Annotated in this window: 44 protein-coding genes and 1 tRNA gene (1 of these 45 running past the window's edge); 30 read left to right on the top strand and 15 right to left on the bottom strand. The window is 46.3% G+C overall.

All coding sequences use genetic code 11. The features are described 5' to 3' along the window. The 3 genes from DW947_RS14615 to DW947_RS14605 form a co-directional block, all read left to right on the top strand. Positions 1-43: the 3' end of a RagB/SusD family nutrient uptake outer membrane protein gene (locus DW947_RS14615; RefSeq protein WP_005825008.1), read on the top strand. The gene continues 1,727 nt to the left of window position 1, outside the view; 43 of the gene's 1,770 nt are visible here — the last part of the coding sequence; the start codon falls outside the window, past its left edge; its stop codon occupies positions 41-43. A gap of 26 nt (positions 44-69) precedes the next feature. After that, positions 70-927 carry a hypothetical protein gene (locus DW947_RS14610; protein ID WP_005834823.1) on the top strand — a complete coding sequence of 286 codons (858 nt, stop codon included), beginning with the start codon at positions 70-72 and terminating at the stop codon, positions 925-927. Between the two features lie 70 nt (positions 928-997). Beyond that, positions 998-1,720, top strand: coding sequence for a hypothetical protein (locus tag DW947_RS14605; protein WP_005825006.1), 723 nt, complete (start codon positions 998-1,000; stop codon positions 1,718-1,720). Between the two features lie 321 nt (positions 1,721-2,041). Here the strand turns inward: DW947_RS14605 and DW947_RS14600 are convergent, their stop codons facing one another. After that, positions 2,042-2,683 carry an HU family DNA-binding protein gene (locus DW947_RS14600; RefSeq protein WP_005834825.1) on the bottom strand — a complete coding sequence of 214 codons (642 nt, stop codon included), beginning with the start codon at positions 2,681-2,683 and terminating at the stop codon, positions 2,042-2,044. Positions 2,684-3,042: 359 nt separating this feature from the next. On the opposite strand from DW947_RS14600, the gene DW947_RS14595 reads away from it, so the two are divergent. From DW947_RS14595 to DW947_RS14540, 12 genes are all read left to right on the top strand, one after another. Continuing rightward, positions 3,043-4,371: a VapE domain-containing protein gene (locus DW947_RS14595; RefSeq protein WP_117963089.1), complete on the top strand. Its 1,329-nt coding sequence runs from the start codon at positions 3,043-3,045 to the stop codon at positions 4,369-4,371. A 260-nt stretch (positions 4,372-4,631) separates the two neighbouring features. After that, on the top strand, positions 4,632-5,759 hold the full coding sequence (locus DW947_RS14590; RefSeq protein WP_057281329.1) for a Rid family hydrolase: 1,128 nt from the start codon (positions 4,632-4,634) through the stop codon (positions 5,757-5,759). Positions 5,760-5,838: 79 nt separating this feature from the next. Continuing rightward, positions 5,839-6,453: a DUF4369 domain-containing protein gene (locus DW947_RS14585; RefSeq protein WP_117963091.1), complete on the top strand. Its 615-nt coding sequence runs from the start codon at positions 5,839-5,841 to the stop codon at positions 6,451-6,453. Beyond that, complete coding sequence (locus tag DW947_RS14580) at positions 6,425-7,876, top strand: DUF6057 family protein (protein ID WP_117963093.1); 1,452 nt, start codon at positions 6,425-6,427, stop codon at positions 7,874-7,876. Before DW947_RS14585 ends, DW947_RS14580 begins: the two co-directional genes overlap by 29 nt. A 3-nt stretch (positions 7,877-7,879) precedes the next feature. Then, entirely contained in the window at positions 7,880-9,355 is a 1,476-nt protein-coding gene (locus DW947_RS14575; RefSeq protein WP_057254008.1) for a TolB family protein, read from the top strand. Between the two features lie 50 nt (positions 9,356-9,405). Further along, positions 9,406-11,172, top strand: coding sequence for a DUF6057 family protein (locus tag DW947_RS14570; protein ID WP_005824995.1), 1,767 nt, complete (start codon positions 9,406-9,408; stop codon positions 11,170-11,172). A 10-nt stretch (positions 11,173-11,182) separates the two neighbouring features. Further along, positions 11,183-12,643: a TolB family protein gene (locus DW947_RS14565; RefSeq protein WP_005834841.1), complete on the top strand. Its 1,461-nt coding sequence runs from the start codon at positions 11,183-11,185 to the stop codon at positions 12,641-12,643. Positions 12,644-12,774: 131 nt separating this feature from the next. After that, complete coding sequence (locus DW947_RS14560; RefSeq protein WP_005834842.1) at positions 12,775-13,890, top strand: glycoside hydrolase family 26 protein; 1,116 nt, start codon at positions 12,775-12,777, stop codon at positions 13,888-13,890. Between the two features lie 22 nt (positions 13,891-13,912). Beyond that, positions 13,913-15,085: a glycosidase gene (locus DW947_RS14555; RefSeq protein WP_005824991.1), complete on the top strand. Its 1,173-nt coding sequence runs from the start codon at positions 13,913-13,915 to the stop codon at positions 15,083-15,085. Between the two features lie 17 nt (positions 15,086-15,102). Continuing rightward, entirely contained in the window at positions 15,103-16,482 is a 1,380-nt protein-coding gene (locus DW947_RS14550; RefSeq protein WP_005824990.1) for an MFS transporter, read from the top strand. 40 nt (positions 16,483-16,522) lie between these two features. Next, positions 16,523-17,710, top strand: a complete 1,188-nt coding sequence (locus tag DW947_RS14545) for an AGE family epimerase/isomerase (protein WP_008662925.1) — start codon at positions 16,523-16,525, stop codon at positions 17,708-17,710. 18 nt (positions 17,711-17,728) lie between these two features. Next, entirely contained in the window at positions 17,729-18,520 is a 792-nt protein-coding gene (locus DW947_RS14540) for an SGNH/GDSL hydrolase family protein (protein WP_005824695.1), read from the top strand. On the opposite strand, the gene DW947_RS14535 is transcribed toward DW947_RS14540, so the two are convergent. Next, entirely contained in the window at positions 18,517-19,851 is a 1,335-nt protein-coding gene (locus DW947_RS14535; protein WP_117963107.1) for an aspartate kinase, read from the bottom strand. The two genes, DW947_RS14540 and DW947_RS14535, sit on opposite strands and share 4 nt — an antisense overlap. A gap of 305 nt (positions 19,852-20,156) precedes the next feature. Here DW947_RS14535 and DW947_RS14530 point away from each other — a divergent pair, with 305 nt between their 5' ends. The 8 genes from DW947_RS14530 to DW947_RS14495 all read left to right on the top strand — a co-directional run bounded on the left by DW947_RS14530 (position 20,157) and on the right by DW947_RS14495 (position 29,961). Continuing rightward, positions 20,157-21,509: a sigma-54-dependent transcriptional regulator gene (locus DW947_RS14530; protein WP_117963095.1), complete on the top strand. Its 1,353-nt coding sequence runs from the start codon at positions 20,157-20,159 to the stop codon at positions 21,507-21,509. Between the two features lie 385 nt (positions 21,510-21,894). Continuing rightward, positions 21,895-21,975, top strand: coding sequence for a K(+)-transporting ATPase subunit F (kdpF, locus tag DW947_RS22110; RefSeq protein ID WP_055305132.1), 81 nt, complete (start codon positions 21,895-21,897; stop codon positions 21,973-21,975). An 18-nt stretch (positions 21,976-21,993) separates the two neighbouring features. Beyond that, on the top strand, positions 21,994-23,700 hold the full coding sequence (gene kdpA / locus DW947_RS14520; protein WP_009037805.1) for a potassium-transporting ATPase subunit KdpA: 1,707 nt from the start codon (positions 21,994-21,996) through the stop codon (positions 23,698-23,700). A 30-nt stretch (positions 23,701-23,730) separates the two neighbouring features. Then, positions 23,731-25,779 carry a potassium-transporting ATPase subunit KdpB gene (gene kdpB / locus DW947_RS14515; RefSeq protein ID WP_005824707.1) on the top strand — a complete coding sequence of 683 codons (2,049 nt, stop codon included), beginning with the start codon at positions 23,731-23,733 and terminating at the stop codon, positions 25,777-25,779. A 12-nt stretch (positions 25,780-25,791) separates the two neighbouring features. Next, a complete protein-coding gene (locus tag DW947_RS14510; protein ID WP_057281323.1) occupies positions 25,792-26,364 on the top strand; it encodes a K(+)-transporting ATPase subunit C in 573 nt (190 codons plus the stop codon). Positions 26,365-26,511: 147 nt separating this feature from the next. Continuing rightward, complete coding sequence (locus DW947_RS14505; protein WP_117963097.1) at positions 26,512-27,267, top strand: hypothetical protein; 756 nt, start codon at positions 26,512-26,514, stop codon at positions 27,265-27,267. A 112-nt stretch (positions 27,268-27,379) separates the two neighbouring features. Beyond that, on the top strand, positions 27,380-28,501 hold the full coding sequence (locus tag DW947_RS14500) for a sensor protein KdpD (protein WP_005834862.1): 1,122 nt from the start codon (positions 27,380-27,382) through the stop codon (positions 28,499-28,501). 20 nt (positions 28,502-28,521) lie between these two features. Further along, positions 28,522-29,961, top strand: a complete 1,440-nt coding sequence (locus tag DW947_RS14495; protein WP_005824715.1) for a sensor histidine kinase — start codon at positions 28,522-28,524, stop codon at positions 29,959-29,961. A gap of 6 nt (positions 29,962-29,967) precedes the next feature. On the opposite strand, the gene DW947_RS14490 is transcribed toward DW947_RS14495, so the two are convergent. From DW947_RS14490 to DW947_RS14470, 5 genes are all read right to left on the bottom strand, one after another. Further along, positions 29,968-30,834 (bottom strand): helix-turn-helix domain-containing protein, encoded by an 867-nt coding sequence (locus DW947_RS14490; RefSeq protein ID WP_034525423.1) that lies wholly within the window; start codon positions 30,832-30,834, stop codon positions 29,968-29,970. Positions 30,835-30,871: 37 nt separating this feature from the next. Further along, a complete protein-coding gene (locus tag DW947_RS14485; RefSeq protein ID WP_117963099.1) occupies positions 30,872-32,512 on the bottom strand; it encodes an MFS transporter in 1,641 nt (546 codons plus the stop codon). A 106-nt stretch (positions 32,513-32,618) separates the two neighbouring features. After that, positions 32,619-33,716, bottom strand: coding sequence for an HlyD family secretion protein (locus tag DW947_RS14480; protein WP_009037809.1), 1,098 nt, complete (start codon positions 33,714-33,716; stop codon positions 32,619-32,621). Between the two features lie 73 nt (positions 33,717-33,789). Further along, positions 33,790-35,124 (bottom strand): TolC family protein, encoded by a 1,335-nt coding sequence (locus tag DW947_RS14475; RefSeq protein WP_005824723.1) that lies wholly within the window; start codon positions 35,122-35,124, stop codon positions 33,790-33,792. A 189-nt stretch (positions 35,125-35,313) separates the two neighbouring features. Next, positions 35,314-35,387 (bottom strand) — tRNA-Met (locus DW947_RS14470). Between the two features lie 256 nt (positions 35,388-35,643). Between DW947_RS14470 and DW947_RS14465 the strand changes: the two genes are divergently transcribed. From DW947_RS14465 to DW947_RS14450, 4 genes are all read left to right on the top strand, one after another. Beyond that, positions 35,644-36,030, top strand: coding sequence for an START-like domain-containing protein (locus DW947_RS14465; protein ID WP_005824726.1), 387 nt, complete (start codon positions 35,644-35,646; stop codon positions 36,028-36,030). 77 nt (positions 36,031-36,107) lie between these two features. Next, positions 36,108-38,009, top strand: coding sequence for an LptF/LptG family permease (locus tag DW947_RS14460; RefSeq protein WP_005824727.1), 1,902 nt, complete (start codon positions 36,108-36,110; stop codon positions 38,007-38,009). 14 nt (positions 38,010-38,023) lie between these two features. Continuing rightward, the gene (locus tag DW947_RS14455) at positions 38,024-39,238 is read left to right on the top strand and encodes a bifunctional 3,4-dihydroxy-2-butanone-4-phosphate synthase/GTP cyclohydrolase II (RefSeq protein WP_005824728.1); all 1,215 of its coding nucleotides are present in this window, start codon (positions 38,024-38,026) and stop codon (positions 39,236-39,238) included. Between the two features lie 81 nt (positions 39,239-39,319). Beyond that, on the top strand, positions 39,320-40,513 hold the full coding sequence (locus DW947_RS14450) for a pyridoxal phosphate-dependent aminotransferase (protein WP_005834870.1): 1,194 nt from the start codon (positions 39,320-39,322) through the stop codon (positions 40,511-40,513). A gap of 427 nt (positions 40,514-40,940) precedes the next feature. Here DW947_RS14450 and DW947_RS14445 read toward each other — a convergent pair whose 3' ends face one another. From DW947_RS14445 to DW947_RS14430, 4 genes are all read right to left on the bottom strand, one after another. Next, entirely contained in the window at positions 40,941-41,111 is a 171-nt protein-coding gene (locus DW947_RS14445; protein WP_005834872.1) for a DUF362 domain-containing protein, read from the bottom strand. 236 nt (positions 41,112-41,347) lie between these two features. After that, complete coding sequence (locus tag DW947_RS14440) at positions 41,348-43,309, bottom strand: sensor histidine kinase (protein WP_016273944.1); 1,962 nt, start codon at positions 43,307-43,309, stop codon at positions 41,348-41,350. After that, positions 43,306-45,177 carry a sensor histidine kinase gene (locus DW947_RS14435; protein WP_117963101.1) on the bottom strand — a complete coding sequence of 624 codons (1,872 nt, stop codon included), beginning with the start codon at positions 45,175-45,177 and terminating at the stop codon, positions 43,306-43,308. Before DW947_RS14435 ends, DW947_RS14440 begins: the two co-directional genes overlap by 4 nt. 143 nt (positions 45,178-45,320) lie before the next feature. Beyond that, positions 45,321-47,135, bottom strand: coding sequence for a DNA polymerase III subunit gamma/tau (locus DW947_RS14430; protein WP_005824735.1), 1,815 nt, complete (start codon positions 47,133-47,135; stop codon positions 45,321-45,323). A 142-nt stretch (positions 47,136-47,277) separates the two neighbouring features. On the opposite strand from DW947_RS14430, the gene DW947_RS14425 reads away from it, so the two are divergent. Further along, positions 47,278-47,586, top strand: coding sequence for an FtsB family cell division protein (locus DW947_RS14425; protein ID WP_005824736.1), 309 nt, complete (start codon positions 47,278-47,280; stop codon positions 47,584-47,586). Further along, entirely contained in the window at positions 47,583-47,927 is a 345-nt protein-coding gene (locus DW947_RS14420) for a hypothetical protein (RefSeq protein WP_005824737.1), read from the top strand. Before DW947_RS14425 ends, DW947_RS14420 begins: the two co-directional genes overlap by 4 nt. Positions 47,928-48,020: 93 nt before the next feature. Here DW947_RS14420 and DW947_RS14415 read toward each other — a convergent pair whose 3' ends face one another. The 4 genes from DW947_RS14415 to DW947_RS14400 are packed head-to-tail and all read right to left on the bottom strand — an operon-like array spanning position 48,021 to position 55,383. Beyond that, on the bottom strand, positions 48,021-49,352 hold the full coding sequence (locus tag DW947_RS14415) for a DUF5125 domain-containing protein (RefSeq protein ID WP_005834880.1): 1,332 nt from the start codon (positions 49,350-49,352) through the stop codon (positions 48,021-48,023). Between the two features lie 27 nt (positions 49,353-49,379). Beyond that, positions 49,380-50,891, bottom strand: a complete 1,512-nt coding sequence (locus DW947_RS14410; RefSeq protein WP_009037813.1) for a glycoside hydrolase family 30 protein — start codon at positions 50,889-50,891, stop codon at positions 49,380-49,382. A 31-nt stretch (positions 50,892-50,922) separates the two neighbouring features. Next, positions 50,923-52,449, bottom strand: coding sequence for a RagB/SusD family nutrient uptake outer membrane protein (locus DW947_RS14405; RefSeq protein WP_005824743.1), 1,527 nt, complete (start codon positions 52,447-52,449; stop codon positions 50,923-50,925). An 18-nt stretch (positions 52,450-52,467) separates the two neighbouring features. Then, complete coding sequence (locus DW947_RS14400; RefSeq protein WP_369872094.1) at positions 52,468-55,383, bottom strand: SusC/RagA family TonB-linked outer membrane protein; 2,916 nt, start codon at positions 55,381-55,383, stop codon at positions 52,468-52,470. Positions 55,384-55,822: 439 nt separating this feature from the next. Between DW947_RS14400 and DW947_RS14395 the strand changes: the two genes are divergently transcribed. Then, on the top strand, positions 55,823-57,535 hold the full coding sequence (locus DW947_RS14395; protein ID WP_009037815.1) for a DUF6377 domain-containing protein: 1,713 nt from the start codon (positions 55,823-55,825) through the stop codon (positions 57,533-57,535). The last annotated feature ends 136 nt before the right edge of the window (positions 57,536-57,671 follow it).

The following is a 57,671-nucleotide window of genomic DNA, read 5'->3' as shown; positions in this document are numbered from 1 at the left end:
TTATACGGATGCAAGTGCTGAGTATAATGGTTGGCAAGAATAGAATATGAATTTAAAATGAAAAAAGATATGAAAAAGATATTATTCGCAATACCTTTGTTTGCAATGCTGCTGGTGGCTTGCGATCCGATAGTGGATGAAATCAGTCCGGATCCCAATGTCACACCGGAAAATCTTACTTTTGAACTTGTGGCCAAGAACCAGGGAAACAACAACATTCAGATTGTTCCTACTCCGTCACGTTATGTGAAGGTTTATGATGCTACGTCTGATATCAAGTTGGCAGAAGGTACGGCTCCGTCGGTTCAAGTAGCTCCTCCTAATAAAGAATTGCAAGTATATGTAACAACCATTAATTCGGACGGCTCCATAACAAAATCGGCTTCCAAATCAATAGCAGTAACGGAGTATACAGATCTTCCCGCTATTTATGCTGATGTATTCGGCACAACTCCGGACGGTGGTTATGGAACAACCACTTGGGTCTGGAATACAGAAGCTGCAGACGGTTGTTGGGGTAATGGAGGTTATCTCGGCAATACCGGCCCCGGTTGGTGGATTTGTGATGCTGTGGGAGATGTCGGAAACGGTAGAGGGCAAATTGATGAACAAGCTGTAGGAAAAGGATTGCCTGATGATGGATTAAATGGTTGGTTCTCACTTAGTTTGACTGGTGTTCAGACAAGTCGTGGTGAAAGTGGTTCTGTCAAGGTGTCAGAAGATGTGGTGCAATCCGGTTGGGATGTAGGTACTATGGAGTTCTCTGGTACTATTCCATTGTTAGGTATACAGCCGAATCAAGGAAATGCACGTCAGTATGAGTATCATATTTTGAAGATTACAGAAGATGAACTTCGTCTTTGTGCTCCTGAACCCGGTGCTGGCGCTTGGGGTACGGCATGGTTCTGGAACTTCAAGAAAAAATAGTTAATATTGAAAGGTACGGGTGGGTAACGACCACTCGTATACTTTTATTACTAATTAAAAAAATGCAACAATGAAACGAACTTTCTTTTTGATATTACTGTTCTTCTGTGCTCTTTTTGTTAAAGCGGATGTTTTGGGACCGTATACAATGGATAGTAATGTACCTCCCACACCAACCGGATATGCTCGGGTTGTACTTCCGATAGGAGGTGCTGACGCTTCGGTAGCCGTAAGCATAACTGTTTGTGACGAAAGTGGTCAACAGTATGTTTTGAGAACTACTACCCCAAATGCTGCTCCATATTGTTATTTCTTGGCTTATGGCGTTTACCGCGTGGTCGCTTTAGAGGATTGTACAGCACAATCTAATTGGGGCGCACTTACGGTTGGTACAATTTTCGAAGTGACAGGAGGTGGCTATATTTCTTTAAATTATATAGGAACAATCTCTACTCCAAGTATTGTTCAAGCATCGGGTACTGATGATAATGTTCCTCCTTCCAAAGTAGGTTACAATATAATGAAAGTGTATGGAATAGAGACAAACGGCGGTGGGGTGTTGGTTGATTCTGACAAAAAAGAATATGGTATCTTTAATTATACCGGACATATAGGCGGTGCTCATTACTTTTACATTAAGCCAGGCACATACACTATAAAATCTTTGAGTGCTACCAATGGAAATTATATTTATTTGGAGTATGGAAATGTTAGACAACCGCTTTCTGCTGGTAGGACTTTCACAGTTCCTGCGTCATTCTTCTCCATTGTGTTTTCTAAAAAGGCACTTTAAGAATAATCTATAAATGAATTATTCAACTCAAAGCAGTTGTCGTTACCCCCCCGACTTTATTAGTCGCCCGTAACATCGGATAATTGTAAATGCATTAACCGAATAGTACAATTGTTTAATGGTTAAATCAGGAAAAGGCGAGTCGTGAGATTCGCCTTTTCGCATTCATTCTCTATTGCCTTTCCGGATGCAATTCACATTCCTTTTTGTATTACCCCTGATTTCAGGGCGCAGAATGTTTCTTTTTATCCCTGCATCTCCTTCACCTCCTTCTCCCATCCTCCTGTTCATTGGCTTTCCCGGTGAAACCGCTTTCCACCCTCATCGCCCCGCCTTTGCATCGCGCGACACGCCGTAGTATCCCGGCATGGCCCGGTAGATGGGTTGCGTGGGCTTCCCCACATTCTTCAGCTTGCCCTCTTGCTGCAACCGTTTCAGGTGGACGTTCGCGGTGGTGCGCGCCATGCCGCAGAGCGCTTGGAAGTCACTGCGAATCAGCACGTCGTGGTCGGCAAAGTATTCTTTCAGCTTCATGTCTATCTCCACTTCCGAAAGCTTCAGGGAGTGGCGGGTGTATTTACTGCGGATGGCATTGACTCCCGTCATCGCTTGTTTCAGCCTGACGTCGGGACGGAAGCTGATGCTTTTCAGCCGGAGTTTCAGGTGCTTGTTCGGGGTGCTGCGGGTCACTTTCTGTGTGGCTTCCAGGGTGGGGGCGAAGTAGCCCAGCCCTTCGATGTGCACCTCGTGGCCGTCGCGCAGTTCTTCGCCGCAAATTTGCGCCAGGCAGTCTATCGCGTTCATCACGTCGCCCACCGTGAGCGAGCTGCGGGCATGCACGCGGTTGTAGAGCTGCCGCATGGTTACTTTCCCGTTGAGCAACGGGCGGGGATGGAGGCCTCTCTCTTCAGGGGCTTCCTCATTAGTGCCCGGATTCTCGTACCAGTCATATAGTATTGCCATATCAATAGGTTTTAGTGCGTTCAACATACTTGTTTCTTCCCTCGGAAGTGTCTTCCTGTAAGTGAACGACTCCGGTCGGCCGAACGAATAACCCGGGTCGTTCGATTGAACGACCTAAGTCAGTCGATTGGACGACCCGGGGCGTTCACTTATAAAGAACCGTGCAAAGGTACTGAAAATAAAGGGTTCCGAAGCATAAATAAGTATGTTTGTCGGCAGGAATGATTTTTGAAGAATAAGCGGAGAATGGTTTGCAAAACGCCCTCGGCAGGCAGTAACTTTGGCGAAGAGGCGAGAGGAAAGAAAGGATGATTCCCTTCCTCGAAACCTCCCAATAATCATTTTAATAAAAAATATTTATGAAGAAAAAACTGATGACTTTGCAGCAACACCGGCTCTTGAAGGAAGCGGGACAACTGATAGCCTTTTCCGAAAGGCTGAAACACGCACAAAAAGAAACGACCGACCGAAACTGGAAGGAGCGGGAAGAGCAGCGCCGCCGGAGCGCGAAAGCCGCAAGCACCGTGACTGCACTGAGCGGCGACATCGAGGAGTTCCTCACTTCGCGCTACGACTTTCGCTATAATCTGCTGACGGATGAAACCGAGTTCCGCCCCGCCGGGCAACGCACCGCAACCTTCACCCCCGTGGGCAAGCGCGAGTTGAACACTTTCTGCATCGAAGCCCATGCCGAAGGTATTCCTTGCTGGGACAAGGACTTGAACCGATACGTCTATTCCACTTACATCCCTGCCTACCATCCCTTCCTGCTCTACATGGACGAACTGCCCGATTGGGACGGCAAGGACCGGCTGACTGCGCTTGCCTGCCGCGTCTCTTCTCGGCCCCACTGGGTGCGGGGATTCCATACCTGGATGCTGGGACTTGCCTCGCAATGGATGGGCGTGTCCGGACTGCATGCCAACAGCGTGGCTCCCGTTCTCGTCAGCCGCGAGCAGGGACGACGGAAATCCAGCTTTTGTCGTGCCTTGATGCCCGACGTGCTGGCACGCTACTACACCGACAACCTGAAACTGACCTCGCAGGGACAAGCCGAGAGGATGCTGGCGGAAATGGGGCTGCTCAATATGGACGAGTTCGACAAGTATGCTGACAACAAAATGCCCTTACTGAAAAATCTGATGCAGATGTCGGTACTTAACATCCGCAAGGCCTATCAGCAGAACTTCAGGCAACTGCCCCGTATCGCTTCGTTCATCGGCACCAGCAACCGGTTCGACCTGCTGACCGACCCCACCGGGAGCCGGCGCTTCCTCTGCATCGAGGTGAAGCACAACATCGACTGCATAGGCATAGAGCACGACCAGATTTTTGCCCAACTGAAAGCGGAACTCATTGCCGGGCGGCGCAGCTGGTTCACCAAGTCGGAGGAGGAGGAACTGCAACGGCACAACGAGGCTTTCTATCGTGTCAGCCTTGCCGAGGAGGCGGTTCGCAGCTTGTTCCGTGCCCCGCTTCCGGCGGAGAAGAGCATCGACCTGACTGCCGCCGACATCTTTGACGAGTTGCAAAAAACGCATCCCGCCCTGATGCGTGGCAGCAATCCCGTGCAGTTCGGCTCGGTGCTGTTGCGGGCGGGACTGAAACGCCGGCATACGAAGTACGGCAATGTATATGAGGTGGTGAGAAGGAAAAAAGAAGTTTCACCGGAAAGGGTTGAACGATAGGGAAATAATGCGAAAGGTGAAGGGGTGAAGGAAGAGAAAGCCGGTTTATAGTCTCATTACGGATTGACATAGATTCCTATTAATTCAGGTTGTAGATGCCGATGGGATAAATATTTTCGCTCATAATAACTGTATATTTTATAGATTTCTATAAAAGTAACTTTTTTATAAGAACAAAACAAGCGAAAGTTGCGATTTTCACTACTCCTTGTCAGATAAAAAACTTATCTTTGCGATTGAAACAATCTCTTGTTAATGATATGAAATACACATCATATTCTTATCCTTCAGGCAGGGCGGAAGTGGCTGCATTTGTTGTGACCGGCGGAGTGACGGAATACCATGTGATGATACATGCCACTGACCCGAAACAGACCTATCGTGAACAGATGAATGTCGTGTTGGATGCGTATGCCGCTTTACTGAAAAAAGAACTGTCCGGAGCCGTGGCGGTTTTTAAAAGATACTTCCTGAGTGATGCCGCCAACCAAGCGGAACTGTTGCTTGCCGCTACGGCGGAAAGCTCCGATTGCGCGCTGTCTGTGGTGGAACAGCCTCCGCTGGATGGTACCAAGATTGCTTTGTGGGCCTATCTGCAGACCGATGTGCAGACACGAGTGCTGCCGAACGGACTGTATGAAGTGAAACACGGTGCTTACCGCCAGCTCTGGATGGGAGGCAGCTTCAATCGTGCCGCCAATTCGGAATACCAGATGCGTCTTTTGCTCAACGACTATGCCATGCAACTGATGGAGGAAGGGTGTACTCTGGCCGACAATTGCCTGCGTACCTGGATATTTGTGCAGAATGTGGATTGCAATTATGCCGGTGTAGTCAAGGCACGCAATGAGATGTTCGTCACCCAGAACCTGACGGAGAACACGCACTATATTGCCAGTACCGGTATCGGTGGGCGTCATGCCGACCCGAAGGCATTGGTGATGCTTGACGCTTTTGCCGTAGCGGGATTAAAGCCCGGACAAATCAAATATCTCTATGCCCGCACACACTTGAATCCCACTTATGAGTATGGAGTCAGTTTCGAACGGGGAACGGCGGTGGATTACGACGACCGCCGGCAAGTACTCATTTCCGGTACGGCGAGTATCAACAACCGGGGGGAAGTGCTGTATGCCGGAGATGTACGTCGTCAGACAGAACGGATGTGGGAGAATGTGGAAGCTCTGCTGAAGGAGGCTGACTGCGGCTTTGGAGATGTAGGGCATATCATTGTCTATCTGCGTGATATTGCGGACTATGCTGTAGTGAAAGAGATGTTTGACAAGCGTTTTCCCGATACGCCGAGAGTGATTACGCTGGCTCCCGTCTGTCGCCCGGGGTGGCTGGTGGAAATGGAGTGTATGGCGGTGAAGAAAATCTCTGATTAAAAATATTATCTTTGGTTAATTGAATATTAGGCTGACAGTTGGTAAACGCCTACCTTTGTTGAAATTCTAATGTATAAGGATGAAAACACGTATCTTGCTTTTCTGTATCAGTTGCCTTCTTTGGGCAAGTTGTGAAAATTCCAGACAGAATTATGTGATTGAAGGAACGTTGCCGTCGGTGAAATACGACGGGGAATGGATATACCTCGTGCCGATGGAGAATGCGCCGGGGCGGGTGGATTCTGTAAAGATAACCAATGCCTCTTTTTCTTTTTCCGGACAAGGGGAGGAGATGAGGGTGTTGCGTCTGCGCCATCTGCTGCGTATCTACATCCAGGAACTGCTGGTGGTGACGGAGCCGGGAACCATACATGTGAAGGCCGACTCTGTCGGCTCGGTAACGGGCACTCCACAAAATGATGCCCTTCAAAAATGGAAAGAGGGGAGGGAAAAGATGCAAGAGGCTTACCATTTCATCCGGACGGGACTACGGAATGCCACCGGAAAAGATTCACTGCATCTGACACAGATACGTGACAGTCTGAGGATGCAGGAGCAGGAAACGAACTTTCTTTTCCTGAAAGAGCAGGGAAACAATACGTTGGGAACATTCATGCGGAAGATGGTGCGTGGCTCCTTGACGGAAGAACAACAAAAACTGTTGGATGAAAGCTTGCAGAAGGAAATACATTGAATGGGGAGCGGCAGGAATCAGCGCTTTGGCGTTGTTCCTTTTTTTCTTCCGGATATTGCCCTATCATCTGTTCCATCGGGAGCAGACACAGCTCTTTTTGCTTGCCACCGAACCATTGGCCGGGTATCTGCGGCATCCGGCGGCTCTGGCACGTCTGTCAGGAGATTTCCTCACTCAATTCTTTTATTACGAAGGGGGTGGCCCGACCATAATGGCTGTCGTGCTGTTGCTTTGGGGAGTGGTGGTGTTTCGTTTGTTGGCTCCGTACATGGGACGTTGGGCGTGGGTTCCTACGGTGTTGGCGGTGGCTTGGGAGGCAGGAAGGCAATGCGGATTGAGTTATCCGCTTTCCGGCACAATCGCTTTAACCGGTATCGGAGGTGTTTTGTTGTTGTGCCGTAGCTGCATGCGACGTTCGTGGAAGTCGGGCTTACCGGTAAGCATATTGGCGGTATTGTCCGGCTATTGGCTGTTTGGCTGTGGCGATTGGTCGTCACGATGGTACAATATGCCCGATTTAGGGCGGGAATATCTTTTGGCGTTGGATTCGGAAATGTATTTCGGCCGTTCGGAAAAAGTACGGAAACTGTTGGTGGAGGGTGAATACCGCTCTCCGTTCACTGCCTATTATTATAATTTGCTGAATGCACAGCAGAACCGGCTTCCCGACCGGCTGATGGATGGTTATCAACCGGCTTCGCAAGGGCTGTTTCTGCCTGTGGCTCCCCATTCTACCTACCTCACTATTTATGCAGCCAATGAAGTCTGGTTTGCGTTGGGAGATATGACGATGGCTGAACATGCCGCCATTCTGGGAATGATTTTTTCTCCGCACCACACCGGGGCAAGAGCTGTCAAGCGTTTGGCGGAAATCAACCTGGTGAACGGTGATGAGGCGGCGGCTATGAAATATCTTCGTCTCCTGCAAAAGACAATGTGTTACCGTGATTGGGCAGAACGACGTATTCCCGGAAAACAGACGGCCGAAGTCTGCCAATGGCTGGAACGGAAGCGGTTGTTGTTGCCTGCAACGGATACTTTGCGTTCTTCTGCCGACATTCCGCTTTCACTTCGTCATCTGTTACGTAATAATCCTGATAATACGTTGGCATGCGATTACCTTCTCTGCTTTGATTTGCTGAATAAGGATATTGGGGCTTTCGCCGGAGATTATCGGGAGTTTGCTGCAAAGAAGTTTCCTTCCAGATTGTATGCCGAAGGTTTACTTATCTATCTTGCCGGGAAAAAGGCTTCGTTGGATGAAGTGGAAAAATGGAATATACCGCCTCAAGTATTGGATGAATTTGGCGATTATACCCGACTGTACGAGGCGAATGGTGGTAATGGTGCCCCTTTGCAAGCCAAATACGGAAAAACATATTGGTTTTATTTCCACTATGCTACGATGAAAAAGGGGAAGTGATTTATGATGAACATAGATATGAAATATATACAAGTTGTTGTGGGGCTGTTACTGTGCTACTGCCTATATGCTTGCAGTCCCCGTCCGGAGTCTGTACAGCCTGCAGACCGGTTATTGGTGCTCTATCCGGAATATCAGGATGTAACCATTCCCTACAATGTGGCTCCTTTGAATTTCCTTGTGCGGAATGAAGGGGTGGATGCGGTATGCGTGAGTGTAAAGGGAGCATCGGACAGCTTGGAGATAAATGCGCGCGGGAACAAGGCGATATTCCCCTTGAAAGCTTGGCGTGCATTGCTTGAAGCGGAGAAGGAACATACTTTGGAAGTAACTGTTACTGCCCGTACCGACGGCCGCTGGCTGCGCTATCCTTCCTTTGCATGGCAGGTAGTGGCGGACAAGCTTGACGCCTATGTCAGTTACCGTCTGATAGAGCCCGGTTATGAGGTATGGAATACCTTGCAGATACGTGAACGTTGTATTGAGAATTTCGAAGAGCGTATTTTGGCGGATAACAGTCAGACAGACGGCAAGTGCATGAACTGTCATGTGCACGGAGGAAATAGTGGCAACCTTTCGATGTTCCATCTTCGGGGTGAGGGAGGGGGGACTGTCCTGAACCGTGACGGCAAGCTCCGTAAGCTTGCCTTGAAGAATGAACAGATGATATCTGCGGCTGTCTACGGGGATTTCCATCCTGACGGGCGGTATGGTGTGTTCTCGTCTAATGTGATTATTCCCATGTTCCATACGGAAAGTAACCGCCGTCTGGAAGTTTACGATACCGTCTCCGATTTGGCTGTCGCCGATTTTGACGGAAACCGGATGATTCTATCTCCGCTTACGGCGGATTCCACCGTATTGGAAACTTTTCCCACATTCTCTGCCGATGGGAAATGGATATATTACTGCTCAGCTCCGACTGTGCCATTGCCGGACAGCGTACAGCAATTACGCTATTCGCTTTGCCGCATTGCGTTCGATGCCAATCACGGCGCATGGGGTGACCGCGTGGATACCCTTTGGAATGCCCGGCTGGAGAAAGGCTCCGTGTGTCATCCGAAAGCCTCACCGGACGGACGCTACCTGCTTTATACCGTTGCTGATTATGGAACATTCCCCATTTGGCACCGGGAGACGGAATTGCAGCTGATGGATTTGCAGACGGGCGCCATCGACTCCCTGCCAATGGTCAACTCCAGCCGTTCGGACACTTATCACAGTTGGTCGTCAGGCAGCCGTTGGTTTGCCTTTGCCAGCAAGCGGGGTGACGGGCAGTACGGGCGGGTTTATTTTGCCTATCTGGATGCTGAAGGGAAGGCGCATAAGCCTTTTGTGCTACCCCAGTCGGACCCTGAAAAAGACGATTTGACATTGAAATCCTACAATATTCCCGATTTGTCGGCTACTCCCGTTCCTTTTGATGCTTCTTCCATCAAGCGGATAAACCGGCAACTGAAGGCTGAGGAATTCAAATGACAAGACATACAGAGAGTACCAAATTGTAAATAATAAATTGTAAATAGTAAATGTTCTTATTTCTGAAAAAGACTTGGAAGATAGGGTTGTCGATACTTTTTGGCGTAGCGGTGCTTCTCTTTTGGGGAAGCGTATATCCGGCCCATATTTCCTATCAGGAGCAGTTCCAGCTTTTCTTGTTCGATGCCGACTACTGGTGGGAACGGATAGTGGTTCCCGGTGGGTTGGCCGATTATATCGCTGAGTATCTGACGCAGTTCTATTATCACGTGTGGGCGGGAGCTTGTATTCTGGCTTTTTTGTACGTGTTGTTGCAACGGTTGGTTTGGAAACTGGCGAAGGAGCAGGGTGCGGCTGATGTGTATTATCCGCTGAGTTTTCTGCCCATCATTGTCTTGTGGCATTTCATGGGTGATGAAAATGCGATGCTGTCATTGGTGGTGGCTCTGCTGTTAGCATTGTCTGCATCCTGCTGGTATGCGGATTTGAAAGGGAAGTGGCAGCGTGTGGCATACATTCTGATAGTCCTTCCGCTGCTTTACTGGACAGCGGGTGCGGCACACTTCATCTTTATGGGCTGGGTGATTGTACGCGAGTTCCGGTTGAATCTTAAAGGTAAGAATTTCTGGGGTGGTGTCGGAGTGTTCTGGGGTGTAGGATTGTGGGGTATCGGTTGTCCGCTATTGGCAAGCATGTGGGTACAATTCCCCATTTACCGTCTGATGGGTGGTATAGGATATTACCGTTTCCCGGCAGTGATTCCCTGGATAGAGATAGGGCTTGCCGTATTACTGGTTGTTCTCCCCTTCCTGCTGTCCGCTTTGCCCGCTTTGAAGAAGAAGCCGGTATTTTATGGAGTTCTGCAAGTGGTGGCGGTAACATTGTTCGGCTATTACTACGTGGCGGCCGGTTGCGATATGGATAAAGAGGAAGCGATGGAGTATGACCAGCTGGTACGTAATAAACAATGGCAGGAGATTATAGAAAAGGCAGAAGAGAAGTCACCGGTTTCACCTTTCGGCGTGACCTGCCTGAATCTTGCTTTGGGAAAGACGGGACAGATGGGCGACCGTATGTTCGAGTTTTACCAGAACGGGACGGAAGGGCTGCTGCCGGAGTTTCAGCGTGATTTTACTTCTCCGTTGCCCACCAGTGAGGCATACTATCATTTGGGTATGGTCAATACGGCACAGCGTTTCACTTTTGAGGCGATGGAGGCCATACCTAACTTCAACAAGAGTGGCCGTTGCTTCAAGCGTCTGGCAGAGACGAACCTGATAAACGGGCAATACGAAGTGGCAGCCAAGTACCTGCGTTTGTTGAGGAAGACAATCTTCTACAGGGATTGGGCAGAGGATGCCATGACCTATCTGTATAATGAGGAAAAAATCAATGCCCACAAGGAGTGGGGTTGGTTAAGGCAGATACGCTATACGGAAGACTTCTTGTTCAGCAGCCAGGAAACGGACATCATGCTGGGGCTGCTTTACCAGCACAACCACCGGAACCGGATGGCATTTGAGTATATGCTGGCCTATGTCCTGCAGCAACGTGATTTGGAACGTTTCATGAAGTACTATCCGCTGGGTAAGCATGCCGGCTACGACCATATTCCCCGCAGCTATCAAGAGGCGTTGATATATGTATGGACACAGACGCACAAGAACTTCCAGGGTATGCCGTGGAGCATTTCGCCCCAAGTGGTGCGGGATGTAACGGAATTTGCGCGGATATATACCTCGCAGCAGAATGCCCGGCAGATGTTGGAGGCGCGTTTCGGCAGTACATACTGGAATTATTTGCTACTAAGAAAGTAAAATGAAAAAGATGAAGAATATAGCTGTTTGCATAATGGCTGCATGGTGGTTTGCCGCTTGCGGCAATCCGGTGACTTCCCCGGAAAGGGTGGATGAATGGCCGGATATCTATCCCGACTATATCGGTGTGACTATTCCTGCAACCATTGCTCCTATGAATTTCAATTGTATTGGTGGAGCGTACGAACGTGTGGATGTGACCGTGACCGGAGGAAAGTCCGGAGAGATGCACGTAAATGATAAAATAGTATCATTTCCGCAAGATGCATGGCAAGAGCTTTTGGAGGAGAACAAGGGTGATAGCCTTCTGTTTACGGTATGTATCCGGAAAGACGGCGAGTGGAAACAGTACCGCTCTTTTCCCATGTATGTCAGTCCGTATCCTATAGATTATGGGGTGGTATACCGCAAGCTGGCTCCCGGATATGAAGTTTATAGCAAGATGGGCATTTATGAGCGTGACCTTGCTTCGTTCGAGGAGCGTCCCTTGCTGGAGAATACCATGGTGCCGGGCATGTGCCTGAATTGTCATGCTTTCAACAAAACAAATCCGGACCATCTGAGCCTGCATATCCGTGGAAAGAACGGAGGGACCTTGATGCAGATAGACGGGAAGCGCGAAATGCTGGATACGAAAACGGATTCCACTCTCTCTGCGGGGGTGTACCCTTATTGGCATCCAAACGGCAAATATATTGCCTATTCTGTCAACAATACGCGCCAGTCTTTCCATGCGGTGAAGGATGAGCGTGTGGAAGTGCTCGACTTGGAATCGGATGTACTGGTCTATCATCCCGAGACACATGAATTACTGCTCTCTCCCTTGCTTCAGAAGAAGGAAGTCTTCGAAACCTTTCCAGTATTTTCACCGGACGGACGCAAACTGTATTTCTGTACTGCGGAGGCCAAGCCGATACCGGCGGAATATAAGGAAATACGTTATAGCTTGTGTAGTATAGATTTCAATCCGGAAGACGGGACATTTGGCGAAAAGATAGATACGCTGGTCAATGCGGCAGCTATGAAGAAAAGCATCTCCTTCCCGAGGCCCTCGTACGATGGCGAGTATATCATGTTTACTTTGTCGGATTACGGGAATTTCTCAATTTGGCATAAAGAAGCCGATTTATGGCTGTTGGATTTGAAGGATGGCGGTATGCGTCCCATAAAGGAGGTGAACAGCGATGATACGGAAAGTTTCCATAACTGGAGCAGCAACTCCCGATGGTTTGTGTTCAGTAGCCGCAGGGGAGATGGGCTTTATACCCGTCTGTATCTGGCAAGTATGGATGAGAATGGGGTGGTGGGCAAGCCTTTCCTGCTTCCTCAGGAAAATCCTTGGGAGTATTACGACCGTCTGGTCTACTCGTACAATGTTCCCGATTTTACAAGCGAACCGGTGAAGCTGGAACGCCGGAAAGTGGAACGGGGAATTGTCTCGCGGAAGCGCGTTCCGGTGAAAGTTAGATGATACGTTTTTTATATTCTGCTTTTTAATACAGTAAAGGGATAAAATTGTATCATTTTCTCTTGGTGCAATCCGCTATCTTTGTGCCAGGAATTAGTGTTACCAATAACAATACCAGATTGAAAAACATGGATATGAGAAAAGTAAAATTTGCTATGATGATTCTGGCGGCAAGTCTGTTGACCGCCTGCGGTTCTTCCAAGAAAGAACAGAGTGTGAATGAAGAGACGGCTGCTGCGCGTACGCAGGAAACGGAGAACTTACTGGCTAACTTGAAAAAAATCCCTTCCAAAGGTATCATGCTCGGCCATCATGACGATACGGTATATGGTATCGGCTGGGAAGGTGAGGAAGGCCGTTCGGATGTGAAAAGCGTGTGTGGCGACTATCCGGCTGTTATCAGCTTTGATTTGGGAGAGCTGGAACTTGGGAATGCCGCCAATCTGGATAAGGTTCCCTTCGATAAAATCAGGAAAGAGATAATCAATCAGTATCAGCGGGGCGGCATGGTTTCGCTCAGTTGGCATGCGCGCAATCCCAAGACGGGCGGTGATGCCTGGGATGTATCGGATACGACGGTGGTGAAGTCCATCTTGCCTGGTGGCGAGAATCACCAGAAATTTGCCGGCTGGTTGGGAGGAGTGGCCGATTTCCTTCATTCGTTGAAGACGGCGGACGGCGTGAAGATACCCGTACTTTTCCGTCCCTGGCACGAACACAGCGGCAGCTGGTTCTGGTGGGGCGAAAAACTGTGTACCCCTGAAGAGTATAAGGCATTGTGGCACATGACAGTGGATACTCTGCAGGCCAAAGGAGTGGACAATGCACTTTATGCTTACTCTCCGGGCACGGAACCCAAGGACACGACGGAATATTTGAAGAAGTATCCGGGCGATGAGTTGATAGACGTTATCGGTTTCGATACCTATCAGTTCGATCGGGATGCCTATCTTGCCGGAATGGATAGGGCACTTTCCATTATCGACAGTGTAGGGAAAGCACACAATAAGGTGATTGCTGTGACCGAAACCGGTTACGAAGGAATTCCCGATGCCAAATGGTGGACTGGTACTCTGCTGCCTGCGTTGGAGAAATATCCGCTTGCCTATGTGCTGGTGTGGCGCAATGCCCGTGAAAAGGTGACCCATTACTATGCCCCCTATCCGGGACAGACATCTGCGGAGGATTTTGTGGAGTTCTATAACAATCCCAAGACGCTGTTTGCAGCTGATGTAAATCTGTATCAATAAACAAACAATCAATATAACAGACATGGAAGCTTTTAAAGAAAAGGTAGAGAGGCTCTTTCAGAGACACGAAGAGTTGATTACGAGAAAGAATGTGGCCGTGGAAGACGGCAATGGCATATTCACCCGCTATAAATATCCGGTAGTGACGGCTGCTCATACACCTGTATTCTGGCGGTATGATTTGGATGAGAAGTCCAACCCGTACCTGATGGAACGTATCGGTATGAATGCGACCATGAATTCGGGGGCCATTAAGTGGAATGGCAAGTATCTGATGGTGGTACGTGTAGAGGGCGCTGACCGTAAGTCGTTCTTTGCCGTAGCCGAGAGTCCCAACGGCATTGATAATTTCCGGTTCTGGGATTATCCCATCACCATGCCCGAAGACGCGATTCCGGCAACGAATGTATACGACATGCGCCTCACGGCTCATGAGGACGGCTGGATTTACGGTATCTTCTGCGCCGAACGCCACGACGACAATGCGCCTGCCGGTGATTTGTCCTCGGCTACGGCTACAGCTGCCATTGCCCGCACCAAGGATTTAAAGAACTGGGAACGCCTGCCCGACCTGAAGACCAAGAGCCAGCAACGCAACGTAGTGCTGCACCCGGAGTTTGTAGATGGCAAATATGCCCTCTATACCCGTCCGCAGGATGGCTTTATTGATGCCGGCAGCGGTGGTGGTATCGGCTGGGCGCTGGTGGACGACATAACCCATGCTGAGGTGAAGGAAGAGAAGATTATCGACCAGCGCTACTATCACACCATCAAGGAGGTGAAGAATGGTGAAGGTCCGCATCCCATCAAGACTCCGAAAGGATGGTTGCATCTGGCTCATGGTGTCCGCGGTTGTGCCGCCGGATTGCGTTATGTGCTCTATATGTACATGACTTCCCTGGAAGACCCGACGAAACTGATTGCCACTCCCGGTGGGGCCTTTATGGTACCCGAGGGTGAGGAGCGTATAGGTGACGTAAGCAATGTACTTTTCACCAACGGCTGGATTGCCGACGAAGACGGAACAGTATTCATCTACTACGCTTCTTCCGACACGCGGATGCATGTGGCTACCTCTACCATTGATAAGCTGGTGGACTATTGCATGAATACGCCTGCTGACGGCTTGTCTTCATCAGCTTCGGTAGAAACGTTGAAGAAGCTGATAGACAAGAATTTGCAGATAATGAAATAATAAAAATACAACATACTATGGCAACACTAAAAGAGAAAATCGGTTATGGTTTCGGGGATATGTCTTCCTCTATGTTCTGGAAAATATTCTCCTATTACTTACCGTTCTTCTATTCGAATATTTTTGGCTTGAGCTTGGCTGATGCAGGATTGCTGATGCTGGTGACACGTATTTGGGATGCAGTGTCCGATCCGATGATGGGAGTCATTGCAGACCGTACTCATACGCGTTGGGGTAAATACCGTCCTTATTTGTTGTGGATTGCAGCTCCTTTTGCCATTGCCGGGATTTTACTTTTTACAACGCCCGACATGGGGACAACGGGTAAGCTGGTATGGGCTTATGTCACTTACATCTTGATGATGACGGTATATACGGCAATCAATGTACCATACGGGGCTATGTTGGGAGTAATGACTGATGATTCGAACACAAAAACGGTTTTCTCTTCTTACCGTATGTTTTTTGCATACGGAGGTAGTTTTATCGCTTTGGGAGCATGGGAGCCATTGTGTAATTGGTTTAAATCAATGGACTATAGCAATGCTTCCAGTTGGCAATATGCCATGGTATGCATTGCCACGCTCTGCTTTTTGGGTTTTCTGTTTTGCTTTAGCATGACGCGCGAGCATGTCAAGAGTGTGGCGTCCGAATCCATCGGTAAGGATGTGAAGTCACTGGTGCGCAATTCGCCTTGGTGGATATTGAATGGTGCGGCGTTGTTGTCGAATTTCTTCAATACGGTACGCGGAGCTACTGCCGCCTACTTCTTCAAGGACTATATCAGTGCCAATGCATTCCTCGATTTCGGGGTGTTCAATCTGGTATTGTATGCCGGCTTGTTCCTGATGGTGGGTGAAGTGTGTAATATGATTGGTGTGGCGCTGGCTGTGCCTCTGTCCATGAAGTTTGGAAAGAAGTCCACTTATATCATTTCGCTCGTGTGCCTGGTAGTGCTCAGCGTGCTCTTCTTCTTTGTGCCGAATGACGGGCTGGGATGGTGGCTGATGATGATTTTCCAGGTGCTTATCTCCATCTGCACCGGTATCGTATCTCCGTTGATTTGGAGCATGTATGCGGATGTGGCGGACTATGCCGAGCAAAAGGATGGCACATCCTCTACGGGGCTGATATTCTCTTCCGGTTCTATGGCGCAGAAGTTTGGCGGTGCATTTGCAGGCTGGGCAGTAATGGCACTGTTGGCATTCTTCGGTTACAATACCGCAGAGAATGCCGTGCAGACTCCCGAGGCGCTGGATGGCTTGAAGTATCTGATGAGCTTTATTCCTGCTGCGATAGCCGCACTTTCCATCGTTGTCGTATTCATCTATCCATTGAATAAGACGCGTATGGCAGCCATCAATGCAGACCTGAAAGAGCGCCGTGAGAACCTTTAGCAGAATAACTCATAACTTATAACTCATAACTCAAAAACTTGTGGATATCAAGAAGATGAAACAGGAGATGGAGGAGGAGCTGGTTTCCAATATCCTCCCCTTCTGGATAAATAGAATGACGGATGAAGTGAACGGCGGTTTCTACGGCCGTATCACGGGCCGGGAGGAGGTGAAGCCCGAAGCAGAAAAGGGGGCAATCCTGAACGCCCGCATCTTGTGGACCTTCTCGGCTGCATACCGCTTGCTGAAGAGGCCGGAGTATCTGGAAACGGCTACGCGTGCCAAACGTACTCTTATCGACCGTTTCTATGACAATGAATTTGGTGGAGTTTACTGGTCTCTCGACTATAAAGGCAATCCGCTCGATACCAAGAAGCAGATTTATGCTTTGGGGTTCGCCATCTACGGGCTGAGTGAATATGCTCGTGCCACGGGCGATGATGAAGCGCTGGCATATGCCATCCGCTTGTTCGAGACCATCGAAGAGCATAGCTTCGACCCCGTGAAAAACGGTTATTGCGAAGCCTTGACCCGCGAATGGGGAGAAATAGCCGACATGCGCCTCAGCGCCAAGGATGAGAACGAGCGCAAGACGATGAATACCCATCTGCATATTCTGGAACCTTATACCAATCTTTTCCGCGTGTGGAAGGATACCCGTCTGGAGAGGCAACTGCGCAATTTGATAGGCCTTTTCACGGAACGGATTCTGAATATCAAGACCGGTCATCTGGAATTGTTCTTCAATGATGATTGGGTTAGTAAATACCGCATTGTCTCCTATGGGCACGACATCGAAGCCTCCTGGTTGATACACGAGGCTGCCCTTGTTCTGGGCGATAAGGACCTCCTGGAGAAAGTGGAACCACTTGTAGAATACATCGCTGCCGCTGCCGATGAAGGATTGACGCCCGACGGCAGCATGATATACGAGACTTTTCTGGATAAAGGAAAGACCGATACTGACCGCCACTGGTGGGTGCAGGCCGAGAACGTAGTGGGACATGCCAACCTCTACCAGCACTTTGATGACGAAGTGGCCATGCAGAAGGCTCTCCGATGTTGGGACTTCATCAAGCAGCATCTGGTAGACTACAAGTACGGAGAATGGCATTGGAGCGTGCGTGCCGACGGCACGGTGAACACCGATGATGACAAGGCGGGATTCTGGAAATGTCCGTATCACAACGGACGTATGTGCATGGAAATTATTGAACGTTTTTCATAGGTTTTCTATCATAAGAAGATGAATAGATTGATGGTTTTGGGGATTCTTGTCTGGATGGGGATTGCGCTGCATGCGCAATCTCTTTATCCGGACTTCAGCAAGCTGAACTTCGGGTGCGACGGAAACAGCATTACCGCAGGCGAACAATGGTCTAAGACTGTAGTGGATAAACTCGGATTCGCTACACATCACAACGTGGCGGTCGGTTCTGCCACATGGGCATGCCATCCCGATACTCAGGATTATGGCAGCGAAGCTTTTGCCGGCATCTCCGGCGGTTGGCAGGTTACGGAGGATAAGCATGAGTTACAGATGCGGCACAACAACGTGTCAAAGGTGCATATCCAGAAGTTCATAGCCGAAGTGGAAAGTGGCGCTTACCCTGCGCCCGATGTCTTTGTGTTCTCTATGGGAACGAATGACCGTAACTTGGGTAGTGCCGAAGAGGCCCTTAAAGGGAAGACGCTCGATGAAGTAGATGTCAACACCATGGCGGGCGGTGCCCGTTGGTCCATTCAGACCATTCTGGAGCATTATCCCCAATGCCGCGTATTCGTGTGCACGCCGATTCAGACCGGCAACCCCGAACACAATGCACTGAATCTGCAGAAGATTGCCATCTTGCGTGAGTTGTGCCGGGCGCTTTCCGTGCAGCTGATAGACTGTTACTCCAACTGTGGTATCACCGAAAAGTTTGAGCAGCCTTCCGGTAGCGGGCGCTATCTGCGCGACGGGTTGCATCCCGACAAACCGGGGCAGGAGCTGATGGGCCGTTACATCGCGAAGGAGATACGGAACCATTTCTTTTAGTTCCGTTCTGCATATTCCGGTTGGAATAACTTATCATTTAGGGCTTGTAAAGCCCTTTTTTTGTCTGTATTCTTAATGACGAATGCCACGTCATTATTGCTGCTGCCATATGAAATCATCCGTAGGGGGATGTCCTTTAGCGCCTCCATAATCTTTGCCTCAAACCCGGCATATTCCCATTGCATGTTGCCCACCACGGAGACGATGGTCATGCGGTCTTCTACCAATACATGGGCATATTGGCGTAGTTCGGAGATGATATTCGATAAACGAGTGCAGTCGTCTATAGCCACAGATACGTCCAGATTGGAGGATACCAGCAGGCAGAGGGGGGTACGGTACTTGGCAAAAATGTCGAAAATCTTGCTGATGAACAGATAGGGACACAGATTATGGTTCGATTCGAACTTTATGTATATGATGTGGTCCTTGGCGGCTATGGCCTTGATGATATTGTCGTCCTGCAGGTTGGAAATCAACGTGCCTTCTGCCGACGGTTCCATAGAGTTAAGCAGCCGGACGGGAATATTCCTTAGGCGTGCCGGGGCGATACAGAAGGGATGCAGTATCTTGGCACCATAGAAGGCCAGTTGTTCGGCTTCGTTGAAGCTGAGGCGTTTCACGGGGCGGGTACCTGACACCTCGCGCGGATCATTGTTGTGCATGCCATCTATGTCCGTCCATATTTGTATCTCGTCTGCTTGGAGGGCGGTGCCAATGAGGGAAGCGGTGTAATCACTGCCGCCGCGTTTCAGGTTGTCTGTTTCGTTATAGGCATTCTTGCAGATGAAACCCTGAGTGGTGAAGAGATTGATGCCGGGATGGCAGGCAAGTTGCTCTCGGAGTTTCTGTTCTATATATTCCAAGTCGGGTTCGTTGTCGGGGCCGATACGCATGAAGTCGAATGCACAAAGCAGTACATTGGGAACTTTCAGCTCGCGCAGGTAGAAGTGCATTAGGGCGGTACTGATAAGTTCGCCTTGTGCCAGCACTTCCTTCTCTTCGACAGAGGTGAAGGAATCTTTGGTAAATTTCCATAGTTGCTGGAAGCGGTCGAGGATATAATCTATTGCTTCCCGTTTCAGTTTCTCGTCGGTCAGCAACCCATTGGCAAATTCGATGAATTGGAATTCCAACCGGGTGATACGGTCGTGGGCTTGTTCTATTTCACGGTTGAACAAGTTGGCGGCAATCTCCTCCAGATGGTTGGTGGTGCCTGCGGTGGCAGACAGTACCACAATCTTGGGTGTTGCATCTTTAATGAGTGTTGCTACATGTTTCATTCTCTCTACGGTGCCGACGGAAGTTCCGCCGAATTTACAAACTTTCATTTCTTGTTTCTTTTTTAACAGTTTCATAATTGCATTCATCCGGATGTTCTTCCTTCCGGCTTTTCATTTCAGGTGGCCTCTTTCCAAAATGGAAGGGGGAGGCATGAGGGGCTGTCACTGGGACTAGGCCTGCATAATGCCGCTGTGGCATTGCTGTGGTGGGATATTCATATCCCGGTTGGTGGCAGGCTCTTGCCCCTTCACCTATAAAAGTTCAAAAGATATGCCGTTGGTATTTGGGAAAAGCTTATATTTGCACACCCTGTTTTTTTACCGTTATCAGTTTAAAAACTTATCGAATAGATATGAGTAAGATTCTAATCATTGATGATGAGGTACAAATCCGTACCCTTCTGACACGGATGATGGAGTTGGAGGGATATGACGTCTGTCAGGCTGGTGATTGCAGGGCTGCCCTGAAGCAACTGGAACTCCAAAATCCCGATGTAGTTTTGTGTGATGTGTTTCTGCCCGATGGAAATGGGGTAGACCTGGTGTTGGCTATCAAGAAGGCGGCACCCAATGTGGAAGTTATTCTGCTGACAGCGCACGGCAATATTCCCGATGGGGTGCAGGCCATCAAGAACGGTGCTTTCGACTACATCACCAAGGGAGACGATAATAACAAGATTATTCCTCTGATAAGCCGTGCTGTAGAGAAAGCGCGTATGAATGTGCGGTTGGAAAAACTGGAGAAGAAGGTGGGACAGACGTACTCTTTTGATTCTATCCTGGGAGAATCAAAAGTCCTGAAGGATGCTGTTTCATTAGCTCAGAAGGTGTCAGGGACTGATGTTCCTGTACTGTTGACTGGAGAAACGGGCACGGGTAAGGAGGTATTTACCCAGGCCATCCATTACAGTAGTAAGCGTGCACGGCAGAATTTTGTAGCGGTTAACTGTTCTTCGTTCAGCAAGGAGTTGCTGGAAAGTGAAATGTTCGGTCATAAAGCCGGTTCGTTTACCGGCGCATTGAAGGATAAGAAGGGACTGTTCGAGGAAGCGAATAATGGGACTATTTTTTTGGATGAAATCGGTGAGATGGCGTTTGAACTGCAAGCCAAGTTGCTGCGTATTCTTGAAACCGGTGAGTATATTAAGATAGGTGATACGAAACCTACCCGTGTCAATGTCCGCATCATTGCCGCTACGAACCGCAACTTGTCCCAGGAGATTGTTGCCGGACGTTTCCGCGAGGATTTGTTTTATAGATTAAGCGTATTTCAGATACATCTGCCGCCATTGCGCGAACGTGCAGGTGATATCCGGCTGTTGGCGAAGGCTTTTATAAAGAGTTTTGCGGAACAGCTGGCGCGTCCGGTGGTTGAAATAGCTCCCGCATTTCTTGAAGCATTGGACTCCCAACCGTGGAAGGGAAATATTCGTGAATTACGTAACGTGATAGAACGCAGTATGATTGTTTGCGAGAGCGGATATCTGGACATTGCTGATTTGCCGTTTGATATTCAGAATGCCCATTATGAACACTCCAATGATTCAAGTCCCGGCAGTTTTGAACTTTCAGCTATGGAACGCCGGCACATTGCCCGTGTACTGGAGTATACAAAGGGGAATAAGACAGAAGCAGCCCGGTTATTGAAAATAGGTTTGACGACGTTGTATCGGAAGATTGAGGAATACAAGATCTCAGATCTATAATAGGGGGCTCAGTATACGACTGAGGTACCTTCGATATAGGACCGTGGCAAGATTATTCTTGAAACAGGCTTAGAAGCAGAAAGTGCCTATGGGCTAAAACATATCAAAACAGGTTGCACCTTTTCATTTTGAAAGGGTGCAACCTGTTTCTTTTTATACTTGTTTAGTATGTATTCTGTTGATAATTAATGGTGTATGGTATATGCGCTCTTTTTGGCACATATTTGGCACATTCCTGGCAGACAAAAATATGTAGTAACATTTTAAAAGGTAAAAACATGGGAATAACAGTATCATTTATTTTTTGCCTATTGAGCGGTTTGTTCGCCTTTTGGCTTTTCTGGAAATGCGTAGATTGGTTTGAGAAGATTTAAAAGAGAGAATTATGTACACAGCTTTATTTGTATTAGGTATTGTAATGTTCGGGTATCTGACTTATGTGCTGATAAGACCCGAAAAGTTTTAATGAATGGAGAGTGGAGAAATGAACACTGAAATTTTAGGTGTAGCCTTGCAGATTGTTCTGCTGATTGTGATATCCTATCCTCTGGGAAAGTATATTGCCAAGGTTTACAAAGGCGAAAAGACATGGTCGGATTTCATGAAGCCGGTCGAGAGATTGATTTATAAAGTGGCCGGAGTCAATCCGGAGGAAGAGATGAACTGGAAACAGTTCTTGAAAGCCCTGCTGATTCTGAATGCCTTTTGGTTTGTATGGGGCATGGTGCTACTCTGTACACAGCAGTGGTTGCCGTTAAATCCGGATGGAAACGCTAACCAGACACCGGATCTGGCATTCAATACATGTATCAGTTTTATGGTGAACTGTAATTTGCAGCATTATTCCGGTGAAAGCGGACTGACATATTTTACACAGTTGTTCGTCATTATGTTGTTCCAATTCATTACCGCCGCTACCGGTATGGCAGCTATGGCAGGTATCATGAAGGGTATGGCTGCTAAATCGACGAAGACTATCGGTAACTTCTGGAAGTTCTTGGTTTTGAGCTGTACCCGTGTATTATTACCGCTTTCGTTGATTGTGGGCTTCATCCTCATTCTACAAGGTACTCCGATGGGATTTGATGGTAAGCTGGAAGTTCAGACGATGGAAGGACAAACCCAGTTGGTTTCACAAGGTCCTACGGCAGCGATTGTTCCTATCAAGCAATTGGGTACGAACGGTGGCGGTTACTTTGGATGTAACTCTTCACATCCGTTGGAAAATCCTACTTACTTGACAGATATTGCAGAATGTTGGTCTATCCTAATTATACCAATGTCTATGGTGATTGCACTCGGCTTTTACATCAAACGTAAGAAGATGGCTTACTCTATCTATAGTGTAATGCTTTTTGCTTTTCTTGTCGGTGTTTGCATCAATGTTTCGCAGGAGATGGGAGGTAATCCGCGCATTGATGAGATGGGAATTGCTCAAGACAATGGAGCAATGGAAGGTAAAGAAGTCCGTTTAGGGTCTGCTGCTACTGCTCTTTGGAGTATTGTGACTACAGTTACTTCCAATGGCTCTGTGAATGGTATGCATGATTCAACGATGCCTCTTTCCGGTATGATGGAAATGCTGAACATGCAGATTAATACGTGGTTTGGAGGTGTGGGTGTAGGTTTCATGAACTATTATACATTCATCATTATCGCCGTATTCATCAGTGGACTGATGGTGGGACGTACTCCGGAATTTCTCGGTAAGAAGGTAGAGGCGCGTGAAATGAAGATTGCTACCATTGTGGCACTGCTTCATCCGCTTATCATCTTGGGCGGTGTGGCACTTTCTTGCTTTTTGTTCGCTCATTATCCTGAATTTGTGGCAGGTGAAGGCGGCTGGTTGAATAATCCCAGTTTCCACGGACTGAGTGAGCAGCTTTATGAATATACTTCGGCTGCGGCCAATAATGGTTCTGGCTTCGAAGGATTGGGCGACAATACTTACTTCTGGAACTATACTACCGGCTGGACGCTGATTTTAGGACGTTTCCTGCCTATCGTAGGTCAGGTAGCCATTGCTGGTCTGTTGGCCGGAAAGAAATATGTTCCGGAGAGTGCCGGTACGCTGAAGACAGATACAGTAACTTTCGGTGTGATGACTTTTGCCGTTATCTTTATTGTGGCTGCCTTGTCATTCTTCCCGGCACATGCATTGAGTACGATTGCTGAACATTTCAGTTTGTAATAGTAGTTTGTAAAAAGTAATTTCATAGGTATGAAAGATAATAAATCAGCTTCTCTGTTTCAGAAGGAGCAAGTAATGGAAAGTTTGAAGCAATCATTCGTGAAGCTAAATCCACGGGTGATGATAAAGAATCCGATTATGTTTACGGTGGAAGTCGTAACGGTTGTCATGCTGATTGTCTGTTTCCTTTCATTGGGTACTTCGGAATATGGAGCATTCGGATATAATTTATTGGTATTCATCATCTTGTTTGTGACGTTACTGTTTGCTAATTTTGCTGAAGCCATCGCTGAAGCTCGTGGTAAGGCCCAAGCTGACAGTTTGCGTAAAACCCGTGAAGAGACTCCTGCTAAAGTGTTGGTTGACGGTAAAATCCATACCGTTAGCAGTTCACGTTTGAAGAAAGGTGACTATTTTATTTGTGAAGCAGGAGATACGATTCCTGCCGACGGTGAGATTGTGGAAGGTTTGGCCTCCATTGACGAAAGTGCCATTACCGGTGAATCTGCTCCGGTTATCCGTGAGGCCGGTGGTGACAAGAGTTCCGTAACTGGTGGTACAAAAGTTCTTTCTGATAAAATCAAGGTATTGGTGACGCAGCAACCGGGTGAGAGCTTTCTTGACAAGATGATTGCTTTGGTAGAAGGCGCTACTCGCCAGAAGACTCCGAACGAAATAGCATTGACTATTCTTCTGGCTGGTTTCACTTTGGTATTCGTTATTGTATGTGTAACGTTGATTCCTATGGCTGATTATACGAATATTGACCATCCGGGAACTTATATCTCCATTGCAGCCATCATATCTTTGTTTGTCTGCTTGATACCGACTACTATCGGCGGACTGCTTTCTGCCATCGGCATTGCTGGGATGGACCGTGCTTTGCGCGCTAATGTAATTACAAAATCCGGTAAGGCGGTAGAAACAGCCGGTGACATTGATACCTTGTTGCTAGACAAGACTGGCACCATTACAATCGGTAACCGTAAAGCTACTAAGTTTCATTCGGCTTCGGGTGTTGACGAGAATTTGTTCGTAGAGGCTTGCTTGTTGTCCTCACTTTCTGACGAGACTCCGGAGGGTAAGTCTATCATTGAACTGGGACGTGAAAACGGTCATCGTATGCGTGATTTGAATACTACCGGTGCTCATATGATTAAGTTTACAGCCGAAACAAAATGTTCGGGTGTGGATTTGCAGGATGGTACTCAGATACGTAAAGGCGCCTTCGACGCTATTCGCAAGATTGTGGAAAATGCCGGAAACAAGTTCCCGAAAGAGATTGAAGAGGTGATTGCTGTAATTACCAGCAACGGTGGAACTCCGTTGGTAGTATGTGTCAATCAGAGGGTTACCGGGGTAATCGAGTTGCAGGATATTATCAAACCGGGTATTCAGGAACGTTTTGAGCGTCTTCGCAAGATGGGTGTGAAAACTGTGATGGTGACCGGTGACAACCCTTTGACAGCCAAATACATCGCAGAGAAAGCTGGAGTGGATGATTTCATTGCTGAAGCCAAGCCGGAAGACAAGATGGAATATATTAAAAAAGAACAGCAGGCCGGTAAGCTGGTGGCTATGATGGGTGACGGTACAAACGACGCTCCCGCCCTTGCACAAGCTAATGTGGGGGTGGCGATGAACAGCGGTACGCAGGCAGCCAAAGAAGCCGGTAATATGGTGGACCTTGACAACGACCCGACGAAGCTGATTGAAATTGTGGAGATTGGCAAACAGTTGTTGATGACACGCGGTACGTTGACTACCTTCTCCATTGCGAACGACGTTGCCAAGTACTTTGCCATTATCCCTGCTTTGTTTATGGTAGCCATCCCTCAGTTGGCTCCTCTGAACATTATGGGACTGTATAGCCCTGAAACGGCCATTCTCTCGGCTGTCATATTCAACGCTATCATCATTCCTATCTTGATTCCGTTGGCTTTGAAAGGTGTTCAGTATAAGCCAATCGGTGCCAGTGCATTGCTTCGTCGCAACCTGCTGATTTATGGTGTGGGCGGTGTCATCGCTCCGTTTGTCGGCATCAAACTGATAGATATGATAGTTAGTCTGTTTTTTTAAAACTTGGATAAAATGAAAACTCTTTGGAAATCATTTAAAATAACAATTGCATTTTGCATATTTTTCTCTCTGTTCTATATCCTTGTCTTGTGGATATTTGCACAGTTCGCCGGTCCCAACAAGGGAAATGCAGAGGTGGCAACCCTCAATGGTAAAGTGGTAGGTGCTGCCAATGTAGGCCAGATGTTTACGCAAGATATTTATTTTTGGGGACGCCCGTCTGCGGGTGATTATACAGCCGATGCTTCGGGTGGTAGTAACAAGGGGCCTACGAACGATGAATACCTGGCAGAAGTGGAAGCCCGTATCGATACTTTTCTGGTACATCATCCTTATCTGAGCCGCAAGGATGTGCCTGCTGAAATGGTAACCGCCAGTGGTTCCGGTCTAGACCCACATATCACACCTGCTTGTGCTTATGTACAAGTGAAGCGTGTGGCTCAGGCACGTGGCATGAACGAGGCTGAAGTGAAAGCCATTGTAGACAAGAACATCAGCAAACCCTTTTTAGGACTGTTTGGTACGGAAACTGTAAACGTGCTGAAACTGAACATTGCATTAGAAGGAGTCGATCAGAATAAATAATTTTTTTAGTTGTGTTTGTCATGTGTTATGGGCAGGAACGGAAGTATTTCTGTTCAGGCAGTGAAAGGCTGTCATTTTACAGGGGGAGCCGAAACTTCCTTCCTGCCTTTCAACGATTGATTAGTAATGGTAAATAAATAGTTGGATATGAAAAGTCTAAAAATATCAATTTTAGTTTTTGTGAGTATGGTGGCTGCTTGTTTTATAGGAATTGGCAAAGTGCAGGCTCAAGAATTTACAATACAAGGTGATTTGGTCAGTTCTTATGTTTGGCGTGGCTTTTACCAGACGGGAGTCAGTTTTCAGCCTACTTTGGGTTTTGGGGTCGGTGATTTTTCTCTGACAGCATGGGGTTCTACCGATTTTGACGGAGCTTCTTCAGGAGAAGGGGCTGCGGCTAAGGAGATTGATTTGACCGCTGCCTATGCTTTTGGAGAATCAGGTCTGACTTTTTCTGTTGCCAGCTTGTGGTGGGGCGGACAAGGAGCAAGAAAGTATTTTAATTTTAAGAGCCACGAAACAGCTCATCACTTTGAAGCGGGATTAGCTTATACATTGCCGGTTGAAAAGTTTCCTTTGTCAATCGCTTGGTATACTATGTTTGCCGGAGCTGACAAAGATGACAAAGGCAGGCAGAATTATTCTTCGTATGTTGAACTCAACTATCCGTTCAGTGTTAAGTCTGTAGATTTGAACCTGACTTGCGGATTTCTGCCTTATGAAGCTGGGGTAGGAGTATATGGCGTTCCTAACAGCGGGTTTGCCGTAACCAATGTGGCACTGAAAGGTATTACGGAAATCAAGATTACTGACAGTTTCTCAATACCTGTATTTGCACAAGCCATTTGGAACCCTCGTATGGAAGATGCACATCTGGTATTCGGCTTTACTTTAAGGCCATGATTTATTTAGATATAACTTTAGAACTCATGAATTAGTGTTGGATGCCCGTGGCGGTCGTGATGATCGTTACGGGTTATATGGCATATATAAGACAAGTAAAAAAACAGAAGAAATGAGTAGGGAAGAAAGCGTACAGCATTTTCTTGATTTGATTAAAAAGTCGCGGCGTGGCAAGTTCAAAGTCTACATCGGCATGATTGCTGGTGTAGGTAAATCTTATCGTATGCTTCAGGAAGCACACGAGTTACTTGACAACGGAGTAGATGTGAAGATAGGCTATATAGAGACACACGGGCGTGCCGGTACGGATGCTATGTTGGAAGGATTGCCCGTTGTTCCTCGTCGTAAGATATTCTATAAAGGGAAAGAGCTGGAAGAAATGGATTTGGATGCCATTATCCAGATACACCCTGAGATAGTAGTGGTGGATGAACTGGCACATACCAATGTGGAAGGTAGCCGGAATGAGAAACGCTGGCAGGATGTGATGGATTTGCTTGATGAGGGTATCAATGTGATTTCTGCCGTTAACATCCAGCACATTGAGAGTGTCAATGAAGAAGTACAAGGCATCTCGGGTATTGAGGTGAAGGAACGTATTCCCGATAGCGTTTTGCAAGAGGCAGATGAGGTGGTGAATATTGACTTGACTGCGGAAGAATTGATAGCCCGTCTGAAAGCTGGAAAAATTTACAAGCCGGAAAAGGTCTCTACTGCCTTGAACAATTTCTTTAAAACGGAAAATATTCTCCAATTACGTGAACTGGCTTTAAAAGAGGTGGCTTTACGGGTGGAAAAGAAAGTGGAGAATGAAGTGGTTACCAGTGTGGGAGTCCGTCATGAGAGATTTCTGGCATGTATCAGCAGCAACGAGAAAACACCACGACGCATCATTCGTAAAGCTGCACGTCTGGCAACCCGCTACAATACTTCGTTTGTTGCCCTTTATGTGCAGACTCCCAGAGAAAGTACTGACCGCATCGGTCTGGCAAATCAAAGGTATTTATTGAACCACTTCAAATTGGTGACCGAACTGGGAGGGGAGGTCGTTCAGGTGCAATCGCCGGATGTGCTGGGAAGCATTGTTGATACTTGTAGGGAGAAACAGATAACAACTGTCTGCATGGGAAGTCCGTCACTTTCTTTTCCGAAATCATTGTTCATGATATTGAAATACCGAAAATTTGTGCGTGATTTGGCACAAGTAAACATAGATTTGATTATACTTGCATAATATTAATTCTTAGGAACATTATGAATATTCGTACAAAATTGATACTCAGCGTAGGGGTATTGGCTGGAATGATTATTTTGTTGGTTGCTCTTTCTGTGGTGAATCTACAGATACTGACGGCTACAGAGCCGGATAGTCCTGCTGCTGTACCGGGATTGCAACGTGCATTGCTCTGGATTTCTGTGATAGGTGGGGTATGTATTTTTGCCAGTATCATATTGTTGGTATGGCTTCCCCGTTCCATCAGCAAACCTATTCAAGAACTGACGCGTGGGATTCTTGAAATAGCGAACCATAATTATGAGAAACGTCTGGATATGAGTGGACGCGAGGAATTTCGTGAAGTGGCTGATAGTTTTAATCGGATGGCGGAACGACTGACGGAGTATCGCGCCAGTACGCTGAACGACATACTTTCTGCTAAGAAATTTCTTGAGGCTATTGTGAATAGTATTGATGAACCTATTATTGGTTTGAACCGTAATAGGGAAATTCTCTTTATCAATAATGAGGCTTTAACTGTGCTGAATTTAAAACGGGAAGAGGTAATTCGCCGTTCGGCTGAGGAGCTTTCTTTGAAGAATGATTTGCTCCGCCGTTTAGTTCGTGAATTGGTAAATCCGGGTGAAAAGAAAGAACCGTTGAAGATTTATGCAGACAATAAGGAGAGTTACTTTAAAGCTTCTTACATTACCATTATAAATGCAGAGGCTGATGATGACGAACCTCATAATCTTGGCGATGTGATTTTACTGAAAAATATTACAGAATTCAAAGAATTGGATAGTGCCAAGACTACTTTTATCTCGACTATTTCTCATGAACTGAAAACGCCTATATCCGCTATTCTGATGAGTCTGCAGTTGTTGGAGGACAAACGGGTAGGGGTGTTGAACGACGAGCAGGAGCAATTATCGAACAGCATTAAGGAAAATGCTGATCGCCTTCTTGGGATTACCGGAGAACTACTGAACATGACGCAGGTAGAAGCCGGTAAACTGCAGATGATGCCTAAAATAACAAAGCCCATTGAACTGATAGAGTATGCCATCAAGGCTAATCAGGTACAGGCTGATAAATTCGGCATTCAGATAGAAGTGGAGTATCCGGAAGAAAAAATGCCTAAATTGTTTGTCGATAGCGAAAAGATTGCTTGGGTACTCACCAATTTGTTGAGTAATGCTATCCGCTATTCCAAAGAGAACGGGAGGGTGGTTATCGGCGCCAAGCATGACGAGGATTTTGTGGAAATGTATGTGCAGGATTTTGGAAAAGGTATCGACCCGCGTTATCACCAGAGCATTTTTGACCGTTATTTCCGAGTGCCGGGCACTAAAGTGCAAGGTAGTGGCTTAGGACTTTCCATTTCGAAAGACTTTGTGGAAGCGCATGGCGGTACACTGACTGTTCAGAGTGAGCTGGGTAAGGGGAGCCGCTTCGTTATCCGGTTGAAAGCGTAACGTTTTCTATTTTTTGCGGTACTGTTGCGGAGACATGCCTGTTTGTTTCTTGAAAAATGTACCAAAATAAGAAGCATTGGGAAAATTGAAGAAATCGGCGATTTCCTGGATATTTTTCTGGGTGTTCTTGAGTAGTGAGATGCTTTTGCGGATGATGGATTTGAATATCAGTTCCTGCACGGTGAATCCGCAGACGGACTTGGATAGTGCAGAGAGGTATTTGGGTGATAAGCAGAGTTTGTCTGCATAAAACTCTACACCGCGTTCTTCCGTGTAGTGCGCATCTATCAACTGAATCAGCCGGATAAAAATTTCATGTTTGTGGCCAACCGTTGTTTTAAGGTTCATCAGTTTACGGTTGTAAATGGAACAGATGCGGTATGTGAGTCCCAGCAGAAGCAGCCTTTGTTCGTTGTCGTTGAAGGTGTTGTTGTCTAAGTGCAGGGTATTGTCCAGTAAGGACATGTATTTCAGGACTTCTTCTTCGTCTCCGGTGTTCCATACGTAGCATGGTTCGGTCCGGAGCTGCATGTATAGGTACATGGTTGCCACTGAATTGCCTATGATGTCCCTTATCGGTTCTATCTGGTAAATGAATATGAATAGTTGCAGGTCTTCCGATTCGCTCAGCACTTGGAAGAGGGAATCTTCCGGAATGAAAACTGTTTCGCCTGCCTGGGCCGAGAATACCTTCATGTTGAGCGAAAAGGTGAAGTTGCCCTGGCGGCAGACCATCAGTCCTGCTCCATTAATCATGAAAGGTTTCTTCAAGGAGGCAGGGAAGGAGCAGAGCATACCTTCTGAACTACAAATGTTTTCTCCGTTGGACAATGCGCGGTCCAAGTGGGATAAACGTTCTTGTTGAGTATCCATAACAGACAAAATTACAGGTTGTACCGAAAATTGTCTGCTAAGTTAGTAATTTTCGTTTAGGATACCGCACGACAAGCACAAATATCATGCAAATCAGGCAGGCATAGAGTGTCCATCCTGCCATTTCCTTTACAGCAGAGAGGGTGGCCTGCACCTGGATGCGTCCTTTGGTGGATATGGCAGCCATGTTGATTGCTTCTTGTTTGCTTTTTCCCTGATATTGCATGCCTTGTACGGTTTGGGTAAACGAGGCGGACGCTTCGGGGTGCAACATGTCTACATTCTGTGCATAGCGGGTGACGTAGTGCTGCTGGCGTTCTTGCAGCACATTCGTATAGAGTGCGGCTCCGATGCAGGGAGCCAATACCATGCGTACGGTAATCATGGTACATATCCAGGAAGAAAGATATTTGTAAGGCATGCGTTGGGTGGCGTAGGTTGGAATCAGCGAGTAGAGGAACATCATGCCGGTGGAGCGGATGATGACCGGATATTTCATCCGTTCGTACAGTCCTGCACCTTGTACCTCGAAATACATGAACATGGCAGAAAGCCCCAATAGAAGGAAACCGGCGGCAAAGAGATATTTGAAGTGTACGCCTTTCACGCTGAGCCAGATGGTGGCAATGCCGCCGATGAGGTAGCCCAGCATGGACCAGTTGCCCAAGGTGGCGTTTTGGAAGTTGTCCAGCTTCATGCCTATGCCCGTGAATACGTTGACAAACATGGCGCTGGAATTCAGTACCATTAACAGAAAATAGAATAGGAAACCCATACGGATGGTGCGCAGTTTGAATACATCGAGTTGATAGTAAGGATTGCGCTGGGTGGACTCGATGTAGAGGAATATGCCACCGGCAATGATGGCGCAGGCTGTGGCCCATTGTATGGTTGGGTTGTCGTACCAGTCGAGCACTTTGCCATAAGTAAGCACATAGGTAATGCAGGCCAGAGTGATGCAGAAGACGGAGGCATTGCCGAACTGCTTGAGGTTGATGGGGAAGCGGCGGGTGGTATATTTATGATAAGGCATAGTGATGAATGTGATGAGGATGCAAAGTAATAGTAGCCCCATCATAAAGTAGTGTATGTACTGCCATTCGTACTCAAAGGCGAGCCAGGCGGTGAGCGAGGTTCCCAATTGTCCCAGTACCATGAAGAATAGGTAGATGGCAGGTTGTGCCGCACTCCGTTCGATGTCCAGCTTGTCCCAGCCTTCGCCGGTTACAGGCTCGTTGCCGGGTGTAATCTTATCGTACGCTTCGATATGCCCTGCATACTTTATGAGGGTGAAGAGGTTGACCATCATCAGTACCATTCGTAGGAATCCCATAAAGATGCTGCATAGTGCCAGCAGGAAAACACTGTCTGTCTTGGCACAGATATAACTGAAGATGTACATCAGGGAGAATCCTGCCAGACACATCATTTTCTGCCGGCGTATGACTACCAGCCTATACAGAAAAGGGCAGAATGCTGCCATGCCAATAGAAGTGGCGAAGTTGGCAAACTGGATATGCTCGGAAATGATGCCGAGTTCGCTCATCATTTCGGTGCTTGCCACCGAGTAGGTACCGCCCACAGTCAGTATCGGCAAAAAGAATACGAATAGGATGATGATACCTACCGGTTTGGGTACCCAGTTGTAGAAAGGATAGTTCTTGGGGTATGAGGGCATGGGGATAAGGGTTAAGGGGTTAGGGATTAAGGGTTAAAGATTAAGGATTAGGGGGTAAGGATTAAGGAGTTGGTTGCCTTAATCCCTAACCTCTAATCCTTAATCCCTATTTTTTTGTTTTCGCTTTGACTATTACCATCATACCGGCGGCAAGGCTACTGTTGTCTTCTTTAGACAAATCGGTAAAGTCGATGCGGACTGGGATGCGTTGCTGTATCTTCACGAAGTTGCCGGCAGAATTATCCGTGGGCACTAGGGAATATTTGGAGCCGGTGGCTCCGGAGATGGCAGTGATTTTTCCTTTGAATTCTTTGTCGCTGATGGCATCGACGGTAATGACTACTTCTTGTCCCAAGTGCAGATTCTCAATCTGGGTTTCCTTGTAGTTGGCTATAATCCACTTTTGTGTGTCAGGCAGAATGTAGGTGATGGTTTGTCCGGCAGTGATGAATTGTCCTTCTTCAAGAGTACGCCGCCCCAATTTCCCATCACAAGGAGCTACTACTACGGTGTAGGAGAGATTCAGTCGTGCCATTTCGAGTGCGGCTGTTGCCCGTTGTATGGCAGCTTCGGTATTTTCACGGCGATGTGACACTTCGTTCACACCCGACAAGGCAGCTTTCTGTTGTCGTTTCACGGCTTCCAACTTCTTGTGGGTAGCTGCATATTCGGTTTCTATCTGTTCCAATTGAATGGGGGTGGCAGCGTTTCTCTTCACCAGATTCTGGTATCGTTGGCGGTCTTTCTCCAGCTTGGTAAGGCGGATTTCTATCTCTGCTATGGAGGCGTCGTAGACAGAGGCTGTAGTTTGCGTGGTTTGTAGTGTGGCACCAATGACTGTGGCACCGGCTTGTGCATCCTTGAGTGCAGCTTCAGCTTCCATGACTCTGATTTTATATTCCCGGTCGTCCAATATAAGTAAGGTATCTCCTTTGTGTACTTCTTGGTGTTCTGTGAAACAAATTTTCTTGATATATCCTGATGCGCGCAGATTGACGGGAGATATGTATTGTTCAATCTGTGCATCATTACTGGTTTCCGTCCGTTTGTAGTTCAAAAAGAGGCAGACCACTTGAATAATTCCCCAGATAAGGATAGCTATTCCTAATAGGCTGACAACGATTTGCCAACGGCGAAGCTTCTTCAATTTCCGTGCTTTTTCTTGGTGGGTACTTGCGGTGTTATTGTTCTCTTTTGTTTCCATATTTTCTATATTATATTGTTTACTTATTATATATACATCCGTCCTTGAATACGGGCTCTATTCATCTTCCTCTTTAATGAATTGAGGGGCTCAACGTCTCCAACTGTCCCGTCAGCTTCAGCAAAGTCAGATTGGTTATCCGGTAATTGTAGTGGGCACTGATATAGTTGTTTTGGGCTTCGCTCATCCGCATTTCGTCCTGCAACACTTCGGTCATTGAGGCGATTCCTTCCCGATAACGGTCCATGGTAACGGTATATACATCTTCAGCAAGCAGATAATTGTCCTTCTGCTTCTTAAAGTTACGCTGGCTGTTCATCAGGTCATTGGTAGCATTCAGATATTGTGTCTGAAGATTTTTTCGGGTATTCTCTTGAGCGAGTTTGATGTTCTCTATGTCAATGGTTGCCTTACGCATCTTGTAGCGTTTGTCCAGTCCGTCGAAAATGGGAATGCGCAAGGAGAGTCCCACTCCATAGGAGCGATACCAATGGTTGGAAGGGCCGGAATGGAACCAATGGTAAGCTTTGTCCGTATAGGCAGAGAACATCCAGCTTCCCGTCAAGCTCAAGGAGGGGATGTAACCGTTGCTGACTATTGTTTTTTGTTGCTCTGCGAGTTGTTTCTGTGATTGCAGCAGCTGTAGTTCATATAGTGTTTCAGATAGCCCGGTGAGTGCTGCGGGCGTAATCATTTCTGTATTCACCGGTACCAGTGCTATATTTTCTTCTGCCGGATAGTCGATGATGTATTTCAGTAGGTTCAGTTGCTGTTCCATCATGGCTTGTGCGTTGTCGTGTTGCACCTTGAGGTTCTCCAGGTTGATGTTGACGCGTTTCACATCTACTTCCATAGCCATACCGTTGTCATAGAAGGCCTGAGTGATATCTCTCAACTCTTCTAGGCGAGTGATGTTGGCTTTTATCAAAATAATCTGTTCAGCTGTAACCTGTCCTAGGTAGTACATTTGACTAATTTGAAGGATGAGGTCTTCTCTTGCCTTTTCATAAGAAAGGCGATTCATCTCATCCATGGTTTTAGCTATGGACAGAGTGGTGTAGAGTGTTTGGTTATAAAGTGGTATCTGCAGCTGTAATCCGAAGTTGGCGTTGTATTGTAAGGTTTGGGTTACATTGTAGGGATTGCCGTACGCTGAGCCGTCAGTGACGGATACGGGTGGATCGATGTTGTCGTTATAGTTGGCAAAACCATTGATTTGGGGCAGCAGTTTGGCTCGATTCTCAGAGATGCCGTATTTCCCTTTTTGTATTTCCTTCCGTTTGCTTTGCAAGGACAAGTTGTTTTCGATACCTATTTTGAGGCAGTCCTCCAAGGTTAGGGTATCTTGTGCTCTTGTACCTAGTGCAAGCAGACACAGAAAGGAAAATGTGAACAGTTGTCTTTTCATAATAGTCACTTGATATTTGCACACAAAGTTAGTGGCTTAAAATGCAAGAGGACTATCCATATATCAACTGTTTGTATTCATATTTTCCTTTTTACTATAATTTGAAAACAAACCATAGTAAAAAACGAGTATTAAAAACAAAAAAGACCGCCAAGAGTGGAAGCCTCCTAACAGTCTAAATCTTCTTTGTAGCGGGACCCGGGATTGAACCGGGGACCTCATGATTATGAATCATGCGCTCTAACCAGCTGAGCTATCCCGCCATCATTTCTCGATTGCGGGTGCAAAGATATAGCTTTTATTTAAATTGCCAAAACTTTTATGGATATTTTCTGCTTTTTCTTTTGCTGATAGGGTGCTGAAGTGGTTTGCAGTACTTTTTATTAAAAGTCTTTGTATAACATTATCAATGAATTAGGGGTGTATGGAAAGGGAGGTATAAATAAATTTGATGATTTATTTTCTGTAATTAGAAAAAAGTATTTATCTTGGCTGGCGCAATAAAAAGCAGAATAGACTATGGAAAGAAAGAAAATACATTTGGAATATCTCTTGAATGCGACTTCTAAAAGTATTCTTTGGGCAGCGATAAGTACCCCTACTGGTTTGGAGGGCTGGTTTGCTGATAGGGTTCAGTCAGACGATAAAACAGTAACCTTTTTTTGGGGAAAAACAGAAAAACGTGATGCCGAGATTATTGCCGTGCGGGCGTATTCATTCATCCGCTTCCGCTGGCTGGACGATGAGAACGAGCGAGAATACTTTGAACTGAAGATGACAAACAATGAGTTGACCAATGATTTCGTATTGGAGATAACAGACTTTGCCGATATAGACGAGGTGGGTGATTCGCGTGAATTATGGGAATCGCAAGTGGATACTTTGCGAAGAACTTGTGGTTTTTAGTTAACTTTAGATTAAAAATTTCCCGTACTCCCTTTTTTTGTACTACTTTTGTGCTCTCATTGCATGAAACGAGTAAAATGCTGCGCATAAAAAAGTTAGATATATTTGTTTTGAAGAGCTTTTGCATGCTCTTTATGGGTACTTTCTTCATCTGCCTCTTCATCTTTATGATGCAGTTTTTATGGAGGTATGTGGACGAAATGGTAGGAAAAGGATTGGAGATGACTGTCCTTGCACAGTTTTTCTTTTATTCTGCGCTTTCGTTGGTACCTGCGTCGTTGCCGCTGGCTATTCTGCTGGCTGCCCTTATCACCTTTGGAAATTTCGGAGAACGTTTTGAATTACTTGCCATGAAGGCAGCCGGTATTTCTTTATTGAAAATCATGCGGCCCTTGATTATCTTTATTTGTTTCATCTGTTGTGTCTCTTTCTATTTCCAAAATGTCATAGGACCAAAAGCCCAAACAAAATTATGGACTTTGCTTATTTCCATGAAGCAGAAATCTCCCGAAGTGGATATTCCTGAAGGTGTGTTCTACGATGAAATAGATGGTTATAATCTGTATGTGAAGCATAAGAACCGCAAAACTGGTATGCTGTATGACGTACTGATATATAATTTTGAGAAAGGTTTTGAGAATGCTCAAATTATCAAGTCTGATTCGGGACGTCTGGAGATGACGGCTGACAAACAGCATTTATATTTGCATTTATACAGTGGTGAGCAGTTTGAGAATTTGAAATCGCAGAACATGAACCAAAGGAATGTGCCTTACCGGCGTGAGACATTCCGCGAAAAGCATGCAATCATTGAGTTCAATTCGGATTTTAATATGGTGGATGCAGGTATCATGAGTAATCAGTCCAACAGTAAGGATATGAGAATGCTGCAGGCGGATATTGATTCCATGAAATTGCAGAATGACAGTGTGGGACGTGGTTATTATAAAGAAGCTATGGCAGGAACTTATAAGGTGACAGCCAGCTTGTCTAAAGAGGATACATTGAAGATTGAAAAGGCCTATTTAGGTGAGTACAATGTAGACAGCCTCTACAATGTGGCTACACTGATGCAGAAACAGAAGGTTATATCCACGGCCGTCAGCCGTGCAGAGAGTGCGGGGAGTGACTGGAGTTTTAAGAGCTTTAATATATCGCAGACTGAAAGCAGCCTTCGACGGCACATGACTTCCTGGCATGAGAAACTGACTCTTTCTCTGGCATGTCTCATCTTCTTCTTTATTGGTGCGCCACTCGGAGGAATTATCCGTAAAGGAGGCTTGGGAATGCCGGTGGTGGTTTCTGTATTGATTTTTATTATCTATTACATCATCAACAATACGGGGTATAAGATGGCCCGTGACGGACAGTGGGTTGTCTGGATGGGTATGTGGACCAGTACTGCTGTCTTGGCTCCATTGGGTGCGTTCTTGACATATAAATCCAACAATGATTCAGTGGTATTGAATGCTGATGCTTATATAAATTGGTTCAAGAAGGTTGTGGGTATTCGCAGTGTACGCCATCTGTTCCGTAAGGAAGTAATCATTCATGATCCTGATTATACACGTATTCCGGAAGAGCTGAAGGCTTTGTCCGTAGACTGTCGTGAATATGCTGATAGAAAGGGGTTGAAACGTGCTCCCAATTACTTTAAATTGTGGATGACTGATAGCCAGGATGAGGCAGTGGAAGATATTAACGAACGTTTGGAAAGTCTGATAGATGAGATGTCGAATACAAGATCCGTTACTTTGTTGACAGCGCTGAACACCTATCCGGTCATCCCCATCCATGCGCATGTCCGTCCGTTCCGCAATTATTGGTTAAACTTGCTCTGCGGTATTGTTTTCCCGATAGGCTTGTTCTTTTATTTCCGTATCTGGGCATTCCGTATCCGTCTGAATAAGGATATGGAGCGGATTATCAAGACAAATGAAGATGTGATTGGAATTATAGAAAGGGATCAGAATAAATAAAAACAAAATAGATTATGGAAAATGTAAAGTTGAATACGATAGAAGAGGCCATTGAAGACTTCAAAGCCGGTAACTTTGTGATTGTTGTGGATGATGAGGACCGTGAGAATGAGGGTGATTTGATAATTGCAGCTGAAAAGATTACACCGGAGAAAGTAAACTTTATGTTGAAGCATGCCCGTGGTGTGCTTTGTGCTCCAATTACAGTTTCGCGTTGCAAGGAACTGGATTTGCCGCATCAGGTATCGGATAATACTTCTGTATTGGGTACTCCCTTCACTGTTACTATTGATAAATTGGAAGGCTGTAGTACCGGGGTTTCTGCGGCAGACCGCGCTGCTACTATCCAGGCGTTGGCCGATCCGGCTTCTACTCCGGCCACTTTCGGGCGTCCTGGCCACATTAATCCATTGTATGCTCAGGAGAAAGGTGTGTTGCGCCGTGCCGGACATACGGAGGCTACTATTGATATGGCACGTTTGGCTGGACTTTATCCGGCGGGAGCCCTTATGGAAATAATGAATGAGGATGGTACAATGGCCCGTTTGCCCGAATTGCGCAGAATGGCAGATGAATTTGGCTTGAAATTGATTTCTATCCGTGACTTGATTGCCTACCGTTTGAAGCAGGAGTCTATTGTAGAAAAAGGAGTGGAAGTGGATATGCCTACAGACCACGGTCATTTCCGTTTGATTCCTTTCCGCCAGAAGTCGAACGGTTTGGAACATGTAGCTTTGTTCAAGGGTACTTGGGAATTGGATGAACCGATTCTGGTGCGTGTACATTCTTCTTGTGCCACTGGTGATATATTCAATTCCAAACGCTGTGATTGTGGCGAGCAGCTGCATAAGGCAATGGAGATGATAGAGAAAGCCGGTAAGGGGGTAGTTGTATATCTGAATCAGGAAGGTCGCGGCATTGGCCTGATGGAAAAAATGAAAGCATATAAATTGCAGGAAGAAGGCATGGATACTGTGGATGCTAATATTTGCCTGGGACATCTGGCAGACGAGCGTGATTATGGTGTGGGTGCCCAGATTCTTCGTGAGATAGGAGTGCACAAAATGCGGCTGATGACCAATAATCCCGTGAAACGTGTGGGCTTGGAGGCTTACGGTTTGGAAATAACGGAGAACGTAGCTATTGAGACTACTCCGAATCCATACAACGAGCGTTATCTCCGTACCAAGAAAGAACGTATGGGACATACACTTCATTTCAATAAGTAACTGTCTTTTTGTTTTCTTATATCAAAGAAAATCGCTTATTTTGCAACCGGATTTGCGTAACAATCATTAAATAGTAACAAAATGAACCAATTATCAGATCGTTTAAACAGTTTGTCGCCTTCTGCGACACTGGCTATGTCTCAAAAGAGCGCAGAGCTGAAGGCTCAAGGCGTAGACGTAATTAACCTGAGTGTGGGAGAACCGGACTTCAATACTCCCGACCACATTAAAGAGGCTGCGAAAAAGGCGATAGACGATAACTTTTCTCGCTATTCTCCAGTGCCGGGTTATCCTGCCTTACGTAATGCAATTGTAGAGAAGTTGAAGAAGGAAAACGGTCTGGAATATACCGCCGCACAAATTTCTTGCGCCAATGGTGCCAAGCAGTCGGTTTGCAATGCAATCCTGGTATTGGTAAATCCGGGTGACGAAGTAATTGTACCTGCTCCCTATTGGGTCAGTTATCCGGAAATGGTAAAGTTGGCTGAGGGTACGCCGGTTATCGTACCTGCCGGTATCGACCAGGACTTTAAGATAACACCTGCACAGCTGGAGGCTGCCATCACCCCGAAGACAAAGGCGCTGATTCTTTGCTCTCCCTCTAACCCTACGGGTTCGGTGTACAGCAAGGAGGAGTTGGCAGGCCTGGCCGCAGTATTGGCAAAGTATCCGCAGGTTGTTGTGATTGCCGATGAGATTTACGAACATATCAACTATATCGGCAAGCATCAGAGCATAGCACAATTCCCCGAAATGAAAGAGCGTACGGTCATTGTGAATGGTGTTTCCAAAGCATATGCAATGACTGGTTGGCGTATCGGTTTCATTGCAGGTCCGGAATGGCTTGTGAAGGCTTGCAATAAATTGCAGGGACAGTATACTTCCGGTCCTTGTTCTGTATCTCAGAAGGCTGCTGAGGCTGCTTATACGGGTACACAAGTTCCGGTGGAGGAAATGCGCAAGGCTTTCGAGCGTCGTCGTGATTTGATTGTAAAGTTGGCCAAGGAAGTTCCGGGTTTCGAGGTGAATGTACCGGAAGGTGCTTTCTATCTGTTCCCTAAATGCGATTCATTCTTCGGTAAATCTGCCGGAGAACGTAAAATCAATGATTCAGATGATTTGGCCATGTATCTGTTGGAAGTGGCTCATGTGGCTTGCGTAGGTGGTGCTTCTTTCGGAGCTCCCGAATGCATTCGTATGAGTTATGCAACCAGCGATGAAAATATAGTTGAAGCTATCCGTCGTATAAAAGAAGCACTGGCTAATCTGAAGTGATTCTAACTTCTTCTACAAACTTATTTTAGCAAGACATCTGTCATGCTGTCACGAACAGTTCGTTTCATCAAAGCGAACTGTTCGTTTTGTTATGACGAACACTTTGTTTTGTTATGACGAACACTTTGTTTTGTTATGACGAACACTTTGTTTTGTTATGACGAACACTTTGTTTCATTATAGCGAACACTCTGTTCCATACAGTATAAACACTTTGTTTTATATTATACGAACATTTTGTTTTCTACTATATGAACACTTTGTTTTATACTTATGGAACAAAGTGTTCATGTCTGTGAACTAACGTATTATCCGTATATAGAAAATAACAATGAGGGGGGTGAAGGTACTGAATTTCACGTGGGGGATATAAAAAAGCGCAGGCAGTTTATCTACCCACGCTTTTGTTTTTGATACTGGGATTGTATTATTCTCCCGGATGAATTGCTTCAGAAGGACAAACATCTGCACAAGTACCACACTCTGTGCAAGTCTCAGGGTCGATATGATAGATATCACCTTCAGAGATAGCGCCAACCGGACACTCGTCGATACAAGTTCCGCAAGCAATACAATCGTCACTAATTACGTAAGCCATTTTCTTTTAGATTTAAATTATTATTAGTACTAATTCGTTCGGCAAAAATAGTGGTTTTCTTTATTACTTGCTATCAATCTTGATTAAAAACGTATAATTTGTATGTCGTCTAAATAAGGAGTCGAGAAAGCGACACAGCATACCGCAGAGACTGAAAAATGTTCGTTTTTGAATTTCGTAAACGAATTGCTCTGATACTATTGGCTTTAGCTGGAGCTTAAGCCGATTTTCAACTTTTAAGAAAGAGTCGGATAGGTAAAAGTAATCACTGCGATTTCTCCTTCTTCGACATTCTCGGTTTGATAGGTACCTTTGAAATGTTCAAAGAACAACTGGTTGATTTTCTGTTGCACTGATACTTTTTGAGAGGCAAACCTGGGATCGGCTATCGGGCTGTTCTCTATCCGGCATGCTATGATGTGTTTGTCCGGATGGTTGACCAAGAACATGCTGACTTTGCGCGTTTCTTTACAGTCGTTTGGATAAAGCAGCATACTTGTCACTATTTGTGTAAGGCGGTTGACGTCGGTATGGATACGCGCATCTCCTACCTCCACTTGTAGTTTCAGGAGGATACGGCCTTCACTGCGCATTTGTATTAGAAAACCTAGTTCGTTGCACCATTCTTTTACATTACAATCCTGCAATTGAAATTTCATCATATTCGCTTCCAGGCGTGAGAGGTCCAATACGTCGTTTACCAGTTGGATAAGCTCACCCGAATTGGCCTGGATAATACCGGAATACTCTTTTCGCTCTTCTTCATCCAGCTCGTTGTCGGTGGAAAGCAGTTGGGAGAAACCGACTACATTGTTCAGTGGAATACGGATATTATAACTCATATTGGCAAGGAAACGGCTTTTTACTTCGTTGGCTTCTTCGGCAATAATTGCCAATTTACGCATTTCCTTCTCATCTTGTTGCAGCCGCTTCCTGCTTCTATACATATGTAGGTTGAAAAGTAACAAGGCTATAATGATGATAATGGAGGTGACCAGACAGATACGGTGAAAAGTGGCTTGCCGCTGTTCTTTCTGGAAAAGCAGTTGGTCCATATTATATAGGCTTTGTATCTGTTCTATCTGTGAGGTGGAGAATACTGTATATAACGAATCTCTTGCCTTGGTTATTTGTTTATAGATAGGAAGTGCGTCGTCCGGAAACCCCATCTTTACTAGTATATCCGCTTTCTGAAGTCCATAAATCATGGCATTATCCAGTGAAATAGGGGTTACAAGTTCAATGGCGTCTTCTAAATAAACCAAAGCTTTGTCGTATTCTTTTGTCAGTTGGTAATATTCGGCATATGCTGCCAAACGTATCAACCGATAAGGAAGAAATGAAGATGTACTGAGATGCCGCTCTGCTTTCTGCAAATATTCCCATGCTTCCGCAGGACGTTGAAGGCGGGTATAGTAAAGGGCGTATTGTAAATCTATGAGCAGATACAAATTGGTATAGCCGTTTGTCAGTACGGTGGTGCCTTCTTCCTGCAATCTGTTTTTTGCATTGTTGAGTTCCTCCAGATACCGGAACATGTTGTCATTGTCATGCAGATATGAGTAAGCCAGTACCGCTTTTGTCAATAAATCAATCTGAGTGGCAAGGGAGGAATCCGGACTTGTCAGTTCAAAAGCCTTGTTTAGGTAGGTGATTCCTTCTTTGTAACGTAAGGTATTGAAATATCCAGTCATCAGGCATAGGCATGCTTCGCGCATACCGTCATGGTTGCCAAGACTTTGAGCCTTGTCGTACATGTCTTGTGCTTGTTTGAGGGCTAATTCAATCTTCTGGCTGATGACATAGAATTCTATCATCATCTTTTTGCCTCTGAAGTAATGACGGTAGTAGTTGTGCTCTTCAGACAACTGTTCGAGCCTCTTCAGCCATTGTTCTGCATGTTTTTGGTCCAGTAGGTTGTAGTAATAAATAATGTGCGCATATATGGCCGCACTCTGGTAAAGTATATTTTTCTGGGCGATGGCCTCTTCCAGTAATTTGTTCTCGTAATAGATGAATGTCGGTGACAGTTGGTCAAGCAGTGCTATCTGATATAGGGTTTCCAATCTGGTGGTATCGGCTGGGGAGGCAAGATATATACGTAGCAGGCTATCCTTGGCTTCTGTCCGTCGCACATCTGCGTGTGCGGACGGTAACAGCCAGCATAAGGCAATGAGCAATGTAAATATCTGTTTCATTTCTTATTCTCCTTTCTGCCTGTCTGGCTTATGGGATGGGTGAAACAGAAGCGTGAGCCTTCGGTATACTCTGAATCAATCCATATTTGTCCTCCGATATGTTCTATGATAAGTTGGCATATGGAGAGCCCCAACCCACTGCCTTGAACATTTTCATTCAGCTTTTCAAAACGTTGGAAAATGTTGGTTTGCCTATCTTTGGGAATGCCGCAACCGGTATCTGTTACGGTGAATAGTACGGTGTCGTTCGTTTCTTTTTCCAGCTTTAGGACAATGCTGCCTTGTGGGGTAAATTTGGTAGCATTTATCAGTAGGTTAATCAGGACTTGCTGCAGGCGTGAGTCGTCAGTCTCGATGGGCATTTCTTCCAGCTCGGTGGTGAATGTAAGTTCAGCTTGTGTCTGTTTCACTTTATTCACGGTATCTATCACGTTTTTGCAAATGCTTACGGCATCATGTTGTGCAATACAGAATTGCAGTTTGCCGAATTCAAGACTCGATAGATCTATCACGTCGTTAATAAGCTTCAGCAATAGTTCTGAGTTCTGTTGGATAACTTCATTGCACTGACGGCGTGTCTCATCGTCCAGTCCCTCTTCCGTCAATAGGGATGAAAAGCCCGATAATGCATTGAGCGGGGTACGGATTTCGTGGCTCATGTTCGAGAGGAACACGCTCTTTGCACGCATGGCATTTTCGGCATTTATCCGTGATGTTGCCAGTTTTTGGGTGGAGAGCTTCACCTTTTCCCGCTGCCTTTTGAGTAGGATGGCAAGTAGAACAAATAACGTTACTAATGCCATCGTTCCTACCAATATGCTGGTTATGATTTTATTGTATTCGTTATTGCTGGCCGTCTCTATCTTATCTACCTGGTATTTTGCCTTTATCGTATTGATTTGCCGGATATAGCTTTGTGAAGCCAGTGTATCTATAGGAGGATACAATTCCTGGTAGATTCGGCAGGCTTCCATGGCCATGCCTTGTATTTTGCAGAGATAGATTTTTTCCAGCGAAGTCCAGCGGTAATACGTGGAGCGTTTATTACCGGAGTATTCTGCTTGCAATTTGGAGTAGATGTCCAGAGCTTGTTTCCAGTATTGTTTGTCCCAATTTCCCATGGCTCTATAGTAGGCGGCAGTGGTATAATCCAAGTGAAACCGATAGAACTTCTCTGGGTGCAGTTGGTAAATGGAGTCCATTTTGTGGAGCCAGATGTTTGCTTCATCAAGATAGTCTTGTGAGAGGTGTCCATGGGAAATGGCAAAATTCGTCTTTTCGATGCAGAAAAAGAAGTCTGTCGGGTAGTCAGGCTCCTGATATAATATTTTCTCCAGCTCTTCCAGGATTTTTTCCGCTTCTTCCAGACGTCCTTTCCGTTGCAGAACGTTGGACATTTTTAAAAGAAGCTGTGCCCTATATGGATGCTGGTCTGAAATGTTGGATAGTTCAGTCAAAGCATCCTGGTATGATTCCAGGGCTTTATCTCCCATGTTGGCTATTGTATTATAGGCGTCTCCAATGGCTTGGTTAGCCACTACCATACCAAATTGGTAGTCTGTAGCTTTAGCTTCTTCGTACATAAGTTGTGCCCGGTTCGTTGCTAAGCTGATATCGCCGCGCAATGTATAGGCATTGGCCAATTGAAGTTGTAATAGAAAATACGTTGTTCTATCTTCATTTGATTGTTGGGTGGGAAGAAGTTGCTCGCTCCACGCAATGACACTGTCTATGGATATGGAGTCATCATAGAGAACTTGTCTTTTGACCAATGATTGCAGAATACTCTGCTTTTCTTGATTGGCTATTGTATGTGCTGATAAGACAGAAGTATACAGTATCTGCCCCAATAGCATCCATATAATCATTTTTGTTCTCAAATGTTTGTTTGCCTCTTTTGTTTATTATTGGCAAAAATAAATATAAACGAGTAAATAAAAAATTAAATAGATGCTTTTTTTCTCCTTTATAGTCAATTTGTTAGCAACTTTATGCAGGAGATTGGAAGGGATTAATAGAGTTCCAAACCAAACTCTTCTTTTAGTTGTAACAGTGCACTGTTCTTTTGTGCCATCATCTGGAATTTTTCAACGCGTCCATAGGCACGTACCTTTTCGGTAGGAGCACTAATCCGGACAGTCATGGTGACTTTGCGGTTCTTTAGCCGGGTACGTAGGTAATTTTGCAGAGTGGGTATCATGCCGGTAAATTCCTTGGCAACGATTTCATTGTCTACCACAGCCTCAAAAGTTGTGTCATTTATTAAAGTGATGCGCATGTTCTGCATGCGCTTGGCTATGGCTACTTGCTCCTTGGGCATACGTCCGGCATACTCCTGCCAGTAATAGTTCAAATCCCTTTCATTGAAGATGTAGTCTTCTTCCGGTTGTGCTGCTTGGTGGGCGGCAGTAGGGTTAGATGAAGGGTTTCTTTGTTCCTCTTCTATATGGGGGCGTTTGATGGAGACCCCTAATCCGGACATTTTCATGACCGGAATTTTTTTCTCTTCTCTCCCTTGCGCCATTAATACGGCAGCAGGTGTGGCATGTGGAGTTGTTGCATTACTATGCTGCGTGGCAGCAGGTTGGGGAGTGCTGTTTGTCTGTACTGCCGGCTGTACGGTTTGTTGGGGCATGGCAGCAGTGGCCTGTGGCTGCTGAGCGGCGGCAGGCTGCGTGAATATGGGTTTTATAGCTTGTTTAGGGCTGCGCCCATTGGCACCGTCGTCCTCCTCGGCGGTTAGTTGTGCCACTTGTATCAGAGTGAGCTCTACCAGTAGCCGTTTGTTTTTACTGGCACGGTAGTTCAGGTCACAATCGTTGCAGAGCTTCATGGCACGGTAAAGAAAAGGGAGGGGGCATTGCTGTGCTTGTGCTTGGTAACGTTCGCGGATGCTTGCGCCCACTTCAAGCAACGGCAGTGTCGCCGGGTCTTTGCTGACAAGCAAGTCGCGCAGGTGGGATGAAAGTCCGGTGATGAAGTGGCTGCCGTCGAAGCCTTTGTTGAGCACATCATTCAGTAATAGCAACGCGTCACTGATTTTGTTCTCAAGAAAGAATCCGGTTAGTTTGAAGTAGTATTCATAGTCCAGCACATTGAGGTTTTCAATCACGCTCTTATAGGTGATGTGTCCTCCGGTGAAGCTTACCACCTGGTCGAAGATGGATAGTGCGTCGCGCATACCGCCGTCTGCTTTGAGGGCAATGACATTCAACGCTTCCGGTTCAGCAGTGATACCTTCTTTGGAGGCGACATATGCGAGGTGTGCTACGGTATCTTCCACACCAATCCGGCTGAAATCATATATTTGGCAGCGTGAAAGGATGGTGGGCAATATCTTGTGCTTCTCGGTAGTGGCAAGGATGAATATGGCATGGCGTGGAGGCTCTTCCAGTGTTTTCAGGAAAGCATTGAAAGCCGAGGCGGACAGCATATGTACCTCGTCAATGATATATACTTTGTATTTGCCTATCTGAGGTGGAATGCGTACCTGCTCCACCAATTGGCGGATGTCATCCACAGAGTTGTTTGAGGCGGCATCCAGCTCATGGATATTGTAGGAGCGCTGCTCATTGAAGGCAGTGCAGGATTCACATTGGTTGCATGCCTCGCCGTCTGCTGTGGGGCTCATGCAGTTGATTGTTTTAGCAAAGATACGGGCACAAGTTGTTTTTCCCACGCCTCTTGGACCGCAAAAAAGATAGGCATGCGCCAGTTTTCCGGTGGCAATGGCATTCTTCAAGGTAGTGGTCAGTGCACGTTGGCCTACTACGGACTCAAAGGTCGAGGGACGATATTTCCGTGCAGATACGATATAGTTTTCCATATTTGGGATATTCTTTGCTTTTTGTGCAAATGTACACAAAAAAAAGAAATCTTTCGGTTATTCCTCTTATCTTTGTGACGTGAAGTTATATGATGGACAAGCTCCATCATGAATGATAAATTGCTAAATAGTAGATAACGAGATGGATAAACTTGCTTCTCTTTGGTCTTTTGTCCGCAAGCATAAATATCTGATTACGCTTGCGTTGTTTGCTGTAATTATCGGGTTCCTGGATGAGAACAGTGTTGTACGCCGTTTGGGTTACGCCCGGGAAGAAAGCCGTCTGCGCGATGAAATAGAAAAGTACCGCAAGGAATACGAGGAGAATACCGAACGGCTCAATGAGCTTGCCGTCGACTCCGGTGCCATCGAACGGATTGCCCGTGAGAAGTATCTGATGAAAAAGCCCAATGAGGATATTTATGTATTTGAAGAAGATATAGAAGAATGAAACAACTGATACCCGCCCTTTTCGCAGTAGGGGCCGTGATGCTCTTGGCAGGAGCTGCCGTTTATATCACGGGCTGGCCTCTTTCACCTTATATATATACTATCGGCGCTACGATGGTTGCTTTGGCCCAAATTAATTCTCCGTCCAAATGTAAAAGTCCCACTGTCAAACGCCTGCGCCGACAGCAAATATTCGGTGCGCTTTTGCTGGTGCTTACGGGGGCATTCATGCTCTTTACAAGGGGCAATGAATGGATTGTGTCTCTGACGATAGCCGCCATTCTTGAGCTTTACACTTCGGTACGTATTCCACAAGAAGAGGCGAAAGAAGGTTTAAGCTAAATCCGGAACATATATTCTGCATAAACAAGAGGGGCTGAACTCTTTTATAGAGCCAGCCCCTTTCTCATTTAGTTAATCTTCTGCGTTATCCGTCTATCTTTCTACCTTTTCTACTGTCAGAACTGCCGAAGAGACACCTGCCGTTACGTCAACTGTGAACCGGTAAGCGACACCGTTTTCCAGGCTTTTGCCTTCTACGAGGCCCAAGTTGCCGGCATCACGTCCGTTGGTACCGTCACCTATAAATACTAAGTCACTGGTGGTAGACAAGGCATCGTTTTTATATTCACCTCCCCAACCTTGCTGGTGGAAGAACTTGAAGTTGATGTCATCAGATTTGATTTGCTCTCCCGCTACTACTGTTACCTGATACTTCTTCGCTTCAATCTGTGACATGCAGAGACCTTTTTCTGTAGTCCAACCTACGGCATTGGTCGCTACGGAAGGTTTACCGATACCGTCACCGATAATCCAAAGGGCGCCGGTTCCGTCATCGTTCAGAGTGGCGGTGCTTGTTCCGTTCATTTTCAATACTTCCAGATAATTCAGGGCCAGGTTGGCAATGACGCGATAAGTTCCATCGATAGGCAGGAACTTCAGCGAACCGTCTTCATTCTTTTCGAAGAAGTCGGGGTCTATCCAATATTGGTCGAAGTTGGGAATGTCTGCAGTGATGTTGTCCCCTTGCTTCAGATTGAGGTCGATGCTGTAATGGTCATCATCCACCATCTCCATTTCAGAACCGTTCAGCAGTAGTTTCACGAAAGGAGCGGCTGCATAAGTCAACGTATTGAAGGAGATGGAATATTCTCCAGCTGACAGATTGGAGAAGGTAATTTCACTGGAGGTACCTTGTGTAATGGCACCGTTGCTCCATCCGAAGTTGATTTCATTCCCGTTGGCGCCTACTTTAGGAGCTTTGATGTAACCTTTCACTTTTTGTGCAAATTCACCGGTCACGCTATACTGATTGGCTGCGACTTTTTCCATGCGGTATTCTTGGTCTCCGGAAATCAGAGTTAGGTAGGGGAAGTCCGGACGACTCAGCGCCACGTCATAGCTTTTTTCTGTAATTGTGAAATTGATGTTCTGCAGAATGAACTTCAATGTAGCTGTTCCGTTGGGAATATTTGCCAGATAGGGAACATATATTTTCCCGGTATAGTCTTGACCGTTTACTTTTGTACGGATTATAGTCTCTGACACCATTTCGTCGCTGAAGTATAACCGCGCTTTTAACGTGGAAAGGGGTACATCTGCGTCCGATGCCTTGATTGTAAAAGGCAGACTGTCTCCGAACAAGGCTGAAGAAGGTTCTGCCTGAAAGTCCATTGTCGGGTTGCCGGGAACCGGATCGTCATCGCTGCAAGCATTCAGCATGGCTATGCCTGCCAATGCCATTAGATAGTATTTTAAGCTTTTCATTATAATCTTCTGTTTAAATTATTAGTTTTATTTTTTCCAACGGTAAGAAACGACTGCTTTGGCCGGAACTTCGTAGGAAAAGTAGTGTGTGCCGTCGCTTACGGTGATTCGCTTGGCATCTGCATTGTTGTTTGCCAATACGAATGCATAGGTACCGTCCGTATTCTCGAAGGCGGAGTAGGTGATTCCGTTGGCTGTGTAACCGGTCGTTCCGATACGTACAGCTCCCGGTTTCACGACTGAAGACATGTGCCCGATAAGGTAATAATGGGAATTACGGACAATTTTAGAATAGTTTGTATTGTCAATATCCACTGCACCGTAGCAGGTCTTGCAAGAACCATCTGAGGGGCTTACCGGTCCCAGGTCACTGTCTAACATCAGATTCCACACAATGGTGCCGCGGCACCAGTTGTTGGCTGTTCCCAATGCTATTTCTTCCATATCGTTAAGCAGGCGTGCTTCCAAATCGCGACCGGAGTTCCAAGTACCGATGGAGGTTTCCGTAAAAAGCAGTTCCTTGTTGGGATAGAGTTTGTGGATATTCAGCAACTCAGAACGGTTACCGCCATAATTATGGTAGGCAGCGCCCGCAATGTATTGTGAGGCTTCCGCATCATCATAAATCTTGGTAGGGTAACTTTTTTGGTCGGCCAGATTGTCGTAGTTGTAGTTATGGTCGAAAACATAAATCTTTGTAGTAACTCCGGCTTCTTTGAAGGCAGGGCCCAGGCCGGTCTTGATGAAGTCACGGGCTTCTTCCCATCCCATGAACAAGGATGCTGAGTTACCGTGGTTCAGCGGTTCGTTCTGCGGAGTCACAGCGTGGATTTTGATGCCTTCCTTTTCGAAAGCTTGTATCCATTTTACGAAATAGTCGCCATACGTTCTGTAATATTCGGGGTTCAAGTGTCCGCTGGTCCATGAGTCAAAGGGTACACGTTCCTCCAGGCTTTTCACTTTCATCCACTTCGGACATGTCCAGGGAGCGGCAATTATTTTGACGGCAGGATTGATTGCCAGAATTTCCTTCAATATAGGAATCACATATTTGGTGTCTTCCATCGGAAGGGCAAAGTGCTCAAGCCCCTTTTCGTCACAGCAAGTGAATTCACTGAATGAGAAGTCGGAACAACCGATGGCAATACGTACATAGCTGAAGCCGTAGCCTTCTTTGTCCGAGAATGTTTCAGTCAGAAACTTCGTGCGGTTCTCTTGTGTCATCTGCATCAGGTTGTAACCGGTAGAGCCGGTGATGGCTGCACCGAAACCGTCCATTTCCTGATAGCGGGTGGCAGGGTCGAGTGTCACGGTAGAAGGTGACATGTTGCTTCCGGTGCCGAAGGCCAGCCCGGACTTTGTCAAATCATAAGTACGACTGGTGTTCGTTACATAGAGGGTAACATCCTTTGCCTCTTCCGTGGGTTGGTCTGGCTTGGGTTCCGGTGTAGGGGTGATGTTACTGTCATTGTCATTGCCGCAGGCTGCCAGTATGGTGAAGCAGCCTAATGCGGTAGTGAATATATTTCTTAAATTCATATTCAATTGATTTTTATATTACTCATTAGTATTAATAGCCCGGGTTCTGTATCAGATTTTCGTTCTGGTCGATGGCTCCTTGGGGAATAGCCAGCAGATAGGAGTTCTCATTGAACAGATTTTCTTGTGCATGGCGGCCGCTGTCTTTGGCGTAAACGGCGTTCATCACTTCTTCTACCTTATTGAGGCGGCAAAGGTCGTACCAGCGCTGTCCTTCAAAGGCAAGCTCCATGCGGCGTTCGTCCATATAAGCTTGGAGCAATGCTTCTTTACTGCTGCGGGTGCTTTGTGGAAGTTTGCCCAGTCCGGCGCGGTTGCGGATGCGGTCGATGATGTCGGCTGCACCGTTCAGGTCGGGAGTCTCTCCCATAATTTTTGCTTCGGCTTTGAGGAGCAGGATGTCGGCATATCGCAGATAGATAATGCTGTTGAACGCAGAGCGGCATTTGTACATGAAGGCATAATGGTCTGCCGGATAATAGTTGCTCCATCCGCAGTCATACCATACAACAGATTCATTGTAACGTTTCGTGTCTCCTTGCTCTTCATAGAGGCGGATAAGGTCACGGGAAGGGGTAATCCATTTGGCCCAGGTGAAACTTTCATCCCAGTTGCTCAAGTTGCGGCCGAACATCCAAGTACACCAGTTGCCGGAGCCGGGAGGAAAGTGGGCTTCGAGAATTGCCTCCTTGGTATTGCGCACCCGGCAGTCTTTTTTTTCCGTATCATACGCCCAAAGGTCACTGAAGTCTTCCACGAGGTCGAAGCCGTCGGCAGCAAGTTCATCGGCATATTTGATAACCTTTGCATAATCGCGCAGAGGTTTTTCTGCATAGACCTTGGCAAGCATGGCACGTGCCACCGATTTGGTAAGTATGCTCTTGTCTGATGTGTCGTTTGTCGGTGTGTTGGGGTTTTCCACTGCTTCAGTCAGGTCTTTCTCTATTTGGGCGTAAGCCTCTTCAGCCGTATTCTGTGGAGGAAAATAGGTCGGGTACATTTCTTCTACGTTGTCTTCGGTAATGTCACCGCCCACGGTAGTGATGACCGGGAAGTTACCCCATAAGCGTACCATATCGAACATGACCATGGCACGGAATATCTTGGCTTGTGACTGATACTTGCCGCGTTCACTTTCACTGAGTGCCTTGAGCTGGTCACAGCCCACGATGATGCGGTTGGCAACGGCAATGTCGCCTAAGAAACGGTCCCAGTCACGTTTTAGTACAGAATTAGAGCCTTCAATGGAGTTGGTTTCGTAAGGCACCACTTCGGCCCCCGTTGTTCCGGCGTAGGCATTATCGGAATGAGCGTCACCGATAAGCAGTTTGTCGACATACCAGTGCTCCTGCTGGTCACGAAATTTTTTGTGAAGGGTTACCATTGAAGTTTCCACGTCTTGCACACTATTGAAGATAGGCTTTTCATCAGTTTTGTTCACTCCTTCCGTTACATCCGAGTAGGTGTCTACCGGATTATAGTCCAAGTCACATGAGGTTGCGGTCATTGCCAACAATACACCGCAAGCTATACTTTTATATATATGGTTTAGTTTCATAAGTTATTTCTTCCTTTTTTAGAATTCAACATTGATACCGAAAACGAATGATTTGCTCTGCGGGTAAGTTCCATAGTCGATGCCCTGTACAGAACCGCTGTTGCCATATTGGTTCACTTCAGGATCCATACCTGAATAGCTGGTCCAGGTCAGCAAATTGCTGGCGGTAAAATAGGGCTGTACGCGGCTGATACCCCATTTCTTGAACTGGCGGCAACGGATGTTGTAAGAGAGTGAAATGTCTTTGACACGCAGGTAGCTGCCGTCTTCTACAAAGTAAGTGGAGTTCTTGATGTTGAAGTTGGCTTTCGGGACATTCGTAATCTGTCCGGGAATTCTCCAGCGTTTCAATACTTCCGTTGACTGGTTTTTGCCGTCGTACATGCCTTCGGTTTCCATACGGGACACATTGAAGATGTCGTTTCCGTAGCTTCCCTGGATGAAGATGCTCAGGCTGAGGTCTTTCCATGTAAAGGTGTTTGTCAATCCGTAGATGAAGTCGGGATTCGGGTCGCCGATATAGGTACGGTCGGAAGTGGAAATCTTGCCGTCTTCGTTAAGGTCGCGATAAATCAGGTTACCGGTTTCGGGGTCTACACCGTCGCTGATGTAGCCGTAGAAACCACCCAAAGGACGTCCGGGCTCATTGCGTACGATATTTTCTTTCACCACCTCGGCACTGCTTGCTGCTGTATAGATTTTCTGCAATGACAGCTTGGTCAGCTTGTTCTTATTGAAAGAAATGTTGAAGTCTGTATCCCAAGAAAACTCGCCGGTCAGGTTATGGGAGTTGATGGCGAACTCGAATCCCTTGTTGGTCATCTCGCCTTCGTTACGGGTGATGCTGGTGGTTGCTGCCGCACCAGCAGGCAGACTTACATTCATCAACATGTCTGTAGTTTTCTTGTAATAGTAGTCCATGCTGAAGGTCAGTCTGTTGTTCAGTACAGTCAGGTCAAGACCGATGTTCGTCTGGTTGGTAGTTTCCCATTTCAGGTCACTTGTTCTCAGGTTGGCCTGGCTGATACCGGGAACTGCATGGTCGTTACCTTCTTCAAACCAGGGTATGCGGTTGATGTTGTAACGTTGCAGATACGAGTAATCGCCTATACCGCTTTGGTTACCGGTCTGTCCCCAGCCACCGCGGAGCTTCAAGTCATCAATCCAAGCGATGTCTTTCATGAACTTTTCCGACGAAATGCGCCATGCAGCCGAGAAGGAGGGGAAAATACCCCAGCGATGGTCGGGATGCAGCTTGGATGAACCGTCGGCACGCATGTTCATGGTAAGCATGTACTTGCTGTCATAGTTGTAGGACACACGGGCGAAATAGGAAGAGATGGCCCACTGTGAAGCTCCTGTTCCGGTACCGTCCCATGAAATTTTATTGGCAGCGTTCAGGGTCTGTATTTTATCGTCCCGGAAATGTGAGCCGTTTATCCAGCTGTTGGTATAGTCCGATTTGGTATAGGAAGAACCTGCCATTACGTCGATGCCGTGCTTCTTGATATTGGTATTGTAAGTCAATATATTATCGAAAACCAACACGGTATTCATATTCCGGTTGTCAGAGGCTGTACCGAAGCTGTTGCGTCCGTCGGTGGTCGATATTGGATCGAGGAATGTGGTGCTTACACCGTTACGGCGGTCCAGGGCTACAGATGATTTCAACTTTAGGTTGGGCAGGAAGCTGATGGTAGCGGCTCCGGATGCGATGAGGCGGTTTTCCTTGTTCTTGTTGTTTTTCTGGCGGGCCAGGTTTTCCATCGGGTTCATGATGTTCACTCCATAGAAGTTCTTATTGTATTGATTCGGTTTTTCAGGATCCCAAATAGGAGCATAGGTCGGAGTGTTGATGACCGAGAGGACTACACCACCACGGTTGGCACCCGTACCGGAGATGATGCCGGTGTTTCCGATGTTGTCGGAGTAGGAGATATTGGCACTTACATTCAGCCAGCTGCGTATTTGGTTGTCGATATTGGCGCGGAAGCTATACCGCTTGAAGTATGTTCCTTCCAAAATACCTTTTTCATCCAGATAACCGGCAGAGAGGAAGTATTTCATCTTTTCATTTCCGTTTGATACGGACACTTGGTAATTCTGGGTTTGTCCGGTCTTGTAAACCTCGTCAAACCAGTCTGTCTGGTCGGTCAGCCCTTCAAGAGCAGTTGGATTTACAGCCCCGATTTCTTCTTGCAATTCGCGGTACTGTTCTGTATTCAGTGCTTCCATGCTCTTGCCTACTTTTGTCATGCCATATTGTACGTTCAATGCTACTTTGGCGTTGCCTGCCGAGCCGCTCTTGGTAGTAATCAATACCACACCGTTGGCTGCGCGCGAACCGTAGATGGCTGCTGATGAGGCATCCTTCAGAATAGAGAGGTTTTCAATGTCGTTGGGAGAGAGAAAGTTGATATTGTCTACAGGTACACCATCCACTACGTAGAGCGGGTCGTTGCTACCATTGAATGAGGTGGTACCACGTACGCGGATACTCATACCACCGCCCGGTTCGCCGCTGGGCTGCATAACCGACACACCGGCTGCTTTACCTTGTAGGGCTTGGGCTGCCGATACAATGGGGCGTTGGTCCAAATCCTTTGTAGAAACCGTAGATACGGCAGTGGTTACGTCTTTACGCTTCACACTTCCATAACCGATAACTACCACTTCGTCCAGCAGTTCGTTGTCTTCCTGCAATGTGATATTCATGTTGGTGGCTGCTTTTACCTCTATCGTTTTGTAGCCGATGAAGGATATTACCAGTGTGGCATTCTGTCCTACACTCAGGGAAAACTCCCCATCCAGATTGGTAACAACACCGTTGGTTGTTCCCTTTTCCAATACAGATGCACCAATGACCTCCAGGCCTGCGGCATCTACTACTTTACCCGTAGCTGTCAATCGTTGGGCAAATGCATTTGTTGACATTAGCAGTACGAGTAATGTCAGAAGGAGCTTGTAACTCCGCGTAAGAAGATTTCTTGTAATCATTCTCATAGTACTTTAATTAAAAGATTTAATTTATTTTAGAAAAGTATGTTCTAATAGAGATTGGATGTTTTCCATAGTACACTTTTCTTTCTCTGTTGCAAAGATAGTGGACAACCTTATTCGTCCGATAGGCGGGTAATGTATAGAAGTAAGTCGGAGTAAAATGTAAATGCCACATATATAGCGAGTTATATTCTTGCTGATTGCTGTATAAAGTAAAGGTCAGCTACTATGGAAGGAGGTCTGTATATGTTGTTTTATCGCTATAAATGGTCGAAATACCTCTTAACTTTCATGTACTTTTTAGGGTAGAAGTAGCTTATGTTTAGATAGATTAATTTATCTTTGTGCTCTCAGCCTTATATAAATAATAGAAATGAAAAGAAAAATCATAGCTTTACTATTTTTACTGATGGGGTGTACCTTTCTGAATGCGGCACCTTACAGTGAAAAGATAAAAGAACTGCTGGTGCGCCTTGACTCTCTGATTGCGCAAAAAAACACGTTTGCTATGCTTAAAGAGGCGAAGATTGCCCAGTTGCACAAGCTGCAAAAGGATGTGCGTACTTTGGAAGAGAGATATTGGCTGAATAAAAATCTTTATGATGAGTATTGCGTCTATAACGCCGATTCTGCAATGAATTATGTGGTAGACAATTTGGATATAGTTTATAAGCAGAATGATAAATACCGGCAGATGGAGTGGAAGATAAAAAAGTCTTTTCTGTTGGCTGCCACCGGTTTGTTGAAAGAAGCTCAGGATGAATTGCGCGGAGTTTCAGGCGGTTCGCTCCCCAAAGAATTATTAGTGGACTATTACGGGCAAATGCTGTATCTGTATTCGCATTTCAATCAGTATACCGGTAGTGAGGGTACTTTGCATGAACATTATGCACAGTTGGAGCGTGTTTACAAGGACTCTTTGAATATGGTTCTTACCCCTGAAGACCCCTTGTTCTTGTGGTATAAAGGGCAGGTAGTACAAGGTACGGACAGTATGTATGTTTTTAAAGAACGTTTGCAGAAGGGAATTCTTAATTCTGCATTCGACACTCGGCGCGATGCCATGAATGCTTACGTGCTGGCCTGCTTTTATCGCGAGTCCGATGAGCAGGAAAATTATCTGACTTACCTGATATATTCTGCTATGGCCGATGTACGTATCTCCAATAAAGATATTGCTTCGTTGGAAGAGCTGGCGGGGGTACTTTTTAGTTTGGGTGATATTGACCATGCCTATGTCTACATGAGTTACTGCTTGCAGAATGCCTTGGCATATCGGAACCGGGTGAGGGTAGTGGGCATCTCTGCAGTGCAGGACACCATTCATCAGATCTATCAAGAACGTAATCAGAGGCAAGAAGCGCGGTTACGTATGTATTTGGTACTGGTCAGTGTCTTGTCCTTGATATCCTTGTTTGCCTTCCTGTATATATATAAGCAGATGAAGCGATTGAAGCAGTCGCGCCAACAGCTGAATGAGGCAAACAACCGCCTGAATAAGCATGTGGAAGAACTTTCGAAAATGCACGGACAAGTGGCAGAAACGAATGTGCAGCTGACTTCTTTGAATGAACAGTTGAGAGATACCAATAATCAGCTTCGTGAATCCAACTATGTGAAGGAGGAATACATAGGTTATGTCTTTTCCATTTGTTCCAATTATATCAGCAAGCTGGATGAGTATCGGAAAAATATCAATCGTAAGCTTAAGGCAAATCAGTTGGAGGATGTGAAAGCATTAACCGATACTCATTCTATGGCACAGAATGAGTTGAAAGAGTTCTATCATAACTTTGATGCTATCTTCTTGCACATTTATCCGGATTTTGTAAGTGACTTCAATGCCTTGCTCCATCCTGACGAGCAGATTGTGCTAAAAGATGGTGAGCTGCTGAATACGGAATTGCGCATTTATGCTTTGGTGCGTTTAGGTATCACTGATAGTGTGAAGATTGCCGAATTCTTGCATTATTCACCTCAGACCGTTTATAATAATCGTTTGAAAACACGTAATAAGGCTATCATTCCTCGGGAAGAGTTTGCTGCCGTTGTGCGTTCTTTGGGTAGGGCACAGAAGTGGATTTGATAAAGGCTTCTACTGATTGTCGCAGTATGGTGCGTAGATGACACCTAAGAGTTAGGAAAAAAACTGCGATGTACTACCTTGTTTTTCTCTAAAAACTAATCTTTCCACAGCAATGTTCTTTTCTTACCACAGCTGT

This window comes from Bacteroides sp. AM44-19 (assembly GCF_003603395.1).
Taxonomy (GTDB): Bacteria; Bacteroidota; Bacteroidia; order Bacteroidales; family Bacteroidaceae; genus Bacteroides; species Bacteroides uniformis.
This window is presented reverse-complemented; position numbering and strand designations above follow the sequence as displayed.

Bases quoted from the DNA above. Each gene is read 5' to 3' on its own strand.
- DW947_RS14610 (WP_005834823.1), top strand. From the start codon at position 70: ATGAAAAAGATATTATTCGCAATACCTTTGTTTGCAATGCTGCTGGTG.
- DW947_RS14605 (WP_005825006.1), top strand. From the start codon at position 998: ATGAAACGAACTTTCTTTTTGATATTACTGTTCTTCTGTGCTCTTTTT.
- DW947_RS14600 (WP_005834825.1), bottom strand. From the start codon at position 2,683: ATGGCAATACTATATGACTGGTACGAGAATCCGGGCACTAATGAGGAA.
- DW947_RS14595 (WP_117963089.1), top strand. From the start codon at position 3,043: ATGAAGAAAAAACTGATGACTTTGCAGCAACACCGGCTCTTGAAGGAA.
- DW947_RS14590 (WP_057281329.1), top strand. From the start codon at position 4,632: ATGAAATACACATCATATTCTTATCCTTCAGGCAGGGCGGAAGTGGCT.
- DW947_RS14585 (WP_117963091.1), top strand. From the start codon at position 5,839: ATGAAAACACGTATCTTGCTTTTCTGTATCAGTTGCCTTCTTTGGGCA.
- DW947_RS14580 (WP_117963093.1), top strand. From the start codon at position 6,425: ATGAAAGCTTGCAGAAGGAAATACATTGAATGGGGAGCGGCAGGAATC.
- DW947_RS14575 (WP_057254008.1), top strand. From the start codon at position 7,880: ATGATGAACATAGATATGAAATATATACAAGTTGTTGTGGGGCTGTTA.
- DW947_RS14570 (WP_005824995.1), top strand. From the start codon at position 9,406: ATGTTCTTATTTCTGAAAAAGACTTGGAAGATAGGGTTGTCGATACTT.
- DW947_RS14565 (WP_005834841.1), top strand. From the start codon at position 11,183: ATGAAGAATATAGCTGTTTGCATAATGGCTGCATGGTGGTTTGCCGCT.
- DW947_RS14560 (WP_005834842.1), top strand. From the start codon at position 12,775: ATGAGAAAAGTAAAATTTGCTATGATGATTCTGGCGGCAAGTCTGTTG.
- DW947_RS14555 (WP_005824991.1), top strand. From the start codon at position 13,913: ATGGAAGCTTTTAAAGAAAAGGTAGAGAGGCTCTTTCAGAGACACGAA.
- DW947_RS14550 (WP_005824990.1), top strand. From the start codon at position 15,103: ATGGCAACACTAAAAGAGAAAATCGGTTATGGTTTCGGGGATATGTCT.
- DW947_RS14540 (WP_005824695.1), top strand. From the start codon at position 17,729: ATGAATAGATTGATGGTTTTGGGGATTCTTGTCTGGATGGGGATTGCG.
- DW947_RS14535 (WP_117963107.1), bottom strand. From the start codon at position 19,851: ATGAAAGTTTGTAAATTCGGCGGAACTTCCGTCGGCACCGTAGAGAGA.
- DW947_RS14530 (WP_117963095.1), top strand. From the start codon at position 20,157: ATGAGTAAGATTCTAATCATTGATGATGAGGTACAAATCCGTACCCTT.
- kdpF (WP_055305132.1), top strand. From the start codon at position 21,895: ATGTACACAGCTTTATTTGTATTAGGTATTGTAATGTTCGGGTATCTG.
- kdpA (WP_009037805.1), top strand. From the start codon at position 21,994: ATGAACACTGAAATTTTAGGTGTAGCCTTGCAGATTGTTCTGCTGATT.
- kdpB (WP_005824707.1), top strand. From the start codon at position 23,731: ATGAAAGATAATAAATCAGCTTCTCTGTTTCAGAAGGAGCAAGTAATG.
- DW947_RS14510 (WP_057281323.1), top strand. From the start codon at position 25,792: ATGAAAACTCTTTGGAAATCATTTAAAATAACAATTGCATTTTGCATA.
- DW947_RS14505 (WP_117963097.1), top strand. From the start codon at position 26,512: ATGAAAAGTCTAAAAATATCAATTTTAGTTTTTGTGAGTATGGTGGCT.
- DW947_RS14500 (WP_005834862.1), top strand. From the start codon at position 27,380: ATGAGTAGGGAAGAAAGCGTACAGCATTTTCTTGATTTGATTAAAAAG.
- DW947_RS14495 (WP_005824715.1), top strand. From the start codon at position 28,522: ATGAATATTCGTACAAAATTGATACTCAGCGTAGGGGTATTGGCTGGA.
- DW947_RS14490 (WP_034525423.1), bottom strand. From the start codon at position 30,834: ATGGATACTCAACAAGAACGTTTATCCCACTTGGACCGCGCATTGTCC.
- DW947_RS14485 (WP_117963099.1), bottom strand. From the start codon at position 32,512: ATGCCCTCATACCCCAAGAACTATCCTTTCTACAACTGGGTACCCAAA.
- DW947_RS14480 (WP_009037809.1), bottom strand. From the start codon at position 33,716: ATGGAAACAAAAGAGAACAATAACACCGCAAGTACCCACCAAGAAAAA.
- DW947_RS14475 (WP_005824723.1), bottom strand. From the start codon at position 35,124: ATGAAAAGACAACTGTTCACATTTTCCTTTCTGTGTCTGCTTGCACTA.
- DW947_RS14465 (WP_005824726.1), top strand. From the start codon at position 35,644: ATGGAAAGAAAGAAAATACATTTGGAATATCTCTTGAATGCGACTTCT.
- DW947_RS14460 (WP_005824727.1), top strand. From the start codon at position 36,108: ATGCTGCGCATAAAAAAGTTAGATATATTTGTTTTGAAGAGCTTTTGC.
- DW947_RS14455 (WP_005824728.1), top strand. From the start codon at position 38,024: ATGGAAAATGTAAAGTTGAATACGATAGAAGAGGCCATTGAAGACTTC.
- DW947_RS14450 (WP_005834870.1), top strand. From the start codon at position 39,320: ATGAACCAATTATCAGATCGTTTAAACAGTTTGTCGCCTTCTGCGACA.
- DW947_RS14445 (WP_005834872.1), bottom strand. From the start codon at position 41,111: ATGGCTTACGTAATTAGTGACGATTGTATTGCTTGCGGAACTTGTATC.
- DW947_RS14440 (WP_016273944.1), bottom strand. From the start codon at position 43,309: ATGAAACAGATATTTACATTGCTCATTGCCTTATGCTGGCTGTTACCG.
- DW947_RS14435 (WP_117963101.1), bottom strand. From the start codon at position 45,177: ATGATTATATGGATGCTATTGGGGCAGATACTGTATACTTCTGTCTTA.
- DW947_RS14430 (WP_005824735.1), bottom strand. From the start codon at position 47,135: ATGGAAAACTATATCGTATCTGCACGGAAATATCGTCCCTCGACCTTT.
- DW947_RS14425 (WP_005824736.1), top strand. From the start codon at position 47,278: ATGGATAAACTTGCTTCTCTTTGGTCTTTTGTCCGCAAGCATAAATAT.
- DW947_RS14420 (WP_005824737.1), top strand. From the start codon at position 47,583: ATGAAACAACTGATACCCGCCCTTTTCGCAGTAGGGGCCGTGATGCTC.
- DW947_RS14415 (WP_005834880.1), bottom strand. From the start codon at position 49,352: ATGAAAAGCTTAAAATACTATCTAATGGCATTGGCAGGCATAGCCATG.
- DW947_RS14410 (WP_009037813.1), bottom strand. From the start codon at position 50,891: ATGAATTTAAGAAATATATTCACTACCGCATTAGGCTGCTTCACCATA.
- DW947_RS14405 (WP_005824743.1), bottom strand. From the start codon at position 52,449: ATGAAACTAAACCATATATATAAAAGTATAGCTTGCGGTGTATTGTTG.
- DW947_RS14400 (WP_369872094.1), bottom strand. From the start codon at position 55,383: ATGTCAACAAATGCATTTGCCCAACGATTGACAGCTACGGGTAAAGTA.
- DW947_RS14395 (WP_009037815.1), top strand. From the start codon at position 55,823: ATGAAAAGAAAAATCATAGCTTTACTATTTTTACTGATGGGGTGTACC.